Source organism: Achromobacter sp. ACRQX (genome assembly GCF_022346505.1).
Taxonomy (GTDB): domain Bacteria; phylum Pseudomonadota; class Gammaproteobacteria; order Burkholderiales; family Burkholderiaceae_B; genus Achromobacter; species Achromobacter animicus.
Genome location: NZ_JAKRML010000022.1, coordinates 57,672 through 103,772 on the forward strand (window position 1 = coordinate 57,672; position 46,101 = coordinate 103,772).

The 46,101-nt window shown below is 65.3% G+C and carries 39 protein-coding genes, 1 rRNA gene and 1 other RNA gene (1 of these 41 cut by a window edge); 9 read left to right on the forward strand and 32 right to left on the reverse strand.

Annotation, left to right across the window (positions count from 1 at the left end):
• Positions 1–647: the beginning of a tRNA (5-methylaminomethyl-2-thiouridine)(34)-methyltransferase MnmD gene (gene mnmD / locus MHZ91_RS19090; RefSeq protein WP_239215225.1), read on the reverse strand. It extends 1,225 nt beyond the left edge of the window; only the first 647 of its 1,872 coding nucleotides appear in the window; its start codon is at positions 645–647; its stop codon lies beyond the left edge, outside the window.
• 138 nt (positions 648–785) lie between these two features.
• On the opposite strand from mnmD, the gene MHZ91_RS19095 reads away from it, so the two are divergent.
• On the forward strand, positions 786–1,661 hold the full coding sequence (locus tag MHZ91_RS19095) for an inositol monophosphatase family protein (protein ID WP_175139407.1): 876 nt from the start codon (positions 786–788) through the stop codon (positions 1,659–1,661).
• Between the two features lie 68 nt (positions 1,662–1,729).
• Here the strand turns inward: MHZ91_RS19095 and MHZ91_RS19100 are convergent, their stop codons facing one another.
• Complete coding sequence (locus tag MHZ91_RS19100) at positions 1,730–3,433, reverse strand: AMP-binding protein (protein ID WP_239215227.1); 1,704 nt, start codon at positions 3,431–3,433, stop codon at positions 1,730–1,732.
• 77 nt (positions 3,434–3,510) lie between these two features.
• Between MHZ91_RS19100 and MHZ91_RS19105 the strand changes: the two genes are divergently transcribed.
• The gene (locus MHZ91_RS19105; protein WP_175125608.1) at positions 3,511–4,707 is read left to right on the forward strand and encodes a M20 aminoacylase family protein; all 1,197 of its coding nucleotides are present in this window, start codon (positions 3,511–3,513) and stop codon (positions 4,705–4,707) included.
• A gap of 17 nt (positions 4,708–4,724) precedes the next feature.
• Here the strand turns inward: MHZ91_RS19105 and MHZ91_RS19110 are convergent, their stop codons facing one another.
• Complete coding sequence (locus MHZ91_RS19110) at positions 4,725–5,618, reverse strand: LysR family transcriptional regulator (protein WP_175125610.1); 894 nt, start codon at positions 5,616–5,618, stop codon at positions 4,725–4,727.
• Between the two features lie 112 nt (positions 5,619–5,730).
• Between MHZ91_RS19110 and MHZ91_RS19115 the strand changes: the two genes are divergently transcribed.
• The 4 genes from MHZ91_RS19115 to pagP all read left to right on the forward strand — a co-directional run bounded on the left by MHZ91_RS19115 (position 5,731) and on the right by pagP (position 9,503).
• Positions 5,731–6,825: a YeiH family protein gene (locus tag MHZ91_RS19115; protein WP_239215229.1), complete on the forward strand. Its 1,095-nt coding sequence runs from the start codon at positions 5,731–5,733 to the stop codon at positions 6,823–6,825.
• Positions 6,826–6,921: 96 nt separating this feature from the next.
• Positions 6,922–7,332: an acyl-CoA thioesterase gene (locus tag MHZ91_RS19120; RefSeq protein ID WP_056569253.1), complete on the forward strand. Its 411-nt coding sequence runs from the start codon at positions 6,922–6,924 to the stop codon at positions 7,330–7,332.
• A gap of 10 nt (positions 7,333–7,342) precedes the next feature.
• The gene (mgtE, locus tag MHZ91_RS19125; RefSeq protein ID WP_175125612.1) at positions 7,343–8,815 is read left to right on the forward strand and encodes a magnesium transporter; all 1,473 of its coding nucleotides are present in this window, start codon (positions 7,343–7,345) and stop codon (positions 8,813–8,815) included.
• Between the two features lie 133 nt (positions 8,816–8,948).
• Complete coding sequence (pagP, locus tag MHZ91_RS19130; RefSeq protein WP_175139409.1) at positions 8,949–9,503, forward strand: lipid IV(A) palmitoyltransferase PagP; 555 nt, start codon at positions 8,949–8,951, stop codon at positions 9,501–9,503.
• A gap of 6 nt (positions 9,504–9,509) precedes the next feature.
• On the opposite strand, the gene MHZ91_RS19135 is transcribed toward pagP, so the two are convergent.
• The 9 genes from MHZ91_RS19135 to MHZ91_RS19180 form a co-directional block, all read right to left on the reverse strand.
• On the reverse strand, positions 9,510–10,121 hold the full coding sequence (locus MHZ91_RS19135) for a gamma-glutamylcyclotransferase (protein ID WP_175125622.1): 612 nt from the start codon (positions 10,119–10,121) through the stop codon (positions 9,510–9,512).
• 161 nt (positions 10,122–10,282) lie between these two features.
• Positions 10,283–10,741: an Lrp/AsnC family transcriptional regulator gene (locus MHZ91_RS19140; RefSeq protein WP_056569264.1), complete on the reverse strand. Its 459-nt coding sequence runs from the start codon at positions 10,739–10,741 to the stop codon at positions 10,283–10,285.
• Positions 10,742–10,758: 17 nt separating this feature from the next.
• The gene (locus MHZ91_RS19145; RefSeq protein ID WP_175139410.1) at positions 10,759–11,538 is read right to left on the reverse strand and encodes an SDR family oxidoreductase; all 780 of its coding nucleotides are present in this window, start codon (positions 11,536–11,538) and stop codon (positions 10,759–10,761) included.
• 177 nt (positions 11,539–11,715) lie between these two features.
• Entirely contained in the window at positions 11,716–13,410 is a 1,695-nt protein-coding gene (locus MHZ91_RS19150; protein ID WP_175125624.1) for a thiamine pyrophosphate-binding protein, read from the reverse strand.
• Between the two features lie 64 nt (positions 13,411–13,474).
• Positions 13,475–14,461 carry a tripartite tricarboxylate transporter substrate binding protein gene (locus MHZ91_RS19155; RefSeq protein ID WP_175139411.1) on the reverse strand — a complete coding sequence of 329 codons (987 nt, stop codon included), beginning with the start codon at positions 14,459–14,461 and terminating at the stop codon, positions 13,475–13,477.
• Complete coding sequence (locus tag MHZ91_RS19160) at positions 14,461–15,222, reverse strand: GntR family transcriptional regulator (protein ID WP_175139412.1); 762 nt, start codon at positions 15,220–15,222, stop codon at positions 14,461–14,463. Before MHZ91_RS19160 ends, MHZ91_RS19155 begins: the two co-directional genes overlap by 1 nt.
• A 200-nt stretch (positions 15,223–15,422) precedes the next feature.
• Positions 15,423–16,142, reverse strand: a complete 720-nt coding sequence (locus MHZ91_RS19165) for a VOC family protein (protein WP_239215231.1) — start codon at positions 16,140–16,142, stop codon at positions 15,423–15,425.
• 18 nt (positions 16,143–16,160) lie between these two features.
• Complete coding sequence (secA, locus tag MHZ91_RS19175) at positions 16,161–18,896, reverse strand: preprotein translocase subunit SecA (RefSeq protein WP_175125631.1); 2,736 nt, start codon at positions 18,894–18,896, stop codon at positions 16,161–16,163.
• 190 nt (positions 18,897–19,086) lie between these two features.
• Positions 19,087–20,061, reverse strand: coding sequence for a M23 family metallopeptidase (locus MHZ91_RS19180; RefSeq protein ID WP_175125681.1), 975 nt, complete (start codon positions 20,059–20,061; stop codon positions 19,087–19,089).
• 129 nt (positions 20,062–20,190) lie between these two features.
• Between MHZ91_RS19180 and MHZ91_RS19185 the strand changes: the two genes are divergently transcribed.
• Entirely contained in the window at positions 20,191–20,598 is a 408-nt protein-coding gene (locus MHZ91_RS19185) for a DciA family protein (RefSeq protein ID WP_175125683.1), read from the forward strand.
• Between the two features lie 216 nt (positions 20,599–20,814).
• Here the strand turns inward: MHZ91_RS19185 and lpxC are convergent, their stop codons facing one another.
• The 16 genes from lpxC to rnpB all read right to left on the reverse strand — a co-directional run bounded on the left by lpxC (position 20,815) and on the right by rnpB (position 39,945).
• Complete coding sequence (gene lpxC, locus MHZ91_RS19190) at positions 20,815–21,738, reverse strand: UDP-3-O-acyl-N-acetylglucosamine deacetylase (protein WP_056320776.1); 924 nt, start codon at positions 21,736–21,738, stop codon at positions 20,815–20,817.
• Between the two features lie 239 nt (positions 21,739–21,977).
• Entirely contained in the window at positions 21,978–23,162 is a 1,185-nt protein-coding gene (ftsZ, locus tag MHZ91_RS19195) for a cell division protein FtsZ (RefSeq protein WP_056320774.1), read from the reverse strand.
• A gap of 187 nt (positions 23,163–23,349) precedes the next feature.
• A complete protein-coding gene (ftsA, locus tag MHZ91_RS19200; RefSeq protein ID WP_006217473.1) occupies positions 23,350–24,576 on the reverse strand; it encodes a cell division protein FtsA in 1,227 nt (408 codons plus the stop codon).
• Between the two features lie 4 nt (positions 24,577–24,580).
• On the reverse strand, positions 24,581–25,405 hold the full coding sequence (locus MHZ91_RS19205) for a cell division protein FtsQ/DivIB (RefSeq protein WP_175125634.1): 825 nt from the start codon (positions 25,403–25,405) through the stop codon (positions 24,581–24,583).
• A gap of 12 nt (positions 25,406–25,417) precedes the next feature.
• Positions 25,418–26,368 (reverse strand): D-alanine--D-alanine ligase, encoded by a 951-nt coding sequence (locus tag MHZ91_RS19210; RefSeq protein WP_175139415.1) that lies wholly within the window; start codon positions 26,366–26,368, stop codon positions 25,418–25,420.
• Entirely contained in the window at positions 26,365–27,771 is a 1,407-nt protein-coding gene (gene murC / locus MHZ91_RS19215) for a UDP-N-acetylmuramate--L-alanine ligase (RefSeq protein WP_175125638.1), read from the reverse strand. Before murC ends, MHZ91_RS19210 begins: the two co-directional genes overlap by 4 nt.
• On the reverse strand, positions 27,768–28,844 hold the full coding sequence (murG, locus tag MHZ91_RS19220; protein WP_218345029.1) for an undecaprenyldiphospho-muramoylpentapeptide beta-N-acetylglucosaminyltransferase: 1,077 nt from the start codon (positions 28,842–28,844) through the stop codon (positions 27,768–27,770). Before murG ends, murC begins: the two co-directional genes overlap by 4 nt.
• Positions 28,841–30,034, reverse strand: a complete 1,194-nt coding sequence (gene ftsW / locus MHZ91_RS19225) for a putative lipid II flippase FtsW (RefSeq protein ID WP_175139416.1) — start codon at positions 30,032–30,034, stop codon at positions 28,841–28,843. Before ftsW ends, murG begins: the two co-directional genes overlap by 4 nt.
• Positions 30,035–30,089: 55 nt before the next feature.
• The gene (murD, locus tag MHZ91_RS19230; RefSeq protein ID WP_239215233.1) at positions 30,090–31,622 is read right to left on the reverse strand and encodes a UDP-N-acetylmuramoyl-L-alanine--D-glutamate ligase; all 1,533 of its coding nucleotides are present in this window, start codon (positions 31,620–31,622) and stop codon (positions 30,090–30,092) included.
• A complete protein-coding gene (gene mraY / locus MHZ91_RS19235) occupies positions 31,619–32,788 on the reverse strand; it encodes a phospho-N-acetylmuramoyl-pentapeptide-transferase (protein ID WP_105237357.1) in 1,170 nt (389 codons plus the stop codon). The genes murD and mraY overlap by 4 nt, the downstream gene beginning before the upstream one ends.
• Positions 32,778–35,633: a bifunctional UDP-N-acetylmuramoyl-L-alanyl-D-glutamate--2,6-diaminopimelate ligase MurE/UDP-N-acetylmuramoyl-tripeptide--D-alanyl-D-alanine ligase MurF gene (gene murF / locus MHZ91_RS19240; protein WP_239215235.1), complete on the reverse strand. Its 2,856-nt coding sequence runs from the start codon at positions 35,631–35,633 to the stop codon at positions 32,778–32,780. Before murF ends, mraY begins: the two co-directional genes overlap by 11 nt.
• The gene (locus MHZ91_RS19245; protein ID WP_175125648.1) at positions 35,630–37,360 is read right to left on the reverse strand and encodes a penicillin-binding protein 2; all 1,731 of its coding nucleotides are present in this window, start codon (positions 37,358–37,360) and stop codon (positions 35,630–35,632) included. The genes murF and MHZ91_RS19245 overlap by 4 nt, the downstream gene beginning before the upstream one ends.
• On the reverse strand, positions 37,357–37,650 hold the full coding sequence (gene ftsL, locus MHZ91_RS19250) for a cell division protein FtsL (RefSeq protein ID WP_056569320.1): 294 nt from the start codon (positions 37,648–37,650) through the stop codon (positions 37,357–37,359). The genes MHZ91_RS19245 and ftsL overlap by 4 nt, the downstream gene beginning before the upstream one ends.
• Positions 37,650–38,747 carry a 16S rRNA (cytosine(1402)-N(4))-methyltransferase RsmH gene (gene rsmH / locus MHZ91_RS19255; protein ID WP_175139419.1) on the reverse strand — a complete coding sequence of 366 codons (1,098 nt, stop codon included), beginning with the start codon at positions 38,745–38,747 and terminating at the stop codon, positions 37,650–37,652. The genes ftsL and rsmH overlap by 1 nt, the downstream gene beginning before the upstream one ends.
• Positions 38,748–38,754: 7 nt before the next feature.
• Complete coding sequence (mraZ, locus tag MHZ91_RS19260) at positions 38,755–39,183, reverse strand: division/cell wall cluster transcriptional repressor MraZ (protein WP_056322651.1); 429 nt, start codon at positions 39,181–39,183, stop codon at positions 38,755–38,757.
• A gap of 356 nt (positions 39,184–39,539) precedes the next feature.
• Positions 39,540–39,945: RNase P RNA component class A (gene rnpB, locus MHZ91_RS19265), an RNA gene on the reverse strand.
• A gap of 119 nt (positions 39,946–40,064) precedes the next feature.
• On the opposite strand from rnpB, the gene MHZ91_RS19270 reads away from it, so the two are divergent.
• On the forward strand, positions 40,065–41,891 hold the full coding sequence (locus MHZ91_RS19270; RefSeq protein ID WP_239215236.1) for an ATP-binding cassette domain-containing protein: 1,827 nt from the start codon (positions 40,065–40,067) through the stop codon (positions 41,889–41,891).
• 103 nt (positions 41,892–41,994) lie between these two features.
• Here MHZ91_RS19270 and pyrC read toward each other — a convergent pair whose 3' ends face one another.
• Complete coding sequence (pyrC, locus tag MHZ91_RS19275) at positions 41,995–43,074, reverse strand: dihydroorotase (RefSeq protein WP_218345048.1); 1,080 nt, start codon at positions 43,072–43,074, stop codon at positions 41,995–41,997.
• Positions 43,070–44,263 carry a M20 aminoacylase family protein gene (locus MHZ91_RS19280; protein ID WP_056569330.1) on the reverse strand — a complete coding sequence of 398 codons (1,194 nt, stop codon included), beginning with the start codon at positions 44,261–44,263 and terminating at the stop codon, positions 43,070–43,072. The genes pyrC and MHZ91_RS19280 overlap by 5 nt, the downstream gene beginning before the upstream one ends.
• Before the next feature lie 147 nt (positions 44,264–44,410).
• Here MHZ91_RS19280 and MHZ91_RS19285 point away from each other — a divergent pair, with 147 nt between their 5' ends.
• Positions 44,411–44,689 carry an SWIB/MDM2 domain-containing protein gene (locus MHZ91_RS19285; RefSeq protein ID WP_006217453.1) on the forward strand — a complete coding sequence of 93 codons (279 nt, stop codon included), beginning with the start codon at positions 44,411–44,413 and terminating at the stop codon, positions 44,687–44,689.
• 471 nt (positions 44,690–45,160) lie between these two features.
• On the opposite strand, the gene MHZ91_RS19290 is transcribed toward MHZ91_RS19285, so the two are convergent.
• Both MHZ91_RS19290 and rrf read right to left on the reverse strand, forming a co-directional pair.
• On the reverse strand, positions 45,161–45,526 hold the full coding sequence (locus MHZ91_RS19290) for a hypothetical protein (protein WP_056569333.1): 366 nt from the start codon (positions 45,524–45,526) through the stop codon (positions 45,161–45,163).
• A gap of 161 nt (positions 45,527–45,687) precedes the next feature.
• Positions 45,688–45,800: ribosomal RNA gene (gene rrf, locus MHZ91_RS19295) — 5S ribosomal RNA — on the reverse strand.
• Positions 45,801–46,101: the final 301 nt, after the last annotated feature.

The following is a 46,101-nucleotide window of genomic DNA, read 5'->3' on the forward strand; positions in this document are numbered from 1 at the left end:
GCATCGGCCAGATTGCGGCGCAGTTCGCCGGTGCAGGCCCACGTGGCGACCGTGGCGTCCGGCGCCGCCAGGCTGGCCAACGCGCGCAACAGCGGCGGCGCCCACATCTCGGGGTTGCGCTCGGGCGCGAAGCCGTCCAGGAAAAACGCGTCCACCCGTGCGCCCAGGCGCGGCGCCAGCACCTGCGCATCGCCAAAGCCCAGCGTCAGCGTGACGGCGCCGTTCTCGAATTCCAGCCGATGCAGTCCCGGCAGCAGCGCCGGCCACTGCGCAGCCAGGGCGCGCGCCAGCCCTGCCAGCGGCTCGGGCGCATGGCGCGCCAGCAGTGCGGCCAGGTCGTCCCGGGAAAATGGGTGCGCTTCCATGGAGACGACGTGCAAAGCCGCAGACCGTTGCGGATCGTCCCGCCACGCTTTCCACAGCGCCAGGAAGTTCAGCCCCAATCCAAAGCCCGTCTCGCAGACGGTGAACGAGGCGCGCCCCCGCCAGCGCTCCGGCAGTCCGTTGCCGCGCAGGAAGACGTGCTCGGCCTGGCCCAGCGCCCCCGACGGCGAGTGATAGACATCGCCATAGACGGAACTGACCAGCCTGCCGTCGGCATCGACATCAACCTTTGCGGGAACCAGCGGAACGTAAGTCACAGACATCCAGCCCAATAAATACAAACACGATGAAGCGCGAATTATCGGGCCACCGGCCGATTCGCGTTGGATGCGCACCACGCGGCCCAATGGATTAGTCCGTTTGCCACGGGTTTGACGCATGGACGGGCTTACACTGGGCCAATGGATACCTACGATCAGCCCCAATCGCTGGCTTCGCCCATCGACCTGTGCGCCGCGATCGACGCGGCGGTCACGGCCGCCCATGCCGGCGCAGCCATCCTGCAATCCTACGCGCACCACCGCGCCGATCTCGTGATCGATCGCAAGGCCCGCAACGATCTCGTATCGCAGGCGGACCGCGAGGCGGAGGCCGCGATCATCCAGGAATTGAAGGCCCGCACGCCCAGGTTCGGCATCGTCGCCGAAGAAACGGGCGGCAAGGCGCAAGGCGCGGCCACCTGGTACATCGACCCGCTCGATGGCACGACCAACTTCCTGCACGACATCCCGCACTACGCCGTGTCCATCGCCCTGATCGCGCACGCGGGCACGTCGATGTCGGCCAACGAAACCCTGGCCGTGGACACGCCGGTCATCGGCGTGGTCTACGACCCCTGCCGCGAAGAGCTGTTCACGGGCGTGTACGGCGTGGGCGCATGGCTGAATGGCCGGCGGATCTCATGCTCGCGCACGCAGACGATCGAAGACGCCGTGCTGGCCACGGGCTTCCCGTTCCGCGACTTCTCATTTGCCGCGCAGTACATGCCAATGTTGCATGACGCCATCAACCGGTCTCGCGGCGTGCGCCGCATGGGCGCCGCCGCGCTGGACCTGGCCTGGACCGCCTGCGGCCGATACGACGGCTACTGGGAAATGGGCCTGGCGCCCTGGGACGTGGCTGCGGGCACGCTGATCCTGCGCGAAGCGGGCGGTGTCTGCACCGACATGCACAAGCAGGATCCCTGGCCGATCGGCGGGCGCGTCGTGGCGGGCAATCCCGCCATCGAACGCGCGCTGCATGAAATGATTGCCCCGCATCTGAACAAGCAGGGCTGAAACGCAAACCGCAGGCAGCCAAACGGCGGCCTGAATGACAGAGGCCGCCTTGCGCGGCCTCTGTCGCTTTACGCGGACGTCTTGGCGGATGCCGCAGCGGCCTGCGCGTCCGGCCTCAGCTCGCGGCGCAGGATCTTGCCCACGTTACTCTTGGGCAGTTCGTCACGGAACTCCACAAAGCGCGGGCGCTTGTAGCCCGTCAGCTTGTCCTTGCACCACTGCTGCACCTGTTCTTCGGTCAGCGCCGGGTCCTTCTTCACGACGAACACCTTGACCGCCTCGCCGGAGTGCTCATCGGGCACCCCGATCGCCGCGCATTCCAGCACGCCGGGATGCTGCGCGACCGCCGCCTCCACTTCGTTCGGATAGACCTTGAATCCGGACACCGCAATCATGTCCTTCTTGCGGTCCACGATGCGCGTGTAGCCCTGTTCGTCCATGATGCCGATGTCGCCCGTACGGAAGTAGCCGTCGGCCGTCATCGAATCGCGCGTTTCATCAGGCTTGCGCCAGTACCCCAGCATGACCTGCGGCCCGCGGATGCCGACTTCGCCGCGTTCGCCAAGCGGCACCTCGTTGCCGGCATCGTCCAGAATCGCCACATCCGTCGACGGCAACGGCAGCCCGATCGAACCGGAATACGCCGTCGCGTTGGTGGGATTGACCGTTGCCACCGGCGACGTCTCGGACAGGCCGTAGCCTTCGATCAGCGGCCGCCCGGTGATCTTCAGCCAGCGTTCGGCCACCTGCTGCTGCACGGCCATCCCGCCGCCCAGCGTCAGCCGCAGGCCGGAAAAATCCAGCTTCGCAAAGTCTTCGTTGTGCGCCAGCGCGTTGAACAGCGTATTGACGCCCGGAAACAGATTCACCGGCGTCTTGCGCCATGCGTTGATCAGCGACGGCTGATCGCGCGGATTGATGATGAGCACGTTGCGCATGCCCGCATGCAGGGCATACAGGCCGCAGACCGTCATGGCGAACACGTGATACAGCGGCAGCGCGCTGATGATGGTGAGCTGCTGGTCCGCCAGGTCATGCACAACCGGCTGCGCCACCGCTTCGGTCTGCAGCACGTTGGCCACCAGATTGCGGTGCGACAGCATCGCGCCCTTGGGCACACCCGTGGTGCCACCCGTGTATTGCAGCACCGCCACGTCGTCCATGGAAATGGACGGCGGATTGAACGGCAGGTGCGCGCCTTCATGCAGCAGCTTGGGCAGCGCGTGCGCGCCGTCGATGTGCCACGCAGGCACGATCTTCTTGATGTAGCGCGCGGCCAGATTGACCAGCGGCGCCTTCAGGCCGCCAAGCAGATCGCCCGGGCCGGTCACGACAATGTGCTTGAGGTCGCCGCGATTGGAGACCTGCTGCAAGGTATGCGCGAAGTTTTCCAGAATGACGATGACGGACGCGCCGCTGTCCAGCAATTGCCGCTGCAATTCGTCGGCGGTATAGAGCGGATTGACGTTCACCACGGTCATGCCCGCGCGCAGCGATCCCAGCATGCACACCAGATACGCCGGCACGTTGGGCATCATCAGCGCCACGCGCGCGCCCTTGTCGAGGTTCAGGCCTTGCAGCCATGCCGCGAACGCGCGTGCCTGCCCGTCCAGCTGCGCATAGGTGATGTTGCTGCCCATCGCCGTGCAGGCGATGCGTGATGCGTAACGCTTGCAGGCCCGGTCCAGCAAGTCGGTGAGCGAGGAATAATCCTCGGTGGAGATCTCCGCAGGAACGCCTTGGGGATACTGAGCAAGCCACGGACGCGTCATGGTATTTGTCTCCATTAAATTGATTTTTGAATGATGATACCCTTTGTCCGTTCCCCATATTCCGCCCGAGTTCGCTCATGAAACTCCTTGAACCCATCGTTGCCTGGCACCAGGATATTTCCAAGATCCGACGCGATATCCACGCGCATCCCGAACTGGCCTTCGAAGAGTTCCGCACCGCCGACGTGGTGGCGGCCAAGCTCGAGGAATGGGGCATCGAGATCCATCGCGGATTGGGCGGAACTGGCGTCGTCGGCATCATCCGCGGCAACCAGCCCGGCGATCGCGCCGTGGGTCTGCGCGCCGACATGGACGCGCTGCCGATGCAAGAGGTCAACACCTTCGCGCATGCCAGCCAGAACGAAGGCAAGATGCACGCTTGCGGTCACGATGGCCATACCGCCATGCTGCTGGCCGCGTCCCAATACCTGGCCGCGAACCGCGATTTCGCGGGCACGGTTTATGTCATCTTCCAGCCCGCCGAGGAAGGCGGCGGCGGCGCCAAGCGCATGATCGACGACGGCCTCTTCACGCAATTCCCGATGGAAGCAGTATTCGGCATGCACAACTGGCCCGGCATGAAGCCCGGCCAGTTCGGTCTGACGCCCGGCCCCATCATGGCCTCCAGCAACGAATTCTCGATCGTCATCAAGGGCAAGGGCACGCACGCCGGCATGCCTCATCTTGGCATCGACCCCGTCATGGCCGCGGTGCAGATGGCGCAATCGCTGCAGACCATCGTCACGCGCAACCGCAATCCGCTGGATGCCGCGGTGCTCAGCATCACGCAGATCCACGCGGGCAGCGCGGACAACGTCGTGCCCAACCACGCCGAATTGCGCGGCACGGTGCGCACGTTCACGCTGGACGTGCTGGACCTGATCGAACGCCGTATGGAAGAGATCGCCCGCCACACCAGCGCGGCGATGGACTGCGAAGTCGAATTCACGTTCCAGCGCAACTACCCGCCCACCATCAACCACGCCGACGAAGCCGCTTTCTGCGCCGACGTATTGCGCGACATCGTCGGCGCGGACAACGTCAACGCCAACGTGCAGCCGACCATGGGCGCGGAAGATTTCGCCTTCATGCTGCAGGAACTGCCGGGCTGTTACGTGTGGATTGGCAACGGCACTGGCGAGCACCGCGACAGCGGCCACGGACTGGGCCCTTGCATGCTGCACAACGGCAGCTACGACTTCAACGACGATCTGCTGCCGCTGGGGGGCACCTACTGGGTGCAGCTCGCGCTCAAGCGCCTGGCCAAGGCCTGAACGGCCCCGCTGCTTAGTTACCCAACGTCCTGCCCGCCGACCGCCAGGCACATCGCCAGAAAGCGTTCGGCGGCGCGGGCAGCCGCATCGGCATGCGGCACCAGGATGCTCAGCGTTCGCGTCAGCGGCTTGGGCAACAGGCGCAGGGCCGCCAGTGCCCCGTCTTCGTGACGCATCGACATCACGGACACGAAGCCCACGCCCAACCCCGCACGCACGGCCTGCTTCACCCCTTCCACCCCCGCCAGCTCCAGGCCCACCGACGGCGCCAGACCGCCATCGCTGAACGCCCGTTCCACCAGCCGGCGCACGCCTGAACCGGGTTCGCGCATCACCAGCGGCGACCCCGCCAGATCCCGTAGCGTCACGGCGCCCTTGCCCGCCAGGGCGTGGTCCGCCCGCACGATCGCCACTACTTCGTCCTGCCGCCATGCGTGCACCGCCGTGTCGGCGGGCAGTCCGGCGGGCACGTCGCCTTCGATGAACGCCAGGTCCAGCGCCGGCAGGCGATCCACGATCTCGCGCGTATTGCCGTCCGACAGATGCAGGCTGACGGCCGGAAACGCGTGGCGAAAGTCCGCCACCAGGCGGGGCAGCAGGTAGCTGGCCGGCGTGGTGCTGGCGCCCAATCGCAATGCACCGGTTTCCAGGCCACGCCAGGATTCCCGCACGGCCTGCGCCTGCCGGTACACCTGGCGCAACTGCCGCGCCTGCTCGGCCAGGCGCTCGCCGGCTTCGGTCAGCGCGATGCCGTGGCCGCTGCGGCGGTACAGCGGTTCGCCAAACCATTCCTGCAAGGCGCGCAGCTGGCCGGACACCGCCGGTTGCGACAGATGCAGCGCCTGTGCGGTGCGGCTGATGTTGCCGGTATCGGCGACTGCGGCAAACGTGAGCAATTGATCCGGCGTCATGGGTTCGATATCAGAATTTCTGATAGTCAATATTTAGATTGAAGATTTTTCAAATAATACGGCCGGATCTAATATTTCGTCTAGTTATGTAGTTATGCCCAAAGGGCCAGTAATGAACACCTCCACCACGACCGCCGTCCCCCTTCCCGCCAGCCCCGCGGCCTCTGCTGCCGCAGCCCCCGCCGCTGCGGCCACGCCTTGGCGCGACAAGCTCAACGGCGTGCTGTTCGTGGGCCTGATGGCCGGCGCGGTGATGCAACTGGCCGATCTGCCCTTCATCCGGCAGCTCGGTTTTTCGCCGCTTGTCGTGGGTATCGTCGTCGGCATGCTGTATGGCAACTTCCTGCGCGGCACCATGCCCGCGGACTGGGGCGTCGGCGTGAATTTCACCGCGCGCCGCCTGCTGCGCATCGCGGTCGCCTTCTACGGCCTGAACATCAGCATCCAGCAGATCGCCGCCGTCGGCATGCCGGGGCTGGCCGTGTCCGTGGCGGTGGTGGTGGGCACGCTGCTGATCGGCACCGTCGTCGGCCAGCGGTTGCTGGGGCTGGATCGCGACACCGCCATGCTGACCGCCGCGGGCAGCGCCATCTGCGGCGCCGCCGCGGTGCTGGCGTTCGAACCCACGCTGCGCGCCGCCCCTCACAAGAGCGCGGTGGCTGTCGCGACCGTGGTGCTGTTCGGCACGCTGTCGATGTTCCTGTATCCGGTCTTCTATCACGCCGGCTGGCTGAACTTCGATACGCAGGCGCTTGGCATCTACATCGGCGGCACGGTTCACGAAGTGGCGCAGGTCGTGGGCGCCGCCAGCAACATCGACCCCGCCACCACCGAGGTCGCCACCATCGTCAAGATGACCCGCGTGGCGCTGCTGGTGCCCGTGCTGCTGGTGCTGGGCATGTACCTGCGCAGCGCCGCCTCCCATGCGGGCGGCCAGGGCAAGAGCGCCAAGCTTCCGATCCCCTGGTTCGCCGTCGGGTTCCTGGTGCTGGCCATCATCAATTCGCTCGACATCATTCCCGCCGATGTCGTCGCGGCCATCCGCCGGCTCGACGTCTTCGCCCTGACCATGGCCATGACCGCGCTGGGCATCGAAACGCGCTTCGCCCAGATCCGCAAGGCCGGCCCGCGCGTAATGGCCCTGGGTTTCATCCTTTACGTCTGGCTGTTGGTTGGCGGCTACGGGATCGTCAAGCTGGCCATCTGATGGCCGCGCCGGGCCGGGCGGCGGGCGCCGACGCGCACGCCGCCGTCTCGTTTTTCCTGCATAATCGGCTGGTTCTCTAGCATTGGAGTCGGCCGCATGACCTCCAGCACCAAAACCCCGTTCACGACTCTGCCTGCCCATCGCGACGCGGTGTTGCGCGTCATGCCGATGCCGGCCGATGCGAACATCCACGGGGACGTTTTTGGCGGCTGGATCATGGCTCAGGTCGACATCGCCGGGTCCATCCCCGCCGCCCGCCGCGCCGCTGGCCGTGTCGCCACCGTCGCGGTCAATGCCTTCCAGTTCAAAGAGCCCGTGTTCGTGGGCGACCTGCTCAGCTTCTACGCCGCCATCGTCAAGACCGGCACCACGTCCATCACGGTCTCCGTCGAGGTCTACGCGGAACGCCAGCGGCTGGACGCCGAAGTCGTCAAGGTCACCGAGGCCACGCTGACGTATGTCGCCACCGACGAAGCGCGGCGCAGCCGCCCTCTTCCCACACTTTGAGCCGTAACGCATGACGCAGTCCGCCGCCGCGCAGAAACCGCCCGCGACGCCACGCCGCCTCGACCCGGAAGACGCCCAGACCGCCCTGGCTGAAGTCCAGGAGCGCCTGCGGCGCCAGCAGCTTGTCGAAGACCTGGTTCACCGCCAGGAAGAAGGCGACGCCAAGGCTCCCCTCGTCGAAGACCTGGTGCACCGCCAGCACGAGGCCGAGCTCAAGACGCTGGTCGACAACCTGCACCCGGCCGATATCGCCTTCATCCTCGAATCGCTGCCCAAGGACGAGCGCCAGGCGATCTGGAAGCTGGTCAGCCCCGAACACGACGCGGACGTCCTGCTCGAAGTCGAAGACTGGGTTCGTGAATCGCTGATCGAAGCGATGGACCGCCAGGATCTCGTCGCCGCGACCGAAAGCATGGACGCGGACGAGCTCGCCGACCTGGCGCCCGACCTGCCGCCCGATGTGGTGGCCGAAGTCCAGAAGGGTCTGACCGAGGAAGAGCGCGCGCAGCTGCTGGAAGCCATGGGCTATCCGGAAGACAGCGTCGGCGCCATCATGGACTTCGAGATGGTGCGCGTGCGCGAGGACGTCACGCTCGAGGTCGTGCTGCGCTACCTGCGCCGGCTGCACGAACTGCCCGATCACACCGACCAGATCTTCGTCGTGGACCGCCAGGACAAGCTGCAGGGCATCCTGCCCTTGTCGCGCCTGTTGGTCAGCGAGCCCGAAACCGAAGTGCGGGCGGTCATGAATTCCGACTTCCTGACGCTGAACCCGCTGGACTCCGACGCGGACGCCGCCGGCGCCTTCGAGCGCTACGACCTGGTTTCCGCCCCCGTGATGGACGACCAGGGCCGGCTGATCGGCCGCGTCACCATCGCCGACGTCGTGGACGTGATGCGCGAAGACTCGCAGGAACAGGCGCTGTCGCGCGCCGGTCTGCAGGAAGAAGACATCTTTGCCCCCGTCAGCACCGCGCTGCGCAACCGCGCGCCGTGGCTGCTGTTCAACCTCTGTACTGCCGCCACGGCCTCGTTCGTGGCGTCGCAGTTCGAGGGCACGGTCAGCCAGATCGTCATCCTGGCGTTCCTGATGTCGATCGTGGCCGGCATCGGCGGCAACTCGGGCAACCAGACCATGACGCTCATCATCCGGGCGCTGGCCATGGGCCGGATCACCGGTCGCAACCTGTGGCAGCTCGTCAAGCGCGAGCTGTTCGTGACCTTGCTGGTGGGATTGTGCGGCAGCCTCGTGGCCGCCCTGTTCGCGTGGGTGATCTCGCGCTCGCTGTCCATCGCGCTGGTGATGATGGCCGCCATGATCTGCAACATGCTGGTCGGCGCCTCGGTCGGCGTGCTGGTGCCCATGGTGCGGGCGCGCTTCGGCAAGGACCCGGCAATGGGTTCGTCGGTGCTGCTCACGTTCGCCACCGATTCGCTCGGCTTCTTCATCTTTCTGGGCCTGGCCACGATCTTTCTTCTGTAGCGCTGCCGCCACATCCGTGCGCCGCATCGGATGGCCGCAGCCCCTGCCGCCCCCCGGTGACAGCCCGCTGACAGGGAAGATGACACGCGCTCCGTTACAGTAACGGAACTGTCATCTTTACCTGGGTCCTGCGATGACCGCCAGATTCCGCGCCGCGCTGCTCTGCGTACTGTTGTCCGTTTTCACCGTTTCCGCACACGCCTGCGACGGCATGCCCTCGTGGGCCCAGTCGGCGTGCAATCGCATCGACCAGATCTGGTCCGAAGGCGGCAACGACCTCTATGTCAGCGGCTGGGCCTGGCACAACCGCGCCAAGTACAGCGCCGACAAGATCGACAGCTTCCGCGAACTTGCCTGGGGCGGCGGCTACGGCCGCAGTATCTACGATGAAGACGGCGACTGGCAGGGCCTGTACGCCATGGCGTTTCTGGACTCGCACTCCAAGGTGCAGCCCATCGCCGGCTATGGCTTTCTGAAGATCGGCCAGGTCAGCGACAACTTCCGGCTCGGCGCGGGCTACACCGTGTTCCTCACCGCGCGCCACGACATCATGAGCTACGTGCCATTTCCAGGCATCCTGCCGCTGGTCAGCGCGGGCTACAAGGACGCCATGCTTTACGCGACGTACATCCCGGGCTCAAGCGGCGCGGGCAATGTGCTGTTCGTGTTCGGCCGCTGGCAGTTCTGAAACGCGTCAGAACGCGTGACCCAGCTTGCGCACCAGATCGCCCAGCCGCCAGTCGTCGATGCCATGCGCACGCAGCGCGCGCGCCGTTTCCACCACGTAGTCCAGGCACGGTCCGGAATGTCCGACCGCATTGCGCACCGACGTCAGCAGGCGGTCGTCGCAGAGATCGGCGGCATACTCGCGGCAGGTGCGATTCAGCAGGAACACCAGTCCACGCACCGGCGCGGCCTCGGTGTGACAGGTCAGCCAGCGCGGACGGTAGGCGCCCGTGACCATCTCCCGGCGCCATAAGGCTTCAAAGACCTGCGGCACGTCGCTGGCCGCGATCTGAAAGGCCACGCCGCGGCAGCAACCGCCGCGATCCAGTCCGAACACGAGACCAGGATTGTCCGGCGACCCGCGGTGGTCATGCGACCACAGACACAGCGAACGGTGATAGCCCCGCACGGTGGCCAGGCGCCTTTCGCGCCAGGCAAACCCGGGATGCCAGATCAGGGAACCGTAGGCAAACACCCATAGGTCGTCGACGCCATTCCAGCCGGCCAGGAGGTCATCCACCGATGCTGCTTGCCGCGATTCTTGCAATCCGGCGCAGCCGGCGGGCACTGCCAACGACATAGGGTCCTCTGATATCCCAATTCACTCCAAGACTGGAGTGAGCGATATCCTACGCCGCGCCCCGCGCAAAAGCATTGCCAGATTGGGCCCGCGCAACACGCAGAAAGAAATTTGCATCCGCGGCGGCGGGGGACTCAGGAAAAAATTTGCGCGCCCGGCGGCTACACGGCGCCCAGCGGCAATTCCGTGGTGCTTTTAATGACTTCCATCGAGAAGCTGGCGCTGACGTCCAGCAGATCCACCGCGCCGATCAGCCGTCGGTAGAAGCGGTCATACGCCGCCATGTCCTCGACCACCACCTTCAGCAGATAGTCCACGTCGCCGGCCATGCGATGGAATTCGACCACGTTGGGCAAGGCCATCACGGCATTGATCAGGCTTTGCGTCCATTTCTCGTTGTGCTGGCTGGTGCGAATGGACACGAACACCGTCAGGTTCAGGCCCAGCGCGCGGGGATCCAGCAGGATGGCGTTGCGCGCAATGACGCCGTCGTCCTTCAGCTTCTGGATCCGGCGCCAGCACGGCGTCACGGAAAGGTTCACCTGTTCGGCCACTTCCGCTACCGAGCAGGTGGCGTCCTTTTGCAGCAGCGCGAGTATCTTCAGGTCCGTCTGGTCCATGGGATGTCTTGACGCCATCAGTAGGTTCCGGGGTAGCCGCCCCCGTCGATCAGCAGGCTCTGCCCCGTCATGTAACCCGAGTGCGCCGAGCAGACATACGCGCACAACGCACCCAGTTCCTCGGGCTGGCCGTACCGGCCGGCGGGGTTGCTGCGCGCCCGCTCGTCCCACAACTGCTCGAACGTCTTGCCGCCCTGCTCCACCATGCCCTGGATGTGCCGGGTCTGCGCATCGGTGGCGAAGGCGCCAGGCAGCAGATTGTTGATGGTGACGTTGTGCCGGACCGTCTGGCGCGCCAGGCCGCCCACGAAGCCGATCAGGCCCGAACGCGCACCGTTGGACAGCCCCAGCTCGGCATGCGGCGCCTTCACGCTGCGCGACACGATATTGACGATACGCCCGAACCGGCGCTCGACCATGCCGTCCACCACGCGGCGGATCATGTCGATCGGTCCCAGCATCATGGCGTCGAGCGCGGCGATCCAGTCGTCACGCGACCAGTCGCGGAAGTCGCCCGGCAGCGGGCCGTCGGCGTTGTTGATGAGGATGTCGGGATGCGGACAGGCGGCGATTGCCGCGTCGCGCCCCTCGGCAAGCGTCAGGTCGGCCGACACCCACCCCACGCCGATGCCGGTTTCGCGCGATATGTCGGCGGCGGCCTGTTCAAGCGTCTGCGGATTGCGCGCCGCGATGGTCACGGCCACGCCTTCGCGCGCCAACTGCAGGGCGCAGGCGCGCCCCATGCCGCGGCTGCCGCCAAACACCAGTGCTTTTTTGCCGCTGATCCCCAGGTCCATGCCTGCCCTCTCTGCTGTCGCGTTGACGGCGCCGGACCTCCGCGGCCCGCCGCTCCGAAGCGGTCCAGTATAGGAGCGCGCCCGCCGGCAGGGAATTTTTTTCTAATCGGACCGGCCAAGAAAAATGGGGCCCCGCGAAGGGCCCCATCGGCAATGCAGCGCGCTGCGCTTATTGCATCAACCCATCCATTGGCTCACGGGCGCCGCGGTATCTTGCAGCGGCTGCGCGATCACGTCGATCAGCGCAGGGCCGTCGTGCTCCATGGCGGCCTTGATCGCGGCGTCCAGCTTGGACGGGTCCTCGACACGCCACGCCTTCACGCCATAGGCCTCGGCGATACGCGCATGGTCGGTGCGATTGAAGTCCACGCTGTAGTAGCGCTTGTCGTAGCCGGCCTTCTGGCTGGCCTTGATCCAGCCGTAGACCGAGTTCGAGAACACCACCATCAGCAGCGGCGCCTTGTGGCGCACGATGGTTTCCAATTCACCCACCGTGAAGCCGAAGCTGCCGTCGCCCATCACCGACACGCACTTCGATTGCGGACGGCCGACCCAGGCGCCCAGCGCCGCCGACATCGAAAAGCCCAGCGCGCCGTGGGCGCGGTTGGTGATGAAGTGGCGGCCGGGACGCGAGACGTCGTAATAGGCCGAAAAATACGGGCACGGCGTGCCGGGGTCCGCGCAGACTACCGCGTCGTCGGGCAGCAGGCGGTTCAGCGACTGCACCACGCGCTCGGGGCGGATCGGCGCGTCCAGGCTGGCGGCCAGCGGCTCAAGCTGCGCGCGGCGTGCCTCCTTGGCGCGGCCGGCCAGCACCGCTCCGTCGGTCGCATCGGACGGCCGGTGCTTGATGCGCGCCTGCACTTCGGCGGACAGCGCTTCGAGGGCCAGCTTGGCATCGCCCACCAGACCGACTTCGGTCAGGTAGTTGGCGCCGATCACCATCGGGTCGATGTCGATGTGCAGGATCGGCACGTTGCGGTTCGGGAAGCGCCAGTGCTCGGTCGAGGTCGACCCGGCGCGGCAGCCCACGAAGAGCACCACGTCGGCAGCCGCCACCACATCGCGCGTCGCCATCACGCCGCCGTTCGATCCCACCACGCCCGCATTCAGCGGATGGGTGTCGGCCAGGCTGCCCTGCCCGCTCACCGTCACGCACACCGCCGCCTTCAAGGCCTCGGCAACTTCCTGCAGCGCGCCGCAGGCGCCGGCGATGACCACGCCGCCGCCGCAGATGATCACCGGCGAGCGCGCCGCCACCAGGCGTTGCGCGGCGCGTGCCACGTCGGCGGGATCCGGCGCGAAGCGCATGGCGGGGAAGCTGCCGTGCTCGGGCTGCGCCCACACGTCGGACGCATCCACTTCCTGCTTCATCACGTCATAGGGAAAGCACAGGTGCGCGGAGCCGGGCTTGCCGGTCGTCATGGCGCGGAAGGCCGCGCGCACCATGCCCGGAATCTGGTCCGCGCGGTCGATCGTGCGGTTCCACTTGGTCAGCGGGCGGTAGAGCGCCTCCTGGTCCAGTTCGGTCAGCGGATACTTGCCGCGCGAGCCGACGGCCACGTCCGACGTGATGCCCAGCACGGGAATCGACGACTCGTTGGCTTCGACCAGGCCAGGCAGCAGATAGGTCGCGCCGCCGCCGCTCGGGCCTTCGCAAACGCCGACCTTGCCGGTCACGCGCGCATAGGCGTCGGCCATGTAGGCCGCGCTGCGCTCGTCACGCGTCAGGATGTGCTGCATGCCGTGATCCAGACGGTACAGCGCGTCGTAAAGCGGCAGCGTGGTGTCGCCGCACAGGCCAAAGATATGTTTGACGCCGTTGTGTTGCAGCATCCGCACCATCGCTTCGGCGCCGTTCATGTGTTCCATGTCATCTCCACGTAATTCGGGAGCCGGGCCGGGGCGGCTGTCAGCCGCCCCGGCACGACGCCGTTCAGTTGTCCAGATTGATGTTGCTGCTCTTGATGAAGGCGCTCCAGCGGTCGTACTCCGACTTCACGTACGCATCCAGCGCAGGACCATCAGACGCAACGATCTCAAAGCCCGCTTCCGTGATCTTCTTCTTGATCTCGGGATCGGCCAGCACCGCCTGGAAATCGGCCGTCAGCTTCTTGACGGTGGCTTCCGGCGTGCCCTTCGGGGCGAACATGCCGCTCCACGAATAAGCGACAAAGCCGGGGAAGCCCGATTCGGCCACGGTGGGCACGTTGGGCAGTTCGGGCAGGCGCTTTTCACCGGCGACGGCCAGCGGCTTGATCTTGCCGGCCTGGATCTGGCCACGCAGCGCGGCAAAGCTCAGCCACGTCATGTTGGCCTGCCCGCCGACGACGGCCTGAATGGCCGGTCCGCCGCCGCCATACGGCACGTGCAGCAGCTCAACCTTCGACAGCCGCTTGAGCTCTTCCGGCGCCAGATGGTTCAGCGAGCCCACGCCCGTGGACGCATAGTTGAACTTGTTGGGCGGCTGCTTGGCGGCTGCCGCGAGGAACTCCTTCAGGTTGTCCCCAGGCACGCTCGGATTCGCGCCGATCACCAGCGGAAAGCGCACCGTCTGCCCGATGGCGACAAAATCCTTGAACGTGTCGTACGGCAGCTTGGGCTTCACGGCCGGGTTGATGCCGTGGTTGTCGAAGCTGACCAGCAGCGTGTTGCCGTCCGGTTCGGCGCGCGCCACGAACGCCGTGGCGATCTGGCTGGCGGCGCCCGGACGGTTCTCGACGACCACCGCGCGGCCGCCCATCTGCTGCGACAGGCGCGGCTGCAGGATGCGCGCCAGGATGTCGGTGCTGCCGCCCGGCGGATACGGCACGACGAGAATCAGCGGCCGTTCCTCGGCCATCGCCGGCGCGGCGACAAAGGCGCCCCCGGCCGCGGCCAGCGTGCATACCGCCGCCAGCGCCCGCTTGATCGTTCTATTCATCAGTTTTCCCCTGCTGTTGTGGTGTTGGCCGGCACTACCGTGGCGGGTTCGGCCTGGTCCCGCATGTAAATCGTTGAAAAGCCCGTGCGGATGACGTCGGTGATCTGGTCCAGCCGACGGCCGATATGCGCGCTGATGAGGCCGGGCAAGGCCTCGATGTCGCGCTTTTGCAGCGCGTCCACGATGCGCAGGTGCTCGCCTTGCGTATGGCTGCGGCGTCCTTGCTGCATGTCGATCCAGCGCACGAAATGAATGCGCGCGTTGACGCTTTCCAGCGCCCGCACGAATTCTTCGTTACGCGAGTAACGCGCCAGCGCCAGGTGAAAGGCTTCGTCCAGTTCCAGCAACCGGGCGGCATCACTGTCGTCGGGCTCGTCGCGCGAGCGTTCGACGAAGGCGCGCAGGCTGGCAAGCTCCTCGTCGGTCGCGCGCTCGCAGGCTGCACGCACGATGCCGGCTTCCAGCACCGCGCGGTATTCATAAAGACTGTGGATCTGCTTGGCGTCCAGCAGGCGGGCAATGAAGCCGCGATTGACCGCGCGCGTCAGAAATCCTTCGACCATCAACTGGTTCAGCACCTCGCGCAGCGGCGTGCGGCTTACGTGCAGCCGGCGCGCAAGCTCAACCTCGTTGATGCGTTCACCCGGCTTGAACTCAAAGCGCACCGCCATGGCCTTGACGGCGCCATACAACTCGGCCTGCCCGGCCGAGGTGCGGGCCGCGCGGGCAACGGGGGTGGCTGCAGGTTGGGAGAGCGTCATACCGGATCGCCTGTGGCAATGTTCCAGTCGGGATGAAGTGCATACTAAAGTGCATACACTTTGACGGGCAACCCGGGTTTGCCCCAGGCGGGCACCCTTTCGCGCGGCCGTCGCCCACGGCCGCCTCGTGACGGGGACGGGCAGGCATGAAAAAGCCCGCCAGGCGGCGGGCTATCGGCAAGCAGTCGGTACGTGGAAGGCTACAGTCCGGTATCCAGCGTGTAGTGCGCGCCATCGCGATTTTCGAGGGTCAGCGTGGACAGGACAGGCGTCTGCGCAGCGTCGTCCTGCTGGACGTGAATGCGCAGGTTCGCCAGCGGCACGTCCCAGCCGCCGTTGGCGGCTTCGGCAGTCACCCCGGCCACCAGCGCCAGACGCTCGGCCACGCCGCGGGCGTCCGCCGCGCGCGCATCGATACGATGCAGGCTGCGGGCGCCATTGGGATGCGCCATCAGCTCGGGCGACCAGACGCACTCGGGCGTCAGGTGTCGGCAGAAATACATGCGAATGCCGGGCAAGGGCTGCTCGGCAAATCGCACGGTATGGAAACGGGCCTGGACTTCCTGACCGTCCAGCATGGCCGGACGGGTCAGTTCCTGGACGGGATTGACGGCAAAGCCGGCGTCCTGCAGCCGCTTGTAGGTGGCCTCGGCGTCATAGGTCCGGAACACCAGCGCTTCCAGACCAAACGGCGAATCGGCAATTTCCTTGCGCGCGGGCGGCGCGCCCGGCGGCCAACCCAGCAATTCGACGTACGTGCCTTCCAGCACGATCAGGCGATTGCACGACCCCAGGTTGTGCACAGCCTTGTCGCTGAGGTGAAACCCCTGCCGTTCGTAATGGGGCGCCAGCGCATCCAGCCGGTCTCGCACCATGACGACGGCGTGGTCGAATTCAGTGCGGCCGACGGAATGCAGCATGAAGGCTAACCCCTTTTATCAGACCAGCTTACCGTGGCACTGCTTGTACTTCTTGCCGCTGCCGCACGGGCACGGATCGTTGCGGCCGACCTTGGGCAGTGCGTTGCGCGCGGGTTGCGCACCCGTTTCCTGCGCATCGGAAGCCAGCGCCTCGTCGTAGTCGGAGTGGTGATACTGCACGTTCTGCACATGCGACTGCGCCGCTTCGGCTTCGGCCTGCTCGACCTGTTCCGACGATTGCACGCGCACCGTCATCAGCACCTTCACCACGTCGTCGCGCACGCGTTCCAGCATGCCCGAGAACAGTTCGAAGGCTTCGCGCTTGTATTCCTGCTTGGGGTTCTTCTGCGCATAGCCGCGCAGATGGATGCCCTGACGCAGGTAATCCAGCGCCGACAGGTGCTCGCGCCAATGCGTGTCGATCGCCTGCAGCATGATCGAACGTTCGAACTGCGACCACGATTCCTCGCCCACCTGGTCGACCTTGGCCTGGTACGCATCGCGCGCCGCGGCCACCACGCGTTCGCGCAGTTCTTCGTCGTTCAGGTTGGGTTCTTTTTCCAGCATCTCGGTCAGCGGCAGATGCAGGTGCCAGTCGGCTTCCAGCGCCTTCTGCAGCGCGGGGATGTCCCACTGTTCTTCCACCGATTCCGGCGGCACGTACGTGTTGAACAGATCGGTCACCGCGGCGTCGCGCAGGTTCTGCACGGTTGCGCTGACGCTGGCGGCTTCCAGCACGTCGTTGCGCTGCGAGTACAGCACCTTGCGCTGGTCGTTGGAAACGTCGTCGTATTCCAGCAATTGCTTGCGGATGTCGAAGTTGCGGCCTTCGACCTTGCGCTGCGCGGTCTCGATCGAGCGCGTGACCATGCCGGCCTCGATGGGCTCGCCCTCGGGCAGCTTCAGGCGTTCCATGATGGCGCGCACGCGGTCGCCCGCGAAGATGCGCATCAGCGAATCTTCCAGCGACAGGTAGAAGCGGGACGAGCCCGGATCGCCCTGACGGCCGGCACGGCCGCGCAGCTGGTTGTCGATACGGCGCGATTCATGGCGCTCGGTGCCGATGATGCGCAGGCCGCCCGCAGCCTTGACCTGATCGTTCAGCGGCTTCCATTCGGCGCGGATCTTTTCGATGCGCGCCGTCTTTTCGGCTTCGGACAGCGATTCGTCGGCGCGGATCAGGTCGACCTGCTTGTCGACGCTGCCGCCCAGCACGATGTCGGTACCGCGACCGGCCATGTTGGTGGCGATCGTGATGTGGCCCGGCTTGCCGGCTTCGGCCACGATCTCGGCTTCGCGGGCGTGCTGCTTGGCGTTCAGGACCTCGTGCGGCAGCTTGGCCTTTTTCAGCAGGCCCGACAGCAGCTCGGAGTTCTCGATGCTGGTGGTGCCCACCAGCACAGGCTGGCCGCGCTGGTGGCAATCGCGGATGTCTTCGAGGATGGCGTTGTACTTTTCGCCGTCGGTCTTGAAGACCTGGTCGTTCTGGTCTTTACGGACCATGGGCTTGTTGGTCGGGATGATGACCGTTTCGAGCCCGTAGATTTCCTGGAATTCGTAGGCTTCCGTGTCCGCCGTACCGGTCATGCCGGACAGCTTTTCGTACATGCGGAAGTAGTTCTGGAACGTGATCGACGCCAGCGTCTGGTTTTCGTGCTGGATCTTCACGCCTTCCTTGGCTTCCACGGCCTGGTGCAGGCCATCGGACCAACGGCGGCCCACCATCAGGCGGCCCGTGAATTCGTCAACGATCACCACTTCGCCGTCTTGCACGACGTACTGCTGGTCGCGGAAGAACAGGGTGTTTGCGCGCAGCGCCACCATCAGGTGGTGCATCAGCGCAATGTGGCGCGGGTCGTACAGCGATTCGCCTTCGGGCAGGATGCCCAGACGGGCAAGAATGCCTTCGGCGTGTTCATGGCCGGCTTCCGACAGGTAGACCTGCTGGCTCTTTTCGTCGACCCAGTAATCGCCTTCGGGTTCCGGCTCCTGCGGCTTGGGCTCGTGCGCCATGCGCGTCAGCAGCGGCGGCACCGCGTTCATGCGGACGTAGAGTTCGGTGTGGTCTTCGGCCTGGCCGGAGATGATCAGCGGCGTGCGGGCCTCGTCGATCAGGATCGAGTCCACTTCGTCGACGATGGCGTAGAACAGCACGCGCTGGCGGCGGTCTTCAACACGGAATTCCATGTTGTCGCGCAGGTAGTCGAAACCGAATTCGTTGTTGGTGCCGTACGTGATGTCGGCGGCGTACGCGGCCTTCTTTTCGTCGTTCGGCTGCTGCGGCACCACCACGCCGGTGGACATGCCCAGGAACCGGTACAGGCGGCCCATCCATTCGGCGTCGCGGCGGGCCAGGTAGTCGTTCACCGTGACCACGTGCACGCCCTTGCCGGCGATGGCGTTCAGGTAGACGGGCAGCGTCGCCATGAGCGTCTTGCCTTCACCCGTGCGCATTTCGGCGATCTTGCCGTTATGCAGGGCGATGCCGCCCAGCATCTGCACGTCGAAGTGCCGCATGCCGAACACCCGCTTGCCGGCTTCGCGCACAACGGCGAAGGCTTCGGGAAGCAGATCGTCCAGGGACGTGCCCTGGGCGTGGCGGGAACGGAATTCGTCGGTCTTGGCCGCCAGTTCCGCGTCGGAGAGCGCGGAGATCTTGGGTTCGAGCCCATTGATCTGGGTTACCAGCTTGCGATACTGCTTAAGCAGCCGGTCGTTGCGGCTACCTATGAGTTTTTTGAGCAGAGAAACCATGCGTATGTCGGCCGCACGAGCCACACCACACCCGAAGCGCTTGGGGCAGCGTCACCCGTGACTTGATGTTATTGGTTGAGCGGGGGTCCGCCGGGAAACGAACCAGTTTAACGCACCTGGAGCGTAATAGCCTGGACCTATGACCAGGGTAGCACTGTCGGCCGGTTTGACCGGCCAACCCGCGAAGGGTTCAAGGCGCGGCAGCCTGCGCGACGGCGGGCGGCGCGTGCTGAGGCTGCGGCCCCAGGAAGAGGCGCGGATCCAGCGGTTGTCCGGCAAGGCGGACCTCGAAATGCAGGTGCGGGCCGGTGGATCGGCCAGAGCTGCCGACGCGCGCGACCTGCTGGCCGCGCTCGACCAGATCGCCCTGCTTGACCAGCAACGACGACGCATGGGCGTAGCGGGTGATCAGGCCGTCGCCGTGGTCGATCTCGACCATGTTGCCAAAGCCGGGCGCCCACTTGGCCTCAAGCACCACGCCGCCGGACGCGGCCAGAATCGGCGTGCCGGAGGGCGCCGCGAAATCCAGCCCTTCGTGCATGGCCGAGCGGCCCGTCACCGGGTTGCGGCGCCAGCCATACGAGGACGACAGATAGGGGTAATCGGTGATCGGCATGGCGGTCGGCATGCGCGCCTGATCCGCCGAACGCTTGGTGAGCGCCGCGTCCAGCAACTTCAGGTTGTCAGTCTGCTGCGACAGCCGTGCCTGGATCTCATCGAGCTGCCGGCCCAGCGCCTCGGCCGACGCCGCGCTGGGCGGCGGATGGTCGGTAAAAAGGTCGTCCATGACCTGCGTGGCCTCGGGATGCGCCGGCGCCTCGGGCTGCGCCGACGCCAGCTGCTGGGCCAATTCGGGGTCGGTGTAGGCCACGCCCGCCACCTTGGCCACGCGCTGGCCCAAGCCGTCGATGCTGACCAGCTTGGCCTGCAGCGCGCCGACCTTCGAAGCCAGCAAGTTCATGTTTTCACGCAGGAAATCGGCGTCGCGCCCAGGCTGCTCAGAGAGCGGCCATCCCATCGTGTGGACGGCGGGAAGGATCGGAGTGATGTATCGTTGAAGCGCTGCGCCAAAAATGGCCGCGGTAATCAAGGCGCCCCCCAGGAACAACGCCAGTCGCGCGCCGCCCAGGGTGAAATGCCCGTCCTGCCCGTCGCGGGCGTGCATAATCACGATCTTCAAGGTTTGCTTCCTAATTCTTTTAAAGCCGGCATGAATAGACCCGCTTCATACCGTCAACGTTCCAGTACCAGCCGGCGCGTAGAAAATACCGCCCTGGGATGGCTGGGTCATGACATGCGGGGCGCCGGTGTATTGGCGACTGCCCGCAAGCATCTGCAAATTCAATACGCGGTGGCGGCGGTATTGCCCGCCCCGCTGGGTGCTGTGTGCCAGGTCGCCAAGCTGGAAAACCTGTGTCTGCACCTGGTGGTGCCGACCGCCGCGCATGCGGCCAAGATGCGTCAATTGGCGCCGCGCATCGCGCGGTCACTGGCGGACCAGGGCTGGAACCTTAACGAAATTGCCATCAAGGTACAAGCGGGGTTACCCAAGCCCGGCGCCCGTCAGCCGCGCCCTCCCACAGAGGCCCAGCCGCTGAATGACAAGGCCCTGGGTGCGTTCGAAACGCTGCACGGCAATCTGCGGCCAGGTCCGTTGGCCGATGCCGTCGCCAAGCTCTTGAAGCATCACAAGAGTAGCTGAGCAACCCGACTTTGTCCGGCAACTCAAAGGGCCGGAAACGTCGCGAAACCAACTTTTCAGACCGATGGCCGGATGGTTGGCTACCGGATTGCGACTATCGCGCGAGGGGATGACGGCCAGCGTCGTCCCTAAGGAGAAACCCAAGCGGGTATCTAAGCAGAAACCCGCGCTGAGCCGGGGGTGGCCCCCGTGCGCGGGTTCAGCGGAAACCTGGCGTCAGGCCAGTTTCCATTCATGGCGAAACGCCTGGGGCGCTTCTGCCTGCGATTCGTACGTGACGATTTCCCAGGCGTCGCGCTGCTCGAGCAGCGCGCGGGCAAGCTGGTTGTTCAGGCCGTGGCCCGATTTGCACGCCACATAACGTGCCACCAGCGGCTTGCCCAGCAGATACAGGTCGCCGATGGCGTCCAGGATCTTGTGCTTGACGAATTCATCGTCGTAACGCAGCCCGTCGCTGTTCAGCACGCGGTACTCGTCCATGACGATGGCGTTGTCCAGGCTGCCGCCACGGGCCAGGCCCATCGACCGCAGGGCCTCGACTTCATTCACGAAACCAAAGGTGCGCGCCCGCGCGATTTCGCGAACGTACGAATGCGTGGCGAAATCGATTTCGGCGAAATTTGCCGTGGAGTCGATGGCGGGGTGACGGAAGTCGATCGAGAAAGCCAGCGCGTACCCTTCATGGGGTTCGAGCCGGGCCCATTTCTCGTTGCGGCCTTCGCCTTCACGCACTTCCACCGGCTTCAACACACGGATGAACTGCTTGGGCGCGTTCTGCTCGACGATGCCCGCCGAGCGCAACAGATAAACAAACGTCGCCGCGCTGCCGTCCATGATGGGGACTTCTTCGGCAGTGAGGTCGACGTGCAGGTTATCGATACCCAGGCCGGCCAACGCCGACATGAGATGTTCCACGGTCGACACGCGAACATTGCCCTGTTGCAGCACGGACGCCATACGGGTGTCGCCCACGCCGGTGGCTTGCGCGGGCAGGTCGACGACCTGCGGCAGATCCACCCGGTGAAAGACGATGCCGGTATTGGGCTGTGCCGGACGCAGGGTGAGCTCCACCCGCCGTCCTGAGTGGACGCCGACGCCTGTCGTGCGGACGAGATTCTGGATGCTGCGCTGTCGGAACATGAGACTTGGAATTTTGAACCCGGAAGCCGGCAAGATAAGTACGGATTGCCGGCGTAACCGAAGTATTGTAACGCTGTCCGATCCATGCCGCCATTCAAACTGACGTTCTGATCGGCCGAAACCTCCGTCCCTTATTTAACGTGCAAGGGAAACACGGACCGCTCTGCCTCCGGCTCGCCCGTGGGGACAGGCGAGCCGGAGTGAGGGAGTGCAGTTAGAGCCGTTGACCGGCTCTAGGTTCAGTCCGCCTGCTTACGCAGGAAGGCCGGGATGTCGAAATGATCCATTCCCGAGCTTTCCAGCGCCCGCACCTGGGCCGACGCCTGGCTGCGCGGATTGCGCATGACAGACGGCATGTCCAGATTGCGGTAGTCGCCGCCTTGGCCGGCCGGCATCGTGCCCATGGGCATGTTGTCGGTGCCGGTGCGCAGCACTTCAGCGGTGTTCTGCACCAGTTGCGGACGGGCTTGCGCACGGCCAAGGCCGGTTGCAACCACCGTGACACGCAGGTTTTCGCCCATGGACTCGTCGTAGGCGGTGCCGAAGATCACGGTCGCGTCGTCCGAAGCGTAGCTGCGGATCGTTTCCATGATTTCGCGCGTTTCGCGCATCTTCAGCGAGCGGCTGGCGGTGATGTTGACCAGCACGCCACGCGCGCCGTTCAGATCCACGCCTTCCAGCAGCGGGCAAGCAATGGCGTGCTCGGCGGCAACACGTGCGCGATCCGCGCCCGATGCCGACGCCGTGCCCATCATGGCCTGGCCCTGCTCACCCATGATCGTCTTGACGTCTTCGAAGTCGACGTTGACGTTGCCTTCGACGTTGATGATTTCGGCGATACCCGCGCACGCGTTGTGCAGGATGTCGTCGGCCGAACGGAAGCAGTCTTCCTGCGTCGCGTCCTCGTCCATCAGTTCATACAGGTTCTCGTTGAGCACCACGATGAGCGAATGCACGTGCTTGGCCAGTTCCGAGATACCGTCCTCGGCCATCTTCAGGCGCTTGTTGCCTTCAAAGGAGAAAGGCTTCGTGACCACGCCCACGGTCAGGATGCCCAGTTCCTTCGCCACTTCGGCCACGACCGGACCTGCACCGGTACCGGTGCCGCCGCCCATGCCCGCGGTGATGAAGACCATGTGCGCGCCGTTCAGCGCGGCACGGATTTCCTCACGCGCGGTTTCCGCCGACGCGCGTCCCTGCTCGGGCTTGGCGCCCGCGCCCAGACCGGTACGGCCCAGGCGGATCTGCACCGGCGCATTGGTTGCCGCCAGCGCTTGCGCATCGGTATTGGCGCAGATGAAATCCACGCCGTGCACACCGCTGCGAATCATGTGCGCGACGGCATTGCCGCCCGCACCACCCACACCAACGACCTTGATTACGGTCCCTTTGGTGTTGTTCTCAAGCATCTCAAAGTTCATCATGATGACTCCCTCACAAGTCCGAATTTGCAAATCACAAAAATTCCCCGACAACCTATCTTTTGTGAATCGCCTCAAAGCCGACGCCGGCTACATAGGCCCGCTACGGGTTTGAGACGCCTCCTCTTTCTGGCGCTCCCCGCTAGACAGCCGCGGTTCGCACCAAGGAGCAGGCCCCAACCTGCACCCTTTAATTCATGAACCACTCTTTCATGCGCGCAAGCAGGCTCTTGAAGTTGCCCGTCTGCGCAGCCACCTTGCGGCCACGCACACGCTGCATGCGCGCTTCCTGCAGCAGCCCCATCACCGTCGAGAAACGCGGATTGCGCATCACGTCGGCAAGGCTGCCTTCATACTCGGGCACCGCCACGCGAACCGGCTTGAGGAACACGTCCTCGGCCAGTTCGATCATGCCGGGCAGCTGCGCGGATCCGCCGGTCAGGACAACGCCGGAAGCCAGCAGGTCCTCGTAGCCGGAATCGCGCACCACCTGCTGCACCAGCGTGAACAGTTCTTCGACGCGTGGCTCGATCACCGCGCCCAGCGCCTGGCGCTTGACTTGGCGCGGGCCGCGGTCGCCCAGGCCCGGCACTTCCACGGACTCGTCCGGGCTGGCCAGCACCTGCTTGGCGACGCCGTAGCGCAGCTTGATTTCTTCGGCATCGGGCGTGGGCGTGCGCAGCATCGCCGCGATGTCGTTGGTGATCTGATCGCCGGCGATGGGCAGCACGGCGGTGTGGCGGATTGCGCCGCCGGTGAAGATGGCAACGTCGGTCGTGCCCCCGCCGATGTCGACGAGAACGACGCCCAGCTCCTTTTCGTCGGCGGTCAGCACGGCCAGGCTGGAGGCGAGCGGCTGCAGGATCAGGTCCTGCACTTCCAGGCCGCAGCGGCGGACGCACTTGACGATGTTCTGCGCGGCGCTGACGGCGCCGGTCACGATGTGCACGCGCACTTCCAGGCGCAGGCCGCTCATCCCGATGGGCTCGCGGATGTCTTCCTGGCCGTCGACGATGAACTCCTGCGTCAGCACGTGCAGCACCTGCTGGTCCGTCGGGATGTTCACCGCCTTGGCGGTCTCGATGACGCGGGCGACGTCGGTGGCGGTGACTTCCTTGTCCTTCACGGCGACCATGCCGCTGGAATTGAAGCTGCGGATATGGCTGCCGGCGATGCCGGTGTAGACGTCTCGAATCTTGCAATCTGCCATCAGCTCGGCTTCTTCAAGCGCGCGCTGAATGGAATTCACAGTGGTCTCGATATTGACGACCACGCCCTTGCGCATGCCGCGCGATTCGTGCTGGCCCAGGCCAAGCACCTCGAAGCGGCCTTCAGGCAGGATTTCAGCCACCACAGCCACCACCTTGCTGGTGCCGATATCGAGGGCGACGATAAGGTCCTTGATGTCACGGGTCATGGCGTTAGCGTTTCTTGGGAGGTTTCGGTGTGGATTTGGATTTGGTTTCCGACGCGGGCAACGGGGCCAGCGCCAGGGCGAAACCATTCGGATAGCGCAGGTCGGCCTGCGTGACGGTGCGCCCTACCAGGCGCCCCGATACGGTGGGCCACGCCTGCACAAAGCGTTGAATACGAGCCGCGAACGGCAAGGCGCCGGGCAGGCCGTGCGGGTCCGGCGCATCGGCGCCCGGATCCCGGCCCAGGTCCAGCAGCATGCCGTTGGAAAGCACGACGCGCCAGGCGTAGCGCGGGCTCAGTTCCAACTGTTCCACATGCATGTCCAGCGGCGCGAACCAGCGCGCCAGCTCGGCGTAGCGCTGCACGACCAGCGCTTCCGTGCCGTCGGGTCCGGAGAACTGCGGCAGCACCGTGTCGTCGTCCACCTCGCCCGTGTTGGCCGTGAACGCCTCGCCCCAGGTGTTGATCATCTGGTTCTCGTTCCACAGCGCCAGGGGCTGCTGTTCCTCGATGCGCACACGCAGCACGTTCGGCCAGATCCGCCGCACGGTGGCATGCCGGACCCAGGGCACCGATTCGAAGATCTCGCGCGCGTCGTCCAGGTCCACCGTGAAGAAGTTGCCCTTCACGCGGCCCGCGATCGCCGAACGCACGGCGCCCGTCGACACGTAGTGCAGTTCGGTGTCCGGCATCGATTCCAGCTCGATCGCCGACAGCGTGAAATACGGACGTTGCGCTACCCACACCACGCCCGCGATGAGCATGGCGGCAACCGCCAGCACGGCGAGCGTGTTGGCGATCAGGTTGGTAGTACGAGCGTCGTTCCACACGGAGTATCCAGATCAAGCGTTGCGGGCGTGGCCGTGCACCTTGCACGAGGCCTCGGACAGGATGGCCACGCACAATTCTGCATAGCTGATCCCCACGGCCTTCGCGGCCATGGGCACCAGGGAGTGGCCGGTCATGCCGGGCGAGGTATTCATTTCAAGCAGCCAGGGCCGGTTGTCGGCATCGAGGATGAAATCCGCGCGGCCCCAGCCCTCGCAGCCCAGCGTCTGATACGCCTTGACGGCAATCCGCGCGACTTCTTCAGCAACGTCCGCGGGCAAGGCGGCCGGGCAGAAATACTGCGTGTCGTCGGAGAAATACTTGTGTTCGTAGTCGTAGTTGCCGCCCGGCGCCGCGATCTCGATCACCGGCAGCGCGCGCGCCGCCTTGCCCGAGCCCAGCACGGCCACGGTCAGCTCGCGCCCAGTGATGAATTGCTCGGCCAGGACCTCGCTGTCGTACTGCGCGGCTGCGGCGTAGGCTTCCTTCATGTCTGAGTAGCCGACGACCTTGGTGATGCCCACGGTCGAGCCCTCATGCGGCGGCTTGATGATCAGCGGCAGTTGCAGGCGGTCGGGGACCAGGCGCAGTTCGGTATCGGCGTCCAGCACTTCAAAGTCGGGCGTGGGCAGGCCATGCTGCAGCCAGATGCGCTTGGTCATGGTCTTGTCCATGGCCAGTGCCGAGGCCATCGGGCCGCTGCCCGTGTAAGGAATGCCCAACAGTTCCAGCGCGCCCTGCAGGGTGCCGTCTTCGCCGTAACGGCCGTGCAGCGCGATGAACACACGGTCAAAGCCTTGATCGGCCAGTTCGGCAAGACTGCGCTCGCCGGTGTCGAACAGGTGCGCGTCCACGCCGGCGCTGGTCAGCGCCTCGTGCACGCCTTTGCCGGACATGAGCGAAACTTCACGTTCGGCGGACCGGCCGCCGTACAACACACCCACCTTGCCGAATTGCTTGCTCATGCCAGCTCTCCCACCTGGGCGGGGACCTTGCTGATCGAACCCGCCCCCATCACGATGACGACGTCGCCATCGCGCACGAAATCCACAACCGTCTGCGGCAGCTCCGCCACGTCTTCCACGAACACCGGCTCGACCTTGCCGGCCACGCGCAACGCGCGCGACAGGGCACGTCCGTCAGCGGCGACCAGCGGCGGTTCGCCAGCGGCATAGACCTCGGTCAGCAGGACGGCGTCAGCCGTGCCCAACACGCGCACGAAATCCTCGAAGCAATCGCGCGTCCGCGTGTAGCGGTGCGGCTGGAAGGCCAGCACGATGCGACGGTCGGGCCAGGCGCCGCGCGCCGCGGCCAGCGTTGCCGACATTTCGACCGGATGGTGGCCGTAATCGTCGATCACCGTGAACGTGCCGCCGCCGTGGTTGGCCGGCACCGGAAATTCGCCCGTCTGCGTGAAGCGGCGGCCCACGCCCTTGAACGCGCGCAGCGCCTCGCAGATGGCAGCGTCGGACACGCCCAGCTCGGTCGCCACGGCGATCGCGGCCAGCGCGTTGCGCACGTTATGCAGGCCGGGCAGATTCAGTTCGACGTTCAGGGGCGGCAACAGCGTGTCGCGGTGAGTGCGCTGCACGTTAAAGCGCATGCGCGTGCCGTCAGGCTGCACCTCATAGGCACGCACCTGCGCTTCCTCGTTCAGGCCGTAGGTCGTGATGGGACGCGACACGAACGGCATGATCTCGCGCACGTTCGCGTCGTCCGAGCACAGCACGGCGCTGCCATAGAACGGCAGGCGCTGCGTGAATTCGATGAACGCACTCTTGAGCCGCGCCACGTCGTGCCCGTAGGTGTCCATGTGATCGGCATCGATATTGGTCACGATGGCCATCACGGGCAGCAGGTTCAGGAACGAGGCGTCCGACTCGTCGGCCTCGACCACGATGTAGTCGCCCTGCCCCAGCCGCGCATTGGCGCCCGCCGAATTCAGGCGGCCGCCGATCACGAACGTGGGGTCCAGGTCGCCCGCCGCCAGCACGCTGGCGACCAGGCTGGTCGTGGTGGTCTTGCCGTGCGTGCCAGCCACGGCGATGCCGCGCTTCAAGCGCATCAGCTCGGCCAGCATGATGGCGCGCGGCACCACCGGAATACGCGCAGAGCGCGCCGCGATCACTTCGGGATTGTCGCCCGCCACCGCGGTGGAGGTGACGATGGCGCTGGCGCCCGTGACGTTGCTGGCGGCATGGCCGATCGCGATCTTCACGCCCAGGCCGGCCAGGCGGCGCGTCACCGCCGACTCGTTCAGGTCGGAACCGCTGATGTCGTAGCCCAGGTTCAGCAGCACTTCGGCAATGCCGCTCATGCCCGAACCGCCGATGCCTACAAAATGGATATGTTGAATTCTGTGTTTCATGATGAACGCCCCGCTGCTTGTTCACAGACGTCGGCGATATGGGCGGCCGCGTCGGGACGCGCATGCGCGCGGGCCCGGACGGCGACAGCCTCGAGTTCTTGTCGGGTGCGCTGGCTCAGCCAGTCCGCCAGCCACTCGGGCGTCAGGGCGGTCTGCGGCTGCAGCCAGGCGGCCTGCGCGTCGCTCAGGAAGCGCGCGTTGGCAGTCTGGTGGTCATCGATGGCGTGGGGGAACGGCACGAACAGCGCCGCGACGCCGGCGGCCGCCACTTCGGACACCGTCATGGCGCCTGCGCGGCAGATGAGCAGATCGGCGTCGGCCATGGCGCCCGCCATGTCGTCGATGAAAGCGCGGCAATCGGCCTGCACACCCGCCTGGGCGTAGGCCTGTTGCAGCGCCGGCAAATGTTGTTCACCGGCCTGGTGGACGACCGTCGGCCGGTTCTCGAGCGGCAGACGCGCCAACGCCTGCGGCACGGTGGTGTTCAAGGCTTGCGCCCCCAGGCTGCCGCCCACCACCAGCACGCGCAGCGGACCGGTGCGGCCGGCATAGCGTTCGGCGGGATCCGGCAAGGCGCACAGGTCGGCGCGCACCGGGTTGCCCATGGCTTCGCCCTTGGGCAGCACGCCAGGAAATCCGCTCAGCACACGGCGCGACATCTTCGCCAAGCACTTGTTGGCGGTGCCGGCGACGGCATTCTGTTCGTGCACGACCAGCGGCGTGCCGCGCAGCGCCGCGATCACACCGCCCGGAAATGCCACGTAACCGCCCATGCCCAACACCACGTCGGGACGCACGTCGGACAGCCGCGACCACGCTTGCGCGAACGCGCGCAGCAGCAGGAACGGCAGCTTCAGCAACGCGGACGCGCCCTTGCCGCGCACGCCTTGGAAGCGCAGCGGCACCAGTTCGATGCCGCGCGGCGGCACGAGGCGGCCTTCCATCTTTTCGGGATTGCCCAGCCACAGCACGCGCCAGCCGCGCTCGCGCAGCACGTCGGCCACGGCGAGACCCGGCATGATATGACCGCCGGTGCCACCGGCCATGATCAGGATCGTGCGAGCGGCGGTCATACCCGTCCCCCGCGCATCATGATGCGGTTTTCCACGTCGACCCGGATCAGCATCGCCAGCGCGCACAGGTTCATCACCACGCCCGAACCGCCGTAGCTCATCAGGGGCAGCGTCAGGCCCTTGGTGGGCAGCAGGCCCAGGCACACGCCCATGTTGATGAACGACTGCACGCCGAACCACATGGCCACGCCGTGCGCGACCAGGCCGGCGAACGTGCGCTCCATGGCGATGGCCTGACGGCCGATGTCGAATCCGCGGTACACGATGATGGCGAACAGCGTGATCACCAGCATGACGCCGGCAAAGCCCAGTTCCTCGCCCACCACCGCCATCAGGAAGTCGGTGTGCGCCTCGGGCAGGTAATGCAGTTTTTCCACGCTGGCGCCCAGGCCCACGCCGAACCATTCACCGCGACCCAGCGCAATCAGCGAGTGCGACAGCTGGTACGCGCTGCCGTAGGCGTTGTCTTCGTTCCAGGGGTCCAGGTAGGCGAACAGCCGCGCACGACGCCACGGCGACAGCCAGATCAGCATCAGGAACGTGCCCACCAGCACGGCGAGCAGGCTGCTGAAATATTTGCCGTTGATGCCGCCCAAGAACAGGATGCCGATGGCAATGGCCACGATCACCATGAACGCGCCCAGGTCGGGCTCGAGGAGCAGCAGCATGCCGACGCCGGCCAGCGCGAACGCCATCGGCAGGAAGCCGCGGGCAAAGGCCTGCATGTGCTCCTGCTTGCGCACGGTGTAGTCGGCCGCGTAAAGCAAGGCGGCAAGCTTCATCAGCTCGGACGGCTGGAAATTCAGCGGACCCAGCGGGATCCAGCGGTGCGCGCCGTTGACTTCGCGGCCGATGCCCGGAATCAGCACCGCCACCAGCAACACCATCGTCACCACGAAAAGCGGCACGGCCAGACGCTGCCAGACCCGGATGGGGATCGACAGCACGATGGCGGCGCCGACCAGGCCCGCGCTGACGAACAGGCCGTGGCGGATCACGAAGTAATAGCGGCCATAGGACGCATAACGCGGGCCATCGGCCAGCGCGATCGATGCCGAATACACCATCAGCAGGCCGAGCAGCAGCAACGTCGACGCCGCGATCACGAGCGGCATGTCGAAGTTGCGCATGCGGGTACGGCCGGGCCGTACGGCATTGACGCTGGCGGTCAGGTCGGCGATCAGGCTCATTGTGCGGCCTCGGCGCCACGCGCCACGGAATTCGCCCAGGAGGCGGCGTTGCGGTTCATGCCACCTCTCCACGGTCGCGGGCCAGGTCTTCGACCTCTTCCACGAACACCTGCCCGCGATGCGGGTAATTGCGGAACATGTCCAGGCTGGCGCACGCCGGCGACAACAGCACGGCGTCGCCCGGCTGCGCCAGTTCGGCCGCACCGCGCACGGCGTCGCGCAAGGTCTCGACAGTCAGGCACTTGACGCCGGTCGGCTCCAGCACGCGGCCGATCTCCGGGCCATCCAGGCCGATCAGCATCACCGCGCGCGCATGGCGCGAGACGACGGGAATCAACGGCGAAAAATCCTGGCCCTTGCCCTGGCCGCCGGCGATCAGCACCACGGGCTGGCCCAGGCCTTCCAGCGCGGCCACGGTGGCGCCCACGTTGGTGCCCTTGCTGTCATTGATGTAGTCCACGCCGCCAATGGTGCGCACGAAGGCGGCGCGATGCGGCTCGCCCGCGTAGTCGCGAAGCGCGCGCAGCATGGCGCCCCAGCCCAGATCCAGGCAGCGGGCAAGCTGCAACGCGGCCAGCGCGTTCAGCGCATTGTGGATGCCGCGGATGCGCAGTGCGTCCACGGGCATGAGGCGGCTCATGCGGCCCTTGGCGCGCACCGGTTCGGGCGCGTCCTTCTTGCGCCGCGTGGGCGGTGCCGGCTCATCGAAATCGTTGGACTCGCAGGCCGTCAGCCACGCTACGCCCTGTCCCAGTTCAAGGCCCATGTCGCCCACCAGCTCAGGCACATCGCGGCCAAAGCTGCGCACGTTCATGGCGTTCAGCGACGACACCATATCAACGGTCAGCGGATCGTCGCGATTGACGATGGCGATACGCGCCATCTTCAACAGGCGGCCCTTCGCATCGGCATAGGCCTGCATGCCGCCGTGCCAGTCCAGGTGATCCTGGGTCACGTTCAGCACGACGGCCGCATCGGCCATCAGCGTGCGCGTCGTTTCAAGCTGGAAGCTGGACAGTTCAAGCACCCACACCTGCGGCAGCGCGTCCGTGTCCAGCGCGTCCATCAGCGCGGACAGCGCAGCAGGGCTGATGTTGCCGGCAGCGATGACCGTCAGCCCGCTGGCTTCGACCAGTTGCCGCGTCAGCGCGGTGACGGTGGTCTTGCCATTGGTGCCGGTCACGGCCAGCAGACGCGGGCGATACTCGCGATCGGCGGCCAGATCCGCCAGCGCGCGGGCAAACAGTTCGATCTCGCCGACGATTTCAATGCCGCGGGCCTCGGCCTCGCGCAGCACGTCGGCGGCGGGCGCCTGCGAGGGCGCCAGACCCGGGCTCAACACGACCTGCGACACGCCATCCAGCAGATCGGTGGCAAACGACTCGTCGCAGCCCAGCCGGTATTCCACTTCGTTTTGCGCCAACGCTTCGCGCAGCGCGGCCAGACCTCCCGGTTCCGAGCGCGTGTCGGCCACGCGCAAGCGGGCGCCCAGGCGGGCGCACCAGCGTGCGGCAGCGACGCCCGTCTCGCCCAATCCGAGGATCAGCACGAGCGGCGCGTCAGCGCGGGAGGATTCCATCATGTTCATCGCAACTTCAGCGTAGAGAGGCCAATCAGCACCAGCATCATGCTGATGATCCAGAAACGCACGACCACCTGGGTTTCCTTCCAGCCGCCCACTTCAAAGTGATGATGCAACGGGGCCATTCGGAAAATGCGTCGACCTGTTCCATAACGTCGCTTCGTGTACTTGAACCAGGTCACCTGGATCATCACCGAAAGCGTCTCGACGACGAACACGCCACCCATGATGAACAGCACGATTTCCTGGCGCACGATGACCGCAATCGTGCCCAACGCACCGCCCAACGCAAGCGCGCCGACGTCGCCCATGAACACTTGCGCCGGATACGCGTTGAACCATAAAAATGCGAGCCCCGCGCCCCCGATCGCCGCGCACAGCACCATCAATTCCGATGCGCCGGGGATGTACGGAAACAGCAGGTACTTCGAATAGTCCACGCGACCGACCACGTAGGCGAAGATGCCCAGCGCGCTGCCGACCATCACGGTGGGCATGATGGCCAGGCCATCCAGCCCATCGGTCAGGTTCACGGCGTTGCTGGTGCCGACGATCACAGCCCAGGTCAGCGCCACGAAACCCAGCACGCCCAGCGGATAGCTCACGGTCTTGAAGAACGGGACGATCAGGTCGGCACGCGTCGGTAGCGCCATCGTGAAGCCGCTGCCCACCCAGGCCTTGAACAGGGGCCAGAGTTCGGTGTTGGCGGGCGCGGACACCGCGAACGCCAGATACACCGCAGCCACCATGCCGATGGTGGCTTGCCAGAAGAATTTTTGACGCGCCGGCATGCCTTCGGGATCGCGATAGACCACCTTGCGGTAGTCGTCACGCCAGCCGATCCAGCCAAACCCGAAGGTCACCAGCAGCACGACCCACACGAAGCGATTCGTCCAATCCGCCCACAGCAAGGTGCTGATGGCGATGGAGATGAGGATCAACACGCCGCCCATGGTCGGCGTGCCGGTCTTGACCAGATGCGATTCGGGACCGTACGTGCGCACAGCCTGGCCGATTTTCATTTCGGTCAGCTTGCGGATGACGCGCGGACCGGCCACCAGGCCGATCACCAGCGCCGTCGCGCACGCCAACACGGCGCGCAGGGTGATGTATTCGAACACGCCCAGCGCGCGCACATCGTCGGAAAGCAGGCGGGCGATCTCAAGCAGCATGCTGCTCTCCCTGCCCTGCGGCTGCCGTACCGTCATTCAAAGAAAAAGCCGTCACTACCCGCTCCATGCGCATAAAGCGCGATCCTTTTACCAATACGCAGGACGGGCGCAAGCCGCGCAAGGCGGCAACGACTTCGTCTACCGATGCGCAGGCGTGCGCGCCAGCGCCGAATGCGGCAGCTGCCGCCCGGCTGGCTTCGCCTAGCGTGATGAATGCGTCGAGCCCATGCTCGCGCGCGTAATTGCCCACCTCGACGTGCATGGCGGGGCCGTTGTCCCCGACTTCGCCCATGTCGCCCAAGACCAGGACGCGCGTGCCGCCGATGCGCGCAAGCACGTCGATGGCTGCGCGGACCGAATCGGGGTTGGCATTGTAGGTGTCATCGATGAGCAACGTTCCGTCACTCATTCGCTTGTGCTGCATGCGGCCGGCCACCGGGCTGAATCCCGCCAGCGCACGCACCGCGATCTCGAGCGGCGCGCCCGCTGCAATGGCGCTGGCGATGGCGGCCAGCGCGTTGCGCAGGTTGTGCAATCCCGCCACCGGTAGCGTCAGATCGGCAACGCCGACCGGCGTCACGACACGGCAGCGCGTGGCGTCGACTTCCGCGATGATCTGTTCCGCGTAGACGTCCAGGCCGGGCTGCAGGCCGAACCGCAGCACGCGGCGCGGCGCGGCCAACGCGTCCCAGATGGCTGCGTAGGGCTCGTCTCCGGGATACACGGCGACGCCATCGGCCGGCAATGCGGCAATCGCGGCGCCGTTCTCATGCGCGACCGCTTCGACGGTGTGCATGAATTCCTGGTGCTCGCGCTGCGCGTTCGTGACCAGCGCCACGGTAGGCGCGGCAATGGCGGCAAGCTGCGCGATTTCACCGGGGTGGTTCATGCCCAGCTCGAACACGGCGGCGCGATGACCCGCGCGCAGGCGCAGCAAGGTCAGCGGCACGCCGATGTCGTTGTTCAGGTTGCCGGCCGTAGCCAGGCGCCCCGCGTCGCCCTGCCATTCGGCGAGCATCGCGGAGATCATTTCCTTGGTGGTCGTCTTGCCGTTGCTGCCGGTCACCGCCACCACCGGCAGCAGGAACCGGGCACGCCAGGCGGCGCCGATGCGCGTCAGCGCCACGCGCGTATCGCCCACGACAAGCTGCGGCAATCCGGCATCGGCAACCTGGTGCGCGACGAGCGCCGCGCAAGCGCCGCGCGAAGCTGCCTGATCCAGGTAGTCGTGCGCGTCGAAATTCTCGCCCACCAGCGCGACGAAGAGTTCGCCTTCGCCGATGCGGCGCGTATCGGTGGACACGCCGGGCGTCTGCTGCAGCAGCAGCGCCACGCGCGCCCATTCCCGATCGTCGAAAGGCAGCTTCTCGCCACCGATGTCCTGATAGGTTTCGTGACCCTTGCCGGCAAGCAGCACCACGTCTTCCGGCGACGCCGCCCAGATGGTCTGCAAGATGGCGCGCGCGCGATCGACCTGCACGTCGGCATGCGCCGTTTCGGGCACGCCGGCCAGGATCTGCTGGACGATCGCCTCGGGCGATTCGGTGCGCGGGTTGTCGCTGGACACCACCACGTGGTCAGCCAGCTCCGCGGCAATGGCGCCCATCACCGGACGCTTGCCCGGATCGCGCTCACCGCCGCAGCCGAACAGGCAGACCAGGCGGCCGGAACGCGCCGTGGCCACGGCACGCAGCGCCAGCAGCGCACGGGACAACGCGTCCGGCGTGTGGGCGTAGTCCACCACCACCAGCGGACCGCGTGCCATATGCGCTGGCAAGCTCACTGCCGGTTCCACGGTCTGCAGACGGCCATCGACGGGATCCGTCGCCGCCAGTTCACGCGCAATCTGCGCAAACGGCAGGCCCAGCTTGTACAGCACGCCCGCCACCAGCAGCAGGTTCGAAACGTTGTGCGCGCCCAAAAGGCGGGTCACGATCTGGGCTTCGCCATGCGGCGACACCAGCGTAAAGATCTGGCCTTGCGACGTTGCCTGCAGGTCCCGCGCTCGCATGGCGGCCGGAATTTCAGGATCGTCGCTCAGGCTGTAACTCATCGGCGTCACGCCGTCCGGCAGGCTGGCCAGCATCCGCCGCCCGGCTTCATCGTCGGCGTTGATCACCGCGGCGGTCAGGCCGGGCCAGCGGAAGAGGCGCGCCTTGGCCGCTTCGTAGCGCTCCATCGTGACGTGATAGTCCAGATGGTCACGCGTCAGATTCGTGAAGGCGGCCAGCGCCACGCGCACGCCGTCCATGCGGCCCTGCTCGATGCCGATCGACGAGGCCTCCATGGCCACGGCCTTCGCGCCGGCGTCGCGCATCGCGGCCAGCGTGCGGTGCACAGTCAGCACATCCGGCGTCGTCAGGCTGCCGCCCAGCGTCTGGCCGTCGGGCAGCACGGCGCCCAGCGTGCCGATGGTGCCGCAAGCCTTGTCGTTGCGGCTCAGCGCGTGGGCAATCCATTGCACCGACGACGTCTTGCCGTTAGTGCCGGTCACCGCAACCACGGCCAGCGCCGCCGACGGACGGCCATACCAGGTGTCGCCCAGTTCGCCCAGCAGCGAGCGCAGGCCGGTCACCGCAAGCATGGGCGTGCCGGCCGACGCGGCTTGTACGGCATCGGTGGCAGGCGCTTCGAACAGCACGGCGCTGGCGCCCAGCGCCAACGCCTTATCTATATAGAGCCGGCCGTCGCTCGACAGTCCCGGGCAAGCAACGAACACGTCGCCCGGCTCGATGTCGCGCGAGTCCAGCTTGAGATGCGCGGTCAACGACACGCGCTCATGCAACCACGCCACGGTCTCGGCAACCGTGGCGGCAGGGGAAGAGTGGAAGCCGTTGGCGCTCATCTGCCTGGCTCCTTGATACCAGCAACAATCGTGGATTCAAACGGTGCGTCGGGCCGCACCCCCATCAGCCTCAGGCTCCCCCCCACGATATGGGAGAACACGGGCGCGGCAATGGCGCCGCCGTAATAGCCGCCGATCGTCGGTTCGTCGATGGACACGGCCACCACGATCTTGGGATCCGACACCGGGGCAAAACCCACATACGAGCTGCGGTAACGTTGCGTGCTGTACTTGCCGTCCACGATCTTGCGCGCGGTGCCGCTCTTGCCCGCCACGCGGTAGCCCTGCACCTGCGCGGCCTTCGTGCCATCGGGGCCGGTGGCGGCCTCCAGCATGGCGCGCACCAGCGCGGTCGTCTTGGGCGTGTAGATCTTGACGCTGGTCGGATCGCTATCGCGCTTGACCAGCGTCAGCGACACCATGTCGCCGTTACGTGCAAAGACGGTATAGGCGCGCGCCACTTGCAGCAGCGACACGGACAGGCCGTAGCCGTAGGCCATCGTGGCCTTTTCGATCAGGCGCCAGCGTTCCCACGGACGCAGACGGCCGGGCGCGGCGCCGGGGAATCCCACTTGCGGCGCCTGGCCGAGACCCAATTCGGTGAAGCGATCCCACATTTCACGGGATTCCAGCTTCTCGGAGATCATCGTCATGCCGATGTTGCTGGACTTGCGCAGCACGCCCGCCACATCCAGCGTGCCGTTGCGGCTCACGTCGCTGATCGTGCTGCCCTGATACGTGAACCGGCCGTTGCCCGTCTCGAACTGCGTCGACGTGCTGATGCGGCCCAGGTCCAGCGCCAGCGCTGCGGTAAAGGGCTTCATGATCGAGCCCGGCTCGAACGTATCCGTGATCGCCTGGTTGCGCAGGTTGGCGCCATGGAAGGTTTCGCGGTTGTTCGGATCGAAGGTCGGCACGTTGGCCAGCGCCAGGATCTCGCCCGTGTGCACATCCACCACCACGGCCGTCGCGCCCTTGGCGCGGTGCTTGTCCATGGCGTCCTTCAGTTCCTTGAACACCAGGTACTGCAGGCGCGTGTCAATGGACAGGCGCAAGTCCCGGCCATCAACCGGCAACGTGACGGCCTGCACGTCTTCGATGACGCGGCCCAGCCGATCCTTGATGACACGGCGGCTTCCCGGTCGGCCCGACAACTGCTGGTTGAACGTCAGCTCGACGCCTTCCTGCCCCTGGTCCTCGACGCTATTGAAGCCCACCACGTGGGCCATCACGTCGCCGTCCGGGTAGTAGCGGCGGGTTTCGGGCTGCTGGTGCACGCCCGGCAAGCCCAGCTGTTTGATCTTGTCGGCCACGTCCATCGAGACCTGGCGCTTCAGGTACACGAAGTTCTTGTCCTCGTCGACGAGGCGGCGGCGCAGATCGCCCGCCGGCGTGTCCAGCAGCTTGGCCAGCGAATCCAGCTGCGCGGGCGTGGCCTGCTTCACGTCTTCGGGAATCGCCCAGATGGCGCGCGCCGGCACACTCGATGCCAGCACCGCACCATTACGGTCCATGATCTTGCCGCGCGTGGCGGCCAGCGTCAGCGTGCGCTCGTAGCGGCGCTCGCCCTGCTGCTGCAGGAATTCCGTCGACAATCCTTGCAGGAACAGCGCGCGGCCGGCCAGCACGGTAAACCCGCCAAACAGCAGGATCAGCACCAGGCGGGCGCGCCACGTAGGCAAGCTTCCGCGCAGCACGGGATTGTCGAAGAAGGGCACGCGCTTCATTGCGTGCCTCCGGCGGCCGCGGGCACGGGCGCCTGATTCATATAGAGCGTACGGTCGGGGACGATGGGAATCATCTTCAGACCGTCACGCGCAATGGCGTCGACCCGCGCATTGCGGGCCAGCTCGGCGCGCTCAAGCTGCAGGCGCCGCCAGTTGGTTTCGAGGTCGCGCGCATGCGCCTGATCGCGGCCCAGCTCCACGAAGAGCTGGCGCGACTGATACCGGCTGGTGACCAGGGAAATGGCCGACAGCATCAGCAAAGCCGCAACGATCAGGTTGACGCGACCCATCAGCGGCGCCCTCCCTTGCCGCCACGCCGGGGCGGCGGGGCGAGGTCGCTGCCGGGCAGCGAACCGATCTTCACAAATGCAAAGCCGCCCTCAGCGGGCAGCGGCGTTTCCGTACGTTCAGCCGCGCGCAGGATGGCGGAACGGGCGCGGGCGTTGGTCGAGACTTCGTCGTCCTCGGCCACGACTTTGCCCAGGGATCGCACAACAGGTTGGGGCATTTCGCTTTCGCGCAGGGGCAGGCGTGCATGCGCAGCAGCCGGCCTGGCCGCCGCCGCGATGCACTGCTTGACCATGCGGTCTTCAAGTGAATGAAAGCTGATCACCGCCAACCTCCCCCCCGGGGCAAGCAGGTCTAAAGCTGACGCGAGGGTGCGCGCGAGCTCTTCGAGTTCCCGATTGATGTAAATCCGTAAAGCTTGAAAGGTGCGTGTGGCCGGATGTTGCCCCTTTTCGCGCGTGCGGACGGCGCTGGCGACGCACTCGGCAAGCTCGAGCGTGGTGCGCAGCGGCCTTGTTGCGCGGCGAGCAGCAATCGCCTTTGCAACCTGAAAAGCAAACCGTTCTTCGCCATAATCCGCTATGACCTCCCGCATCTCATCCACACTGGCTTGCGCCAGCCAATCCGCCACCGTGGGACCACGAGTGGTGTCCATCCGCATATCGAGCGGGCCGTCTCGCATGAACGAGAAACCGCGCTCGGCATCGTCGATCTGAGGCGACGAAACGCCCAGATCCAGCATCACGCCATCGACCTTGCCGATGCCGCGCTGCTGCAATTCTTCGGCCATGGTGGCAAAGCCCCCATGCACCACAGTGACCCGCGCATCCTCGGCCGCCAGCGCGTTGGCGACCGCAATGGCTTGCGGGTCCTTGTCAAACACGACCAGCCGGGCGTGCTTGCCCAACCGGCCAAGCAACTCGCGGCTGTGGCCGCCCCGGCCGAAAGTGCCGTCTACGAAGACGCCGCTTTCGATTCGCGTAGCCACATCCTGCCCATCCTGCGGCTGCGACCGTGCCGCACCCTTGCCGCCGAAACCGGGCAGCAAAAGCGCGTCCACCGTCGGCGCCAGGAGGACGGGCCGATGTTCGAATTCCATAACTCTTTCAGAACGAAAACTGGTTCAACACGTCCGGCATACCCTTGGCCAAGTCTTCAGCCTCTCGGCTAGCCAGGGTAGCGGCGTCCCACAGCTCGAAGTGAGAGCCCAGACCGAGCAGCATCACATCGCGCGTCATACCGGAAGCGTTGCGCAGTTCAGGAGCGATCAGGACCCGGCCGGAGCCGTCCAGTTCCACGTCCTGAGCGTTGCCCAGCAACAGCCGCTGCAGCGCGCGGGCCGTCATCGGAAAAGCGGCGATCTGCTCGCGCTTCTTTTCCCACTCCGGTCGCGGATACACCAGCAGGCAGCCGTCGGGATGGCGGGTCAGGGTCAGCCGGCCTTCGGCCTGCGACATGAGCGCGTCACGATGCCGGGTCGGAATGGAGATCCGTCCCTTGGCATCCAGCGTGAGCGCGCTGCTTCCCTGAAACACCACATTTACCCCACTTAATTGCACAATTTCCTACTATTTCCCACTCTACGGTATGGGAAAGGGGCGGTCAAGCGAGCGGTTGCAATTTTTTCAATCACAACAAGGACTTAGATCAACTTGTAAATTCGCAAAAAGAAAAACCTCCCAATAAATCAGGAGGTTGCGACATACTCTAAAAGTCCTACTTAAGAAGTAGCGCCTAACGATTGCGGTTTACCGCCTGGGGCTGGGTCGATCCTTCCCGTTGGCGAGGCTTCCCGCCAAATGGGCGACCCTGGAAGTGGCAATCAACTGGCGCGGTGGGCGCCAGACGGCCGCGCGGCCTCGTCCAGATCCGCGCGCGCCGGGAAAATTCAGTGCAAGACGGGTCTATAGGCCGGATTCTGTACACCAGGTTGCCCTGGCGGACGATCATTCCTCTGCGCGGATCATTGCTGAGCCGCTCTAGCCATCTACCCGCATGCTCGGACGGAGCCGCCCTTCACGGCCGTGAGGCCGCACGCATGCCTATTTGATGTTGCTCCGGATAGAGGTTGCCGCGTTTCACCCTGCGATGCCGCCGCCCGTCGCCGGACGGCGCAATACGGAGATGGCCGTATCAGTGCGCGCAAAGCGCGCCCGCGCCGCAGTCTCGTCTCTGTGGTCCTATTCCTCAGCCATGCCCGAAGACACGACCGGACGGCCGTTAGCCGTTACCCTGCCCTGTGGAGTCCGGACCTTCCTCGATGGGCTTGCACCCACCGCGATCGTCCGACCCATCTTGCAGTGCGTATTCTATTACAGCCGTCCGCTCTGTCCCCAGGGCGCCCGCAAGAACCTCGGGGCGGGTTCCTGCGACAATACGCGCTGATCCGCTTAGATGCCGCAGACACCAACACTACATGGCCCTCGAAACTCTCATCACCCTGACCGACGTCCAGCTCGCATATGGGCACCATCCACTGCTGGACCATGCCGACTTCGCCATCCAGTCCGGCGAGCGCATCGGCCTCATCGGCCGCAACGGCGCAGGGAAGTCCTCGCTCCTCAGACTGCTCGACGGCCGGACGCAGCCCGACGACGGCGCAATCGCGCGCAGCTCGAGTCTGCGAGTGGCCACCGTCGAACAGGAACCCGAGCTTGACGACAACGCCACTGTCTTTGACGTCGTATGCAATGCAGATGGCGACCACGAAGACTGGCAGCGCCCCTCGCGCGCGCGCGCCGTCATCGAAAAGCTGGGCCTGCCCGCCGACGTGCAGATCGCCGGCCTGTCCGGCGGCACGCGCAAGCGCGTCGCGCTTGCCCGCGCCCTGATCGACGAGCCGGATCTGTTGCTGCTCGACGAGCCCACCAACCATCTGGACTTCGAAGGCATCGCCTGGCTGGAAGACATGCTGCGCGCCTGGAAAGGCGCCGCAGTCATCATCACCCACGATCGCCGGTTCCTGGACGCCGTCACCACTCGCATCGTCGAACTCGATCGCGGACGCCTCCTGAGCTTCCCGGGCAACTTCTCGCAGTGGCAGGAACGCAAGGCCCAATGGCTCGAGTCCGAAAGGCTCGAGCAGGCGCGTTTCGACAAACTGCTGGCACAGGAAGAAGTCTGGATCCGCAAGGGCGTGGAAGCCCGCCGCACCCGCAATGAAGGCCGGGTGCGTCGCCTGGAAAGCCTGCGCGTGCAGCGCGCCGAACGCCGCGAGCGCGTAGGCAACGTGTCGCTGGCGCTGGCCGAAGGCCAACGCTCCGGCAAACTCGTGGCCGAACTCGAACACGTCAGCAAGCGCTTCGGCGACAAGATCGTGGTCGACGACTATTCCACAACCCTTCTGCGCGGCGACCGCATCGGCATCATCGGCCCCAACGGCGCAGGCAAGACCACACTGCTCAAGCTCATCCTGGGTGAACTGCAGCCCGATAGCGGCGCGACGCGCCTGGGCACCAACGTCGCCGTCGCCTACTTCGACCAGATGCGCGCGCAGCTCGACGAAAACGCTTCGCTCGTCGACATCATCAGTCCGGGGAGCGAATGGGTCGAGATCGGCGGCGTGCGCAAGCATGTGATGACCTACCTGGGCGATTTTCTCTTCTCGCCGGCGCGCGCCGGATCACCGGTGCGCAGCCTGTCCGGCGGCGAACGCGCTCGCCTGCTGTTGGCGCGGCTCTTTGCCCGGCCGGCTAACGTGCTGGTGCTGGACGAGCCCACCAACGATCTGGACATCGAAACGCTGGAGTTGCTGGAAGAACTGCTGCAGGAATACGCAGGCACCGTGCTGCTCGTCAGCCACGATCGCGCCTTCCTCAACAACGTGGTCACGCAGACGATCGCCTACGAAGGCGACGGCCACTGGCGCGATTACGTGGGTGGGTACGACGAATGGGTCGCACAGCGCCCGGCGCCTGTCGCTCCGCAGGCTGAGGCCGACAAGGTCGCGAAACCCGCCGACGACGGCGCCGCACGAGCAAAGGCGGCGCGGCCCAAGCCTGCGAAGGCTGGCAAGATCAACGCCTGGGACCTGCGCGAACTCGAAGGGCTGCCGGACGCGATTGCCGCGCTCGAAGCGAAGCAAGCTGAATTGGCCGGCCAACTTGCTGACGGCAGCCTTTACCGCGATGCGCCGGCCGAGGTCGACCGCATCAACGGCGAACTGGCCAAGCTCGAAACTGAACTCGAAGAGAAGTTTGCGCGCTGGGAACTGCTGGAAGCGCGGCGCGATGGCACGCTTTGACGTGACTGCTATATATAGATAGTCCGCGCGGCGGAAAAAAGGGGTGAACGGCACAGCCGCTCACCCCTTTTTCATTTGCATGCGGCGCCAGCCGCGATCGTCCTCAGACGTGAGCGCGCCACTCCAGCGCCTCGCCCGCCGCCAGCGGGACCAGCGTCGTGTTGCCGAACGCCAACTCTTCCGGCACCTGATAGGTCTCGCGCGACAGCGTCAACGTGCCGGTATTGCGAGGCAGACCGTAGAAGTCGGGGCCATGGAAGCTGGCAAACCCTTCCAGCTTGTCGAGCTTGCCGGCCGCCTCGAACGCGGTCGCATAAAGCTCCATGGCATGCAATGCGGTGTAGCAGCCAGCACAGCCGCAGGCATGTTCCTTCAGACCGCGCGCGTGCGGCGCGCTATCCGTGCCCAGGAAAAAACGCGGGCTGCCGCTGGTCGCCGCCTCGACCAGCGCAAGACGGTGCGTCTCGCGCTTCAAAATCGGCAGGCAATACCAGTGGGGCCGCACGCCGCCCTGGAAGATGGCATTGCGGTTGTAGAGCATGTGCTGCGGCGTAATCGTCGCGGCAATCGGACCTTCCGCATCGCGAACGTACTCCGCGCCTTCCTTGGTCGTGATGTGTTCGAACACGACCTTCAGGGCGGGGAAGGCGCGCCGCAACGGCTTCATCACACGCTCCACGAAAATGGCTTCGCGATCGAACACGTCAATCGACGGATCCGTCACTTCGCCATGCACCAACAGCGGCATACCGCATTTCTGCAGGGCTTCCAGCGCCTTCGTGCATTTGCCCAGCAGATCGGTCACGCCCGCGTCCGAGTTGGTCGTGGCGCCAGCAGGATACAGCTTGACGGCGTAGACATGGCCCGACTCATGCGCGCGCACAATCTCTTCAGCGGGCGTGTTGTCGGTCAGGTACAGCGTCATCAGGGGCGTGAACGAAGCCGGATTGACGCCCGACTTGCCAAGCGCTTCCAGGATGCGGCCTCGATAGGCCAAAGCCTGTTCCGTCGTCGTGACCGGCGGCTTCAGATTCGGCATGATGATGGCGCGCGCGAACTGGCGCGCCGTATCTCCGACCACGGCTTCAAGCGCCGCGCCATCGCGCAAATGCAGATGCCAGTCGTCAGGGCGGGTGATGGTGAGTTGAGTCGTGCTTTGAGTAGACATGGAAGGCTTCTTAATCTGCCAGCGGCATGCCCCGTTCAGCAAGCGCGCAGAACATCGCACTGCCCAGGGGAATGACGGCATCGTTGAAATCGAAATGCGGGTTGTGCAGCAGGCAACCGGAATCGGCGCCGCCTTGGCCAAGACGGAAGTAGGCGCCCGGCTTGGCCTGCAACATGAATGAAAAGTCTTCGGAACCCATCGAGGGTACCAGGTCGCGCACCACGTTTTCCTTGCCGATCATCTCGGTCGCGATGTCGGCCACCAGGTTGGCGTGCTGCGGCGTATTCAGCGTCGCGGGGTAGATGCGCTCGTACACCACTTCAGCGGTGCCGCCAAAAGCGCCGGCGATGGCACTCACCAGCTCGCGCATCCGCGTCTCGACCATCTCCTGCACGGACTTACGAAACGTGCGCACCGTGCCCACCATGCGCGCCTCGCGCGGAATCACGCTCATCGCGCCCGGATGCCCGGCCTGCACCGACCCGATCGACAGCACCGCCGAATCAAGCGGATTCACATTGCGCGACACGATGGTCTGCAACGCGGTGATGATCTGACCCGCGATCGTTACCGGATCGATCGTCTGATAGGGATGCGCACCGTGACCGCCCCGCCCCGTGATCAGGATCTCGAAGCGATCGGCCGCCGCCATCATCGGTCCGGGGTTGATGCCGATCGTGCCAGGTTTGAGGCCCGGCCAGTTATGCAAGGCATAGATCGCATCGCAAGGGAACGTGTCGAACAAACCGTCTTCCAGCATGGCGCGCGCACCGCCGCGTCCTTCTTCGGCCGGCTGGAAAATCAACACCGCCGTGCCGTCGAAGTTGCGGGTCTGCGCCAGGTACTTCGCCGCGCCGATCAGCACTGCGGTATGACCATCGTGCCCGCATCCGTGCATCAGTCCCGGCTTGGTCGACTTGTGGCCGAACGTGTTGTCTTCCGTCATGGGCAGCGCGTCCATGTCGGCCCGCAATCCAATCATGCGGCCGCTGTCGCAGCGCTTGCCGCGGATCACGCCCACCACGCCGGTTTTACCGATACCGCGGTGCACTTCGATGCCCAACGCTTCCAGCGCACCCGCGACGATGCCGGACGTTCTGACCTCTTCAAAACCAAGTTCTGGATGGGCATGCAAATCGCGCCGGAGCGCCGTCAATTCGTCATGAAAAAGCCGAATCGATTCCAACGGAGAACGTGCGTACATAGGACGTTACAGAATGACGTGAGAGAGGGGACAGTCGGTGCATTTTAGTTGCTACAGAGGATAAATGCCTTTGTCTTTACTGTAGAGACACGTTATGCTCCGGCCGCAGGACAATTTTTCCAACAGCCAGAGAAGGAGCGCCGCATTATGGCCACAACCTCCAAACCCGCGACCGCGCGCAAGCCGAACGCTGCATTCATGAAGCCGCTGACCCCCAGCGCCGAATTGGCCGCTGTCATCGGCTCGGAAGCCGTGCCGCGTACCGAGGTCACCAAGAAGATCTGGGAATACATCAAGAAGCACAACCTGCAAGATGCCAGCAACAAGCGCAACATCAACGCCGATGCCAAGCTGCGCCCGATCTTCGGCAAGGATCAGGTCACGATGTTCGAACTGACCAAACTGGTCAACGCACATCTGAAGTAAGCAGGCAAAGGGCGTACGGCGTACGTCCCTGCCTTTGGATTGTCGCGACGCCCTGGCTTACGGCCGGGCGAGCTCGACGCCACCATGCAAGCCCCCTCCTCGCAGTTCCCCATTGCCACGTCCGTGGACATCTCCGCCCGATTTCAATAGCGACGCCATCGCCTGATCGTCAGCACTGGTGCGCCTTTGCAAGCCGACAAGCTGCATGCTCACGCACTTCAATGGCCCCTCCGGCACACGCGACGTCGATAGGCGCACGCGCCGCCTCTGAATGCGTCCTGCGCGTCGCACTCAACTAAATCGAAGCTCAGCGCCCCGCTCCTAAACAAGGCGCCCGCCCGCGTCCTTTCCGATTCCATTGAGTGCACACGCGAGCCAAGAACCATCCACGCGCATGTTCTCGCGCGTCACACGAGGCGCATGCAAAAAGGCCGGCATCAATGCCGGCCTTTCCGAGGGTACAGCCTGAACTCAGGCGTAAGACGTGGGCGCAGTGCCTTCCAGCAGCGACAGCCAACCGCGTATCAGGCGATACAGCACCCACACAATGGTTGCCGCCACGCCGATCCAGCCGATGAAGATGAGCGTCGCGATCCCACTGATGGCAAGCCACAGCAACGCCCACCAGAACGTACGCAGCAGCCAGTCGAAATGGCCGGCGTAGACGGTGCCGGCCGCGTCAGACCGCTTGAGGTACATGAGCACAACAGCCGCGATCGTGGCAATGCCCAGAAATCCACTCGTCAGAAAGCCCAAGGCATACAAGCCATAGGCCACGTGGGTCAACGTGCGAAGGTCCAATGTCGTACCGGGCACGGGGGTCTGGGGATCACTCACGATAACGCTCCAACGAATTGACTCGAACAATCTTACCGCACAAAGCCACCCCGCCCACGCGCGTTGTTATTTGGGCACATTCAGCATTGGCGCGGCTTGCAGGCCAGTGACGCACCAAAGACAAAGCCCCACCGGATACCGGTGGGGCTTTGAGGATAAGAGCTTGACGATGACCTACTTTCACAGACGTCCGTCCACTATCATCGGCGCAAAGGCGTTTCACTGTCCTGTTCGGGATGGGAAGGAGTGGTACCACCTTGCTATGGTCGTCAAGCGTAGCTGCTTGAGCAATTGACGCAAGGGTCAATCGTTCGAATCTTGGGTCTTACTTAAGTGCCGCTTTGGCACTGTTGGGCACTACGGGGCACTGCAATGGGACCTGGCGCTTACAGCCGCGCAAGGGTTCGCGCCAATCGCGCAATCAACCTCCAGCGCAACGGCCTGGTCTCTCACTAAAGACAAAACCCCGCAGGGGATACCTGCGGGGTTTTGAGCAATAAAAGCCTGACGATGACCTACTTTCACAGACGTCCGTCCACTATCATCGGCGCAAAGGCGTTTCACTGTCCTGTTCG

Coding starts and splice junctions, on each gene's coding strand:
- rsmH (WP_175139419.1), bottom strand. CDS start 38,747: ATGGAATTCGAACATCGGCCCGTCCTCCTGGCGCCGACGGTGGACGCG.
- MHZ91_RS19140 (WP_056569264.1), bottom strand. CDS start 10,741: ATGGACCAGACGGACCTGAAGATACTCGCGCTGCTGCAAAAGGACGCC.
- MHZ91_RS19165 (WP_239215231.1), bottom strand. CDS start 16,142: ATGCTGCATTCCGTCGGCCGCACTGAATTCGACCACGCCGTCGTCATG.
- ftsL (WP_056569320.1), bottom strand. CDS start 37,650: ATGGGTCGCGTCAACCTGATCGTTGCGGCTTTGCTGATGCTGTCGGCC.
- murC (WP_175125638.1), bottom strand. CDS start 27,771: ATGAAACACAGAATTCAACATATCCATTTTGTAGGCATCGGCGGTTCG.
- MHZ91_RS19270 (WP_239215236.1), top strand. CDS start 40,065: ATGGCCCTCGAAACTCTCATCACCCTGACCGACGTCCAGCTCGCATAT.
- MHZ91_RS19185 (WP_175125683.1), top strand. CDS start 20,191: ATGCGGGGCGCCGGTGTATTGGCGACTGCCCGCAAGCATCTGCAAATT.
- MHZ91_RS19120 (WP_056569253.1), top strand. CDS start 6,922: ATGACCTCCAGCACCAAAACCCCGTTCACGACTCTGCCTGCCCATCGC.
- MHZ91_RS19155 (WP_175139411.1), bottom strand. CDS start 14,461: ATGAATAGAACGATCAAGCGGGCGCTGGCGGCGGTATGCACGCTGGCC.
- MHZ91_RS19110 (WP_175125610.1), bottom strand. CDS start 5,618: ATGACGCCGGATCAATTGCTCACGTTTGCCGCAGTCGCCGATACCGGC.
- ftsZ (WP_056320774.1), bottom strand. CDS start 23,162: ATGATGAACTTTGAGATGCTTGAGAACAACACCAAAGGGACCGTAATC.
- MHZ91_RS19145 (WP_175139410.1), bottom strand. CDS start 11,538: ATGGACCTGGGGATCAGCGGCAAAAAAGCACTGGTGTTTGGCGGCAGC.
- mgtE (WP_175125612.1), top strand. CDS start 7,343: ATGACGCAGTCCGCCGCCGCGCAGAAACCGCCCGCGACGCCACGCCGC.
- lpxC (WP_056320776.1), bottom strand. CDS start 21,738: ATGTTCCGACAGCGCAGCATCCAGAATCTCGTCCGCACGACAGGCGTC.
- ftsW (WP_175139416.1), bottom strand. CDS start 30,034: ATGAGCCTGATCGCCGACCTGACCGCCAGCGTCAATGCCGTACGGCCC.
- MHZ91_RS19135 (WP_175125622.1), bottom strand. CDS start 10,121: ATGTCGTTGGCAGTGCCCGCCGGCTGCGCCGGATTGCAAGAATCGCGG.
- murF (WP_239215235.1), bottom strand. CDS start 35,633: ATGAGCGCCAACGGCTTCCACTCTTCCCCTGCCGCCACGGTTGCCGAG.
- mraY (WP_105237357.1), bottom strand. CDS start 32,788: ATGCTGCTTGAGATCGCCCGCCTGCTTTCCGACGATGTGCGCGCGCTG.
- ftsA (WP_006217473.1), bottom strand. CDS start 24,576: ATGACCCGTGACATCAAGGACCTTATCGTCGCCCTCGATATCGGCACC.
- MHZ91_RS19280 (WP_056569330.1), bottom strand. CDS start 44,263: ATGTACGCACGTTCTCCGTTGGAATCGATTCGGCTTTTTCATGACGAA.
- MHZ91_RS19210 (WP_175139415.1), bottom strand. CDS start 26,368: ATGAGCAAGCAATTCGGCAAGGTGGGTGTGTTGTACGGCGGCCGGTCC.
- MHZ91_RS19115 (WP_239215229.1), top strand. CDS start 5,731: ATGAACACCTCCACCACGACCGCCGTCCCCCTTCCCGCCAGCCCCGCG.
- MHZ91_RS19105 (WP_175125608.1), top strand. CDS start 3,511: ATGAAACTCCTTGAACCCATCGTTGCCTGGCACCAGGATATTTCCAAG.
- MHZ91_RS19285 (WP_006217453.1), top strand. CDS start 44,411: ATGGCCACAACCTCCAAACCCGCGACCGCGCGCAAGCCGAACGCTGCA.
- MHZ91_RS19160 (WP_175139412.1), bottom strand. CDS start 15,222: ATGACGCTCTCCCAACCTGCAGCCACCCCCGTTGCCCGCGCGGCCCGC.
- MHZ91_RS19245 (WP_175125648.1), bottom strand. CDS start 37,360: ATGAAGCGCGTGCCCTTCTTCGACAATCCCGTGCTGCGCGGAAGCTTG.
- murD (WP_239215233.1), bottom strand. CDS start 31,622: ATGAACATGATGGAATCCTCCCGCGCTGACGCGCCGCTCGTGCTGATC.
- pagP (WP_175139409.1), top strand. CDS start 8,949: ATGACCGCCAGATTCCGCGCCGCGCTGCTCTGCGTACTGTTGTCCGTT.
- MHZ91_RS19150 (WP_175125624.1), bottom strand. CDS start 13,410: ATGGAACACATGAACGGCGCCGAAGCGATGGTGCGGATGCTGCAACAC.
- MHZ91_RS19095 (WP_175139407.1), top strand. CDS start 786: ATGGATACCTACGATCAGCCCCAATCGCTGGCTTCGCCCATCGACCTG.
- MHZ91_RS19180 (WP_175125681.1), bottom strand. CDS start 20,061: ATGCACGCCCGCGACGGGCAGGACGGGCATTTCACCCTGGGCGGCGCG.
- secA (WP_175125631.1), bottom strand. CDS start 18,896: ATGGTTTCTCTGCTCAAAAAACTCATAGGTAGCCGCAACGACCGGCTG.
- murG (WP_218345029.1), bottom strand. CDS start 28,844: ATGACCGCCGCTCGCACGATCCTGATCATGGCCGGTGGCACCGGCGGT.
- MHZ91_RS19100 (WP_239215227.1), bottom strand. CDS start 3,433: ATGACGCGTCCGTGGCTTGCTCAGTATCCCCAAGGCGTTCCTGCGGAG.